The organism is Pseudomonas peli (genome assembly GCF_050563605.1).
Lineage (GTDB): Bacteria > Pseudomonadota > Gammaproteobacteria > Pseudomonadales > Pseudomonadaceae > Aquipseudomonas > Aquipseudomonas peli_A.
Genome location: NZ_JBNXUH010000003.1, coordinates 1 through 57,671 on the forward strand (window position 1 = coordinate 1; position 57,671 = coordinate 57,671).

The 57,671-nt window shown below is 61.6% G+C and carries 48 protein-coding genes, 1 tRNA gene and 1 pseudogene (1 of these 50 running past the window's edge); 17 read left to right on the forward strand and 33 right to left on the reverse strand.

The window, feature by feature from the left end; genetic code table 11:
- Positions 1–606: 606 nt before the first annotated feature.
- From ACQ4LH_RS04665 to ACQ4LH_RS04680, 4 genes are all read left to right on the forward strand, one after another.
- Positions 607–1,335 (forward strand): VC0807 family protein, encoded by a 729-nt coding sequence (locus tag ACQ4LH_RS04665; RefSeq protein WP_430696148.1) that lies wholly within the window; start codon positions 607–609, stop codon positions 1,333–1,335.
- A gap of 24 nt (positions 1,336–1,359) precedes the next feature.
- On the forward strand, positions 1,360–1,797 hold the full coding sequence (locus tag ACQ4LH_RS04670) for a YqaA family protein (protein ID WP_430696149.1): 438 nt from the start codon (positions 1,360–1,362) through the stop codon (positions 1,795–1,797).
- 144 nt (positions 1,798–1,941) lie between these two features.
- Positions 1,942–2,898 (forward strand): lysylphosphatidylglycerol synthase transmembrane domain-containing protein, encoded by a 957-nt coding sequence (locus ACQ4LH_RS04675; protein WP_430696150.1) that lies wholly within the window; start codon positions 1,942–1,944, stop codon positions 2,896–2,898.
- 160 nt (positions 2,899–3,058) lie between these two features.
- Positions 3,059–4,324 carry an Hsp70 family protein gene (locus ACQ4LH_RS04680; protein ID WP_430696151.1) on the forward strand — a complete coding sequence of 422 codons (1,266 nt, stop codon included), beginning with the start codon at positions 3,059–3,061 and terminating at the stop codon, positions 4,322–4,324.
- Between the two features lie 60 nt (positions 4,325–4,384).
- Here the strand turns inward: ACQ4LH_RS04680 and ACQ4LH_RS04685 are convergent, their stop codons facing one another.
- Complete coding sequence (locus tag ACQ4LH_RS04685; RefSeq protein ID WP_430696368.1) at positions 4,385–6,700, reverse strand: YgiQ family radical SAM protein; 2,316 nt, start codon at positions 6,698–6,700, stop codon at positions 4,385–4,387.
- A gap of 229 nt (positions 6,701–6,929) precedes the next feature.
- Between ACQ4LH_RS04685 and ACQ4LH_RS04690 the strand changes: the two genes are divergently transcribed.
- A complete protein-coding gene (locus tag ACQ4LH_RS04690) occupies positions 6,930–8,810 on the forward strand; it encodes a diguanylate cyclase domain-containing protein (protein WP_430696152.1) in 1,881 nt (626 codons plus the stop codon).
- A gap of 123 nt (positions 8,811–8,933) precedes the next feature.
- The gene (locus ACQ4LH_RS04695; protein ID WP_430696153.1) at positions 8,934–10,838 is read left to right on the forward strand and encodes a diguanylate cyclase domain-containing protein; all 1,905 of its coding nucleotides are present in this window, start codon (positions 8,934–8,936) and stop codon (positions 10,836–10,838) included.
- Position 10,839: 1 nt separating this feature from the next.
- Here ACQ4LH_RS04695 and alr read toward each other — a convergent pair whose 3' ends face one another.
- Entirely contained in the window at positions 10,840–11,919 is a 1,080-nt protein-coding gene (gene alr / locus ACQ4LH_RS04700) for an alanine racemase (RefSeq protein ID WP_430696154.1), read from the reverse strand.
- Between the two features lie 250 nt (positions 11,920–12,169).
- Here alr and ACQ4LH_RS04705 point away from each other — a divergent pair, with 250 nt between their 5' ends.
- Together ACQ4LH_RS04705 and ACQ4LH_RS04710 are read left to right on the forward strand one after the other, a co-directional pair.
- The gene (locus ACQ4LH_RS04705) at positions 12,170–12,535 is read left to right on the forward strand and encodes a VOC family protein (RefSeq protein WP_430696155.1); all 366 of its coding nucleotides are present in this window, start codon (positions 12,170–12,172) and stop codon (positions 12,533–12,535) included.
- A 63-nt stretch (positions 12,536–12,598) separates the two neighbouring features.
- Positions 12,599–13,300 (forward strand): helix-turn-helix transcriptional regulator, encoded by a 702-nt coding sequence (locus ACQ4LH_RS04710; protein ID WP_275960566.1) that lies wholly within the window; start codon positions 12,599–12,601, stop codon positions 13,298–13,300.
- Between the two features lie 33 nt (positions 13,301–13,333).
- On the opposite strand, the gene dnaB is transcribed toward ACQ4LH_RS04710, so the two are convergent.
- The 7 genes from dnaB to rnr all read right to left on the reverse strand — a co-directional run bounded on the left by dnaB (position 13,334) and on the right by rnr (position 20,484).
- Positions 13,334–14,728 (reverse strand): replicative DNA helicase, encoded by a 1,395-nt coding sequence (gene dnaB, locus ACQ4LH_RS04715; protein WP_090249643.1) that lies wholly within the window; start codon positions 14,726–14,728, stop codon positions 13,334–13,336.
- Between the two features lie 119 nt (positions 14,729–14,847).
- The gene (gene rplI, locus ACQ4LH_RS04720) at positions 14,848–15,294 is read right to left on the reverse strand and encodes a 50S ribosomal protein L9 (RefSeq protein WP_305590463.1); all 447 of its coding nucleotides are present in this window, start codon (positions 15,292–15,294) and stop codon (positions 14,848–14,850) included.
- Between the two features lie 21 nt (positions 15,295–15,315).
- Positions 15,316–16,209 carry a hypothetical protein gene (locus ACQ4LH_RS04725; protein WP_430696156.1) on the reverse strand — a complete coding sequence of 298 codons (894 nt, stop codon included), beginning with the start codon at positions 16,207–16,209 and terminating at the stop codon, positions 15,316–15,318.
- Positions 16,210–16,245: 36 nt separating this feature from the next.
- Complete coding sequence (gene rpsR, locus ACQ4LH_RS04730) at positions 16,246–16,476, reverse strand: 30S ribosomal protein S18 (RefSeq protein ID WP_069519637.1); 231 nt, start codon at positions 16,474–16,476, stop codon at positions 16,246–16,248.
- Positions 16,477–16,504: 28 nt separating this feature from the next.
- Positions 16,505–16,927, reverse strand: a complete 423-nt coding sequence (rpsF, locus tag ACQ4LH_RS04735) for a 30S ribosomal protein S6 (protein WP_090249650.1) — start codon at positions 16,925–16,927, stop codon at positions 16,505–16,507.
- 255 nt (positions 16,928–17,182) lie between these two features.
- A complete protein-coding gene (gene rlmB, locus ACQ4LH_RS04740) occupies positions 17,183–17,938 on the reverse strand; it encodes a 23S rRNA (guanosine(2251)-2'-O)-methyltransferase RlmB (protein WP_430696157.1) in 756 nt (251 codons plus the stop codon).
- Positions 17,935–20,484 carry a ribonuclease R gene (gene rnr / locus ACQ4LH_RS04745; protein ID WP_430696158.1) on the reverse strand — a complete coding sequence of 850 codons (2,550 nt, stop codon included), beginning with the start codon at positions 20,482–20,484 and terminating at the stop codon, positions 17,935–17,937. Before rnr ends, rlmB begins: the two co-directional genes overlap by 4 nt.
- 215 nt (positions 20,485–20,699) lie before the next feature.
- On the opposite strand from rnr, the gene ACQ4LH_RS04750 reads away from it, so the two are divergent.
- Positions 20,700–20,786 (forward strand) — tRNA-Leu (locus ACQ4LH_RS04750).
- A gap of 105 nt (positions 20,787–20,891) precedes the next feature.
- Here ACQ4LH_RS04750 and ACQ4LH_RS04755 read toward each other — a convergent pair.
- The 14 genes and pseudogenes from ACQ4LH_RS04755 to ACQ4LH_RS04820 all read right to left on the reverse strand — a co-directional run bounded on the left by ACQ4LH_RS04755 (position 20,892) and on the right by ACQ4LH_RS04820 (position 35,909).
- A complete protein-coding gene (locus tag ACQ4LH_RS04755) occupies positions 20,892–21,776 on the reverse strand; it encodes a methyl-accepting chemotaxis protein (protein ID WP_430696369.1) in 885 nt (294 codons plus the stop codon).
- Positions 21,750–22,679, reverse strand: a pseudogene (locus ACQ4LH_RS04760) (HAMP domain-containing protein); the annotation flags it as partial. The pseudogene ACQ4LH_RS04760 and the gene ACQ4LH_RS04755, both read right to left, overlap by 27 nt.
- Positions 22,680–22,963: 284 nt before the next feature.
- Entirely contained in the window at positions 22,964–24,259 is a 1,296-nt protein-coding gene (locus tag ACQ4LH_RS04765; RefSeq protein ID WP_090249662.1) for an adenylosuccinate synthase, read from the reverse strand.
- 64 nt (positions 24,260–24,323) lie between these two features.
- Complete coding sequence (locus tag ACQ4LH_RS04770) at positions 24,324–25,511, reverse strand: ATP phosphoribosyltransferase regulatory subunit (RefSeq protein ID WP_430696159.1); 1,188 nt, start codon at positions 25,509–25,511, stop codon at positions 24,324–24,326.
- Positions 25,512–25,548: 37 nt separating this feature from the next.
- Positions 25,549–25,734 (reverse strand): DUF2065 domain-containing protein, encoded by a 186-nt coding sequence (locus ACQ4LH_RS04775; protein WP_430696370.1) that lies wholly within the window; start codon positions 25,732–25,734, stop codon positions 25,549–25,551.
- A 100-nt stretch (positions 25,735–25,834) separates the two neighbouring features.
- The gene (gene hflC, locus ACQ4LH_RS04780) at positions 25,835–26,704 is read right to left on the reverse strand and encodes a protease modulator HflC (protein WP_430696160.1); all 870 of its coding nucleotides are present in this window, start codon (positions 26,702–26,704) and stop codon (positions 25,835–25,837) included.
- On the reverse strand, positions 26,704–27,861 hold the full coding sequence (gene hflK / locus ACQ4LH_RS04785) for an FtsH protease activity modulator HflK (RefSeq protein WP_289238851.1): 1,158 nt from the start codon (positions 27,859–27,861) through the stop codon (positions 26,704–26,706). Before hflK ends, hflC begins: the two co-directional genes overlap by 1 nt.
- A 96-nt stretch (positions 27,862–27,957) precedes the next feature.
- Positions 27,958–29,259: a ribosome rescue GTPase HflX gene (hflX, locus tag ACQ4LH_RS04790; RefSeq protein WP_430696161.1), complete on the reverse strand. Its 1,302-nt coding sequence runs from the start codon at positions 29,257–29,259 to the stop codon at positions 27,958–27,960.
- A gap of 14 nt (positions 29,260–29,273) precedes the next feature.
- Positions 29,274–29,534, reverse strand: a complete 261-nt coding sequence (gene hfq, locus ACQ4LH_RS04795; RefSeq protein WP_090249679.1) for an RNA chaperone Hfq — start codon at positions 29,532–29,534, stop codon at positions 29,274–29,276.
- Between the two features lie 101 nt (positions 29,535–29,635).
- Positions 29,636–30,613 carry a tRNA (adenosine(37)-N6)-dimethylallyltransferase MiaA gene (gene miaA, locus ACQ4LH_RS04800; RefSeq protein WP_430696162.1) on the reverse strand — a complete coding sequence of 326 codons (978 nt, stop codon included), beginning with the start codon at positions 30,611–30,613 and terminating at the stop codon, positions 29,636–29,638.
- Between the two features lie 29 nt (positions 30,614–30,642).
- Complete coding sequence (mutL, locus tag ACQ4LH_RS04805) at positions 30,643–32,520, reverse strand: DNA mismatch repair endonuclease MutL (protein ID WP_430696163.1); 1,878 nt, start codon at positions 32,518–32,520, stop codon at positions 30,643–30,645.
- The gene (locus ACQ4LH_RS04810; protein WP_430696164.1) at positions 32,517–33,935 is read right to left on the reverse strand and encodes an N-acetylmuramoyl-L-alanine amidase; all 1,419 of its coding nucleotides are present in this window, start codon (positions 33,933–33,935) and stop codon (positions 32,517–32,519) included. Before ACQ4LH_RS04810 ends, mutL begins: the two co-directional genes overlap by 4 nt.
- Positions 33,936–33,954: 19 nt before the next feature.
- A complete protein-coding gene (gene tsaE, locus ACQ4LH_RS04815) occupies positions 33,955–34,422 on the reverse strand; it encodes a tRNA (adenosine(37)-N6)-threonylcarbamoyltransferase complex ATPase subunit type 1 TsaE (RefSeq protein ID WP_430696165.1) in 468 nt (155 codons plus the stop codon).
- Positions 34,410–35,909, reverse strand: coding sequence for an NAD(P)H-hydrate dehydratase (locus ACQ4LH_RS04820; protein ID WP_430696166.1), 1,500 nt, complete (start codon positions 35,907–35,909; stop codon positions 34,410–34,412). The genes tsaE and ACQ4LH_RS04820 overlap by 13 nt, the downstream gene beginning before the upstream one ends.
- A 60-nt stretch (positions 35,910–35,969) precedes the next feature.
- Between ACQ4LH_RS04820 and queG the strand changes: the two genes are divergently transcribed.
- Positions 35,970–37,031 (forward strand): tRNA epoxyqueuosine(34) reductase QueG, encoded by a 1,062-nt coding sequence (queG, locus tag ACQ4LH_RS04825; protein WP_430696167.1) that lies wholly within the window; start codon positions 35,970–35,972, stop codon positions 37,029–37,031.
- Positions 37,032–37,074: 43 nt separating this feature from the next.
- On the opposite strand, the gene orn is transcribed toward queG, so the two are convergent.
- Both orn and ACQ4LH_RS04835 read right to left on the reverse strand, forming a co-directional pair.
- Positions 37,075–37,617 (reverse strand): oligoribonuclease, encoded by a 543-nt coding sequence (gene orn / locus ACQ4LH_RS04830; RefSeq protein ID WP_339413345.1) that lies wholly within the window; start codon positions 37,615–37,617, stop codon positions 37,075–37,077.
- Positions 37,618–37,657: 40 nt separating this feature from the next.
- Positions 37,658–38,431, reverse strand: a complete 774-nt coding sequence (locus ACQ4LH_RS04835) for a class I SAM-dependent methyltransferase (protein WP_430696168.1) — start codon at positions 38,429–38,431, stop codon at positions 37,658–37,660.
- Positions 38,432–38,550: 119 nt separating this feature from the next.
- On the opposite strand from ACQ4LH_RS04835, the gene rsgA reads away from it, so the two are divergent.
- Complete coding sequence (gene rsgA / locus ACQ4LH_RS04840; protein WP_305590497.1) at positions 38,551–39,582, forward strand: small ribosomal subunit biogenesis GTPase RsgA; 1,032 nt, start codon at positions 38,551–38,553, stop codon at positions 39,580–39,582.
- A 123-nt stretch (positions 39,583–39,705) separates the two neighbouring features.
- Here rsgA and motB read toward each other — a convergent pair whose 3' ends face one another.
- Both motB and motA read right to left on the reverse strand, forming a co-directional pair.
- Positions 39,706–40,728 (reverse strand): flagellar motor protein MotB, encoded by a 1,023-nt coding sequence (gene motB, locus ACQ4LH_RS04845; RefSeq protein ID WP_430696169.1) that lies wholly within the window; start codon positions 40,726–40,728, stop codon positions 39,706–39,708.
- 8 nt (positions 40,729–40,736) lie between these two features.
- Positions 40,737–41,588 carry a flagellar motor stator protein MotA gene (gene motA / locus ACQ4LH_RS04850; protein WP_430696170.1) on the reverse strand — a complete coding sequence of 284 codons (852 nt, stop codon included), beginning with the start codon at positions 41,586–41,588 and terminating at the stop codon, positions 40,737–40,739.
- A 119-nt stretch (positions 41,589–41,707) separates the two neighbouring features.
- Between motA and ACQ4LH_RS04855 the strand changes: the two genes are divergently transcribed.
- The 5 genes from ACQ4LH_RS04855 (at position 41,708) to ACQ4LH_RS04875 (ending at position 49,156) form a co-directional block, all read left to right on the forward strand.
- Positions 41,708–43,222: an HDOD domain-containing protein gene (locus ACQ4LH_RS04855; protein ID WP_430696171.1), complete on the forward strand. Its 1,515-nt coding sequence runs from the start codon at positions 41,708–41,710 to the stop codon at positions 43,220–43,222.
- Between the two features lie 45 nt (positions 43,223–43,267).
- On the forward strand, positions 43,268–44,083 hold the full coding sequence (locus ACQ4LH_RS04860) for a rhodanese-like domain-containing protein (RefSeq protein ID WP_430696172.1): 816 nt from the start codon (positions 43,268–43,270) through the stop codon (positions 44,081–44,083).
- 38 nt (positions 44,084–44,121) lie between these two features.
- Complete coding sequence (gene asd / locus ACQ4LH_RS04865; protein WP_430696173.1) at positions 44,122–44,982, forward strand: archaetidylserine decarboxylase; 861 nt, start codon at positions 44,122–44,124, stop codon at positions 44,980–44,982.
- A gap of 234 nt (positions 44,983–45,216) precedes the next feature.
- Positions 45,217–47,022, forward strand: a complete 1,806-nt coding sequence (locus ACQ4LH_RS04870) for a molecular chaperone (protein ID WP_430696174.1) — start codon at positions 45,217–45,219, stop codon at positions 47,020–47,022.
- 64 nt (positions 47,023–47,086) lie between these two features.
- Positions 47,087–49,156 carry an EAL domain-containing protein gene (locus ACQ4LH_RS04875; RefSeq protein ID WP_430696175.1) on the forward strand — a complete coding sequence of 690 codons (2,070 nt, stop codon included), beginning with the start codon at positions 47,087–47,089 and terminating at the stop codon, positions 49,154–49,156.
- Positions 49,157–49,208: 52 nt separating this feature from the next.
- Here ACQ4LH_RS04875 and serB read toward each other — a convergent pair whose 3' ends face one another.
- Positions 49,209–50,423: a phosphoserine phosphatase SerB gene (gene serB / locus ACQ4LH_RS04880; RefSeq protein WP_090249722.1), complete on the reverse strand. Its 1,215-nt coding sequence runs from the start codon at positions 50,421–50,423 to the stop codon at positions 49,209–49,211.
- Between the two features lie 174 nt (positions 50,424–50,597).
- On the opposite strand from serB, the gene ACQ4LH_RS04885 reads away from it, so the two are divergent.
- On the forward strand, positions 50,598–52,142 hold the full coding sequence (locus tag ACQ4LH_RS04885; protein ID WP_430696176.1) for an AhpA/YtjB family protein: 1,545 nt from the start codon (positions 50,598–50,600) through the stop codon (positions 52,140–52,142).
- A gap of 51 nt (positions 52,143–52,193) precedes the next feature.
- Here ACQ4LH_RS04885 and ACQ4LH_RS04890 read toward each other — a convergent pair whose 3' ends face one another.
- The 5 genes from ACQ4LH_RS04890 to parE all read right to left on the reverse strand — a co-directional run.
- Positions 52,194–52,898, reverse strand: a complete 705-nt coding sequence (locus ACQ4LH_RS04890) for a PqiC family protein (protein WP_430696177.1) — start codon at positions 52,896–52,898, stop codon at positions 52,194–52,196.
- Between the two features lie 159 nt (positions 52,899–53,057).
- Positions 53,058–55,316 (reverse strand): DNA topoisomerase IV subunit A, encoded by a 2,259-nt coding sequence (parC, locus tag ACQ4LH_RS04895; RefSeq protein WP_430696178.1) that lies wholly within the window; start codon positions 55,314–55,316, stop codon positions 53,058–53,060.
- A 7-nt stretch (positions 55,317–55,323) separates the two neighbouring features.
- On the reverse strand, positions 55,324–55,848 hold the full coding sequence (locus tag ACQ4LH_RS04900) for a retropepsin-like aspartic protease family protein (protein ID WP_430696179.1): 525 nt from the start codon (positions 55,846–55,848) through the stop codon (positions 55,324–55,326).
- Positions 55,845–56,828 carry an esterase-like activity of phytase family protein gene (locus ACQ4LH_RS04905; protein ID WP_430696180.1) on the reverse strand — a complete coding sequence of 328 codons (984 nt, stop codon included), beginning with the start codon at positions 56,826–56,828 and terminating at the stop codon, positions 55,845–55,847. Before ACQ4LH_RS04905 ends, ACQ4LH_RS04900 begins: the two co-directional genes overlap by 4 nt.
- A protein-coding gene (parE, locus tag ACQ4LH_RS04910) for a DNA topoisomerase IV subunit B (protein WP_275960531.1) crosses the window boundary here: on the reverse strand, positions 56,828–57,671 show its final stretch. 1,061 nt of this gene lie beyond the right edge of the window; 844 of the gene's 1,905 nt are visible here — the last part of the coding sequence; its start codon lies off the right edge, out of view — the gene reads right to left on this strand; its stop codon occupies positions 56,828–56,830. The genes ACQ4LH_RS04905 and parE overlap by 1 nt, the downstream gene beginning before the upstream one ends.

The following is a 57,671-nucleotide window of genomic DNA, read 5'->3' on the forward strand; positions in this document are numbered from 1 at the left end:
CGGCGCTTGGCACCCGCCCCCCCCCCCCAATTTRDYCYYYKSCGGKGGGTTTCCCCCCCCCCCCCCCCGGCCNCGGCCCCGNAAAAAANNCCCCCNCCAAAACAAGCCCCCCCCCCCSCCTGCCGCCCCCCCGCCTCCACCTGCACCCAGAAGGGCGTGGCTCCCGCCGCGACTACACCGATACAGTCCTTTGCCAACGCCTGAGTAGCCCAACTGGTCAACACAACTAATAGCAGTAGCAAAGAGCTCGATTGGCATCGGCTGTACATCAGCATCACTCCCAAAACGTGGCCGCATCATGCAACACATAGAACAGGACGCAGGCGTCACCGTAGAGTTTCAATATCACTTTAGCATCAGGCTATTAGCCTCGCCGGGCAGAGGATTAGCGGTCATCTGTCAGAAAACCGTGAGCCAAAATAGCAACACCTGCATCTGCTACAGCTTTTATGAACAACCTTGACTGAGCACCATCCGCCGAACTGTTGTGGCGCACCGTTAAAAATCGCTCCGGGTAATTATTTTTCACACTCCAAGCGACGGCTGGGCTGGCAGCCGCCGCTCAGGCAGGAGATGATCGCGTCTCTTTCCTGCACCTTGAATGACATGACCGATATCACGCAAAGCACTCAGGCCACGCACAAACCCCGCCCACTGATCGATTTACTGGTCAGCATCCTGATTCCCTCACTGATTCTGATGAAACTCAGCGGCGAAGCCAGGCTCGGCGCCGATGGTGCGCTGATGCTGGCGCTGGCCTTCCCGCTGGGCTGGGGCAGCTTCGAGCTGCTCAAGTACCGCAAATTCAACTTTATCGCCTTGCTCGGCCTGGTCAGCGTGCTGCTTACCGGCGGCATCGGCCTGCTCAAGCTGGACAACCAGTGGCTGGCGATCAAGGAAGCTGCCATTCCCGGGCTGATCGGCATCGCCGTGCTGGTATCGACCCGCACCCGCTACCCACTGATCCGCACCATGCTGTTCAACAAGACCGTGCTCAACGTCGACAAGATTCATGAGCGCCTGGAGCAGGCCGGCAATACCGAGCTGTTCGAGACGCGCCTGCTCCGCGCCACCTACTGGCTGAGCGGCACCTTCTTCTTCTCCTCAGCGATGAACTACGTGCTGGCCAAGTGGATCGTGATCAGCCCGGCCGGCAGCGAAGCCTTCAACGCCGAACTGGGGCGAATGAACCTGCTCAGCTACCCGATGATCGCGATCCCGTCGATGATCATGCTGATGGCCATCTTCTATTACCTCTGGCGCACCATTCACGGTCTCACCGGCCTCAAGCTGGAAGACGTGATGGCCAATGCCGAGCAGGAAAAGCAGCCCTAAGCGACGCTGACTGGCGCGCCACGGATGCTGACGCTCTCCGCCTACCTGGGCCTGTTCCTTTCGGCCCTCGGCGCCGCCACCCTGCTGCCGCTGCAATCGGAAAGCGTGCTGGTGGCGCTGCTGCTCAGCGGCGCCTATTCACCCTGGGCGCTGCTGGCGGTAGCCAGCGTCGGCAATATCCTCGGTTCGCTGCTCAACTGGCTGCTCGGCCGTTACCTCGAACACTTTCGCCATAAACCCTGGTTCCCGGTCAGCGATGCGCGCCTGCAGCAGGCGCAGCGCGGCTATGCGCGTTATGGCCGCTGGTCACTGCTGCTGAGCTGGATGCCGATCATCGGCGACCCGCTAACCCTGGTAGCCGGGGTGATGCGCGAACGCCTGTGGGTATTCCTGCTGATCGTCAGCCTGGCGAAAACCGCCCGCTATGCTGTATTGGCAGCCCTGACCCTTGGCTGGAGTTGAGTCGCACGCGACACACGCCGTAACGCCAACAGCAAGTCCGAGGTTGAGCATCGGCCATGCCTCCGCGATACTGCGCAGCCTTCGCAACGGCCGTGTGCGGGGCCAATCGCAGAGCGAAGGAGTGATCTCAGTGGAGCTGCATCCGTGATGAAAAGGAGCGATCTGATCTGGACCCTGGTGGGTCTTGGAGCTGTTCTGCTGTCGTGCTACTTGCTCTATCACCAAGTGCGCAATATCTCCCTGGATGAAATCGCTGACAGCCTGCGCGCCATTCCGCGCCTGGACTGGCTGCTGGCCGCAGTCGCTACCCTCGGCGCCTACAGCGCCCTGGCCTGGTACGACCGTATCGCCCTGGCGCATCTGGGCAAAAAAATCCCCTGGCGCTTTATCAGCCTGTGTTCTTTCACCACCTATGCACTGGCCCACAACATCGGCGCATCGGTGTTCTCCGGCGCCCTGGTGCGTTACCGCGCTTACCGCACCAAAGGCATGACGCCGCAGGAAATCGGCATCCTGATCGTCTTCTGCTCCTTCACCTTCGCCCTCGGCACCATCCTCGCCAGCGGCTGCGTACTGGTGCTGGAGCCGGACCTGATCCACCGCGTGGCCAAGGTCACGCCGCTGGTATCCGAAATCATCGGCGTGCTCCTGCTGCTGTTGGTCGCGCTCTATGTGCTCGGCTCCTGGCGCCACTTCAAGCCCTGGCACTGGGGCAAACTGCATCTCGAATACCCGCGCCTGGGGATTGTCGGCCGCCAGTTGCTGGCCGGCCCGCTGGAGCTGGCTTGCGCGGCGGCGATCATCTACTTCGCCCTGCCGGCAGAGCACAACCCTGGCTATCTGGTGGTGTTCGGGGTGTTCCTCGCCTCGTTCTCCCTGGCGCTGCTGTCTCACGCCCCTGGCGGTCTGGGCGTACTGGAAGTGACCTTCCTCGCGGCGATGCCCGAGCTGCCAGCGGCGGACGTTCTCGCCGCGCTGATCGTGTTCCGCTGCTTCTACCTGCTGTTGCCGTTTGCCCTGTCTCTGCTGGTGGTGCTGGGCTTCGAGTGGACGCAGTGGCAGAGCCGACGCACGACCTCAGACAACCCGCCACTACCCTGAGCCGAACAAACACCGGATAACCGGGGGCAGCATTGCGCCGCACACTCGCATAGAATGCGCGGCCGTTTTTGTGACCCTGCCCAGCATGGCGGTCACCCTCTGGGTCGTCGCGATGCGACGCCAAACAACCTCCGGTAATTGTTCAGGAACCGCGCGCCGCATGACTTTCTCCACTCCCGCCCGCGCCTGCGGCATCGACTTCGGCACCTCCAACTCCACCGTCGGCTGGCTGCGCCCCGACGCCGAAACCCTGATTCCACTGGAAGACGGCAAGATCACCCTGCCCTCGGTGGTGTTCTTCAACCTCGAAGAACGCCGCCCGGTCTACGGCCGCCTGGCCCTGCAGGAATACCTGGAAGGCTACGAAGGCCGCCTGATGCGCTCGCTGAAAAGCCTGCTGGGCAGCAAGCTACTGAAAAGCGAAACCACCGTGCTCGGCAGCGCCCTGCCATTCAAGGACCTGCTCGGCTTCTTTATCGGCGAGCTGAAAACCCGCGCGGAAAACACCGCAGGCCGACCATTCGAGGAAGTGGTGCTGGGCCGCCCGGTGTTCTTCGTCGACGATGATCCGGTGGCCGATCTGGAAGCGCAAAACACCCTGGTGGCCGTGGCGCACAAGCTCGGCTTCAAGGATGTGTCGTTCCAGTACGAACCGATTGCCGCGGCCTTCGACTACGAGTCCGGCATTGAGCGCGAAGAGTTGGTGCTGATCGTCGATATCGGCGGCGGTACTTCGGACTTCTCTCTGGTGCGCCTGGCCCCCGAGCGCCGCACAGTGGCCGACCGCCATGCCGACATCCTCGCCACCGGCGGCGTGCATATCGGCGGTACCGACTTCGACAAGCAGCTCTCCCTGGCCGGCGTGATGCCGTTGTTTGGCTACGGCAGCCGAATGAAGAGCGATGCGCCGATGCCCACCAGCACCCACCTGAACCTGGCCACCTGGCACACCATCAATGCGGTCTACTCGGCACAATCCCAGCGCCAGCTGCAGAGCATGCGCTACGACATCGTCGACCCCACGGGCATTGATCGTCTGTTCCAGCTGATCGAACGCCGCGACGGCCACTGGCTGGCCATGCAGGTGGAAGAAAGCAAGATCGCCCTGACCGAGCAGGATGCACGGCCCATCGACCTCAGCCGCCTGGAAGATGGCCTGGTCGCCGAGCTGACCCGCGAGCTGTTTGAAGGTGCCATCGAACCGCTGCTGGAGCGCGTGCGCGCAAGCGTCACCCAGCTGCTCAGCGATGCCGGCATCAGCGTTGCGCAGGTCGATACGGTGTTCTTTACCGGCGGTTCCAGCGGCATTCCCGCGTTGCGCCAGAGCGTCGCGGCCATGCTGCCCAATGCCCAGCACGTGGAAGGCAACACCTTCGGCAGCATCGGTAGCGGCCTGGCCATCGAAGCGAAAAAGCGCTACGGCTGAGCAGCGCCCGGCCACCATAAAAAACGCCAGCTCGAAGCTGGCGTTTTTATTGCTGCAAAATCAGCGCGGCACCGCCGGTTTCTTCACCGGCTTCTTGCCTTTGCCCTTGGCCGCGTCGGCACGCTCCTTGGCCGCCTGCTGGTTACGCACCTGCGCGGCCGCCTTGGCCTGCTCGCGCTTGTCCCAGGGGTTACCACCCGCAGCACCGGTGTCACGCGGCGGCAAGCCGGTGTGCTGGGTCAGCATCGGCTTGCTCTTGGTGGTGTCCTTGGCGACCTTGTGGCTACCGGCCGGCGTCGAGTTCTTGCGGCGTGCGCTCTGGTAGCTGTCTGTAGCCGGCTGGTGCAGCGGGATCAGCTGGTTCTTGCCTGGCCCGATCAGGTCGGCGCGGCCCATGCGGGTCAGCGCTTCGCGCAGCATCGGCCAGCCTTTCGGGTCGTGATAACGCAGGAAGGCCTTGTGCAGACGGCGCTGCTCTTCGCTCTTGACGATGGTCACGCCGTCGCTCTTGTAGCTGACCTTGCGCAGCGGGTTCTTGCCCGAGTGGTACATGGCCGTGGCGGTGGCCATCGGCGACGGGTAGAACGCCTGCACCTGGTCGGCACGGAAGCCGTTGCCCTTCAGCCACAGCGCCAGGTTCATCATGTCTTCGTCGGTGGTGCCCGGGTGCGCAGCGATAAAGTACGGGATCAGGTACTGCTCTTTGCCCGCTTCTTTCGAGTACTTCTCGAACATGCGCTTGAACTTGTCATAGCTGCCAATGCCCGGCTTCATCATTTGATTCAGCGGGCCTTCCTCGGTGTGCTCCGGGGCGATCTTCAGGTAGCCACCGACGTGGTGGGTGACCAACTCCTTCACATACTCCGGCGACTCCACAGCCAGGTCGTAACGCAGGCCCGAGGCAATCAGAATCTTCTTCACCCCCGGCAAGGCACGGGCGCTGCGATACAGCTGAATCAAGGCCGAGTGATCGGTATTCAGGTTCGGGCAGATGCCAGGGAACACGCAGGACGGCTTGCGGCACGCGGACTCGATTTCCGGGCTTTTGCAGGCGATGCGGTACATGTTGGCGGTCGGCCCGCCGAGGTCGGAAATCACCCCGGTAAAGCCTGGCACCTTGTCGCGGATCTCTTCGATCTCGCGAATGATCGACTCTTCCGAACGGTTCTGGATGATCCGTCCTTCGTGCTCAGTGATCGAGCAGAAGGTGCAGCCGCCGAAGCAGCCACGCATGATGTTTACCGAGAAACGAATCATGTCGTAGGCCGGGATTTTTTCCTTGCCGTACGCCGGGTGCGGGATACGCGCATAGGGCATGCCGAACACGTAATCCATCTCTTCGGTGGTCATGGGAATGGGTGGCGGGTTGAACCACACGTCCACTTCGCCATGCTTCTGCACCAACGCGCGGGCGTTGCCCGGGTTGGTTTCCAGGTGCAGCACGCGGTTGGCGTGGGCGTACAGAACCGGGTCGTTACGCACCTTTTCCATGGACGGCAGGCGAATCACCGTCTTGTCGCGAGTCATCCGTGGGCTGGCGAGAAGCTGCACCACCTTGGCTTCGTTCGGGTCTTCCTGCGGCCCCTTCTCCTGCTCGATGGCGCAGGCCTGGGTGTCCTGGGTGTTGACGTACGGGTTGATGATCTTGTCGACCTTACCCGGACGGTCGATGCGGGTGGAGTCCACCTCATACCAGCCCTGCGGCGTATCGCGGCGGATAAACGCGGTGCCGCGCACGTCGGTGATGTCTTCGATCTTGTGGCCGTAGGACAGACGCTGGGCCACTTCGACGATGGCGCGCTCGGCGTTGCCGTACAACAGGATGTCGGCGCTGGCGTCGATCAGGATCGAGTTGCGCACGCGGTCCTGCCAGTAGTCGTAGTGGGCGATGCGGCGCAGCGAGGCTTCGATACCGCCGAGGACGATCGGCACGTTTTTATAGGCTTCTTTACAGCGCTGACTGTACACCAGGCTGGCGCGGTCCGGGCGTTTGCCGGCCATGCCACCGGGGGTGTAGGCATCGTCGGAACGGATTTTTTTGTCAGCGGTGTAGCGGTTGATCATCGAGTCCATGTTGCCGGCCGCGACGCCGAAGAACAGGTTCGGCTCGCCGAGCTTCATAAAGTCGTCTTTCGACTGCCAGTTCGGCTGGGCGATGATGCCGACGCGAAAGCCTTGCGACTCCAGCAGTCGGCCGATGATCGCCATGCCGAAGGAGGGGTGATCCACATAGGCGTCACCGGTGACGATGATGATGTCGCAGCTATCCCAGCCAAGCTGATCCATCTCTTCCCGGCTCATCGGCAGGAAAGGCGCGGGCCCGAAACACTCGGCCCAGTACTTTGGATAATCGAATAACGGCTTGGCGGCTTGCATGGACATGGAAAGTGACCGGCGTAGGCGAACAGGATGGAAAATCGCGGGCGCGGAATATAGCACAAAATTTAACCAAACCCGACTTCGGCGCTAGGTTTAATGACTGAAATCCCCCTAGCGCTGTAGCAGCAGCGTAGTGGCTTACAGCTATACTCGGGCGCATAACATCGGTCGCCAATAGCCGGGACAAGGGGTGAACGTGGTGCAACGCTTAGCTTTTTCAATCCTAATGATGCTGAGCCTAGCCCTGCTGCCTGGCCTGGCGAGCGCAGCCATCACGCTAACGCCCGCCAGCAGTGGCACCTCCCTGAACACCGACATCGAGCTGCTGGAAGACAGCAGCGAACAACTGACCATTACCGATATGGCCGATCCGGCCATCCAGAGTCGCTTCAAGCCAGCCAATGGCCGCGCCAGCGTAGGTCAGAGTCTTAATCCCTGGTGGATCAAGGTTACCCTGCAGCGCACCAGCGATGCCCCCAGCCAGTGGTGGCTGGAAGTCAGCTCGGTCACCCAACTCGACCTGCGACTGTACTTGCCAGGCCAGAATGGCAGTTGGCAGGAGCGCCAATCAGGCGAGCTGGTCAGCCACAAGGAAGGCCGCGATCACGAATTTCGCCACATGCTGTTCAAGCTGCCGGAGCTGAATCCACAACCCTTGACCTTCTACCTGCGCAGCTATGATCCGGCCGGCAACTCCTTCCCGATGCGCGCCTGGCAGTTGGATCATCTGACCCAAGCGGCCGCAGAAGAAAACCTCGCCCTCGGCGTGGTCTACGGCATCATCGCCGCCCTGCTGCTGTACAACCTGTTTATCTTTTTCAGCCTGCGCGACTCGGCCTACTTCTGGTACGTGCTGACCACCGCCGGCGCTCTGCTGATGATCCTCAGCATGAGCGGTCATGGCTTCCAGTACCTGTGGCCAAACAATCCCGTGCCCTTCTGGCTGGACCGCATCACCCTGCCGTCGCTGTGGGGCTTCTGCGCTTGCCGTTTCACCCAAGTGTTGCTGCAAACCCGCAGTCACGTGCGCTGGGCCCACCACCTGCTGAGCCTGGCCTGCGTCTGCTATGTACTGGCGGTCGCCCTGGACGGTCTGGGCCAGCGGCCTACCGCTGCCTGGATCATCGCCCTGCTATCGCTGACCAGCATCCCGGCAGCGCTGGGCTCGGCCATGATCCGCTGGCGCCAGGGTTACTTCCCCGCCCTGCTGTATCTCTGCGGCTATGGCCTGATTCTCGGCAGCATCAGCCTGGCGCTGATGCGCGCCACCGGCCTGGTGCAACCGGCCACCTGGAATGCTTATGTGTTCCCGCTGTCGGTGGCGGCCGAGTCAATTCTGTTCTCCTTCGCACTGGCGTACCGCATCCAGACGCTCAAACAGGAAAAAGCCCAAGCCCTGCAACAGGCCGACCGCGAAAAAACCGCGCGCCTGGCTCAGGCGCAAGCCAATGCGGCGGAACTCAAGCACTCGGTCGAACAACGCACAGCCGAGCTCGCAGCCACCAATGAACGGTTGCTGCAGCGCGAAATCGAGCTACAGCACGCCGCCTTCCATGACCCACTAACCGAGCTGCCCAATCGTCGTTTTCTGGTCGAACGCTGCGAAGCGGCGCTGGCCAACGCTCGTCGGCACAGTGAAGCCACCGCCCTGCTGCTGATTGACCTCGACCATTTCAAACCGATCAACGACAAATACGGCCACGACGCTGGCGACCTGATGCTGCAAAGCATCGCCCAGCGTCTGCGCGAGCACGTACGCTCGGGTGACGCAGTGGCGCGCCTGGGCGGTGATGAGTTTGCCGTGCTGATCTGCGGAGAAGATGCCGAGCAGCATGCCCGCGACATCGCTCGCCGCCTGCTGGACGAGCTGGCCAAGCCGGTGGCCTACGGCGCTGACCGCCTCACCGTGACCATCAGCATCGGCGTGGCGCTGTACCCACGTCACGCCAGCAACTTCACCACGCTGTACAAGGCTGCCGATGAAATGCTCTACAAGGTCAAGAGCCGCGGCCGCTCTGGCTCGGCCGTTTGCGGGGAGGACGGCGAGCTGAGCAGCAGCGCCCGCCTGCAACTGGATGTGCTGAATGTACCCAGTGGCCTGAGCTGATTACTTAAAGGTAGCGGCGGCCCGGTTATCGCCAAACTAATGCCTGGCCGGCAACTTCTGTGAACGATCACACAGCTGCGCCTATACTCGCGAAAAACGCCACTCGACATCGGGAAGTCCGCAGTGCAGCGCCTAACCTTAGCCACCCTCCTATTGCTGAGCCTGTTTAGCGGCCTGAGCGTTGCCAGCCCGGTACTACTGAGCGCGCCAAGCAGCGGCAGCGTGCTCAATGGCCAGATCGAACTGCTGGAAGATGTGGGCGGCCAATTGAGCATCGCCGACATGGCCGACCCAGCCGTGCAAAGCCGTTTTCAGCCGGCCGCCGGGCGTACCAGCGTTGGCCAGAGCAGCAACCCCTGGTGGATCAAGCTCAGCCTGCAACGCGCAAGTGACGCCCCTACGCAGTGGTGGCTAGAAGTCGGCGCGGTCACCCTGCTCGACCTGCAGATCTTCCTGCCCAGCGCCCCGGGCCAATGGCAGCTGCGCCAGGCCGGTGAACGCGTCGGTTTTGCCGAAGGCCGCGACCACGATTACCGCCGCGCGGTATTCAGCCTGCCGCCGCTGAGCGAGCAGCCGCAAACCTTTTACCTGCGCACCTACGACCCAGCCGGCAACTCCTTCCCGCTGCGTATCTGGCAGCTGCACGACCTCGAACAATTGGCCAAGCGCGAGCACCTGGTGCTCGGCCTGATCTACGGGGTGATCCTCGCTCTGCTGCTGTACAACCTGTTTATTCTGCTGGCCCTGCGCGACCCGGCGTACCTCTGGTATGTGCTGACCATGGCGGCTTCGCTGGTGTTTATCGCCAGCATGAGCGGCCATGGCTTCCAGTACCTCTGGCCCGATGGCCCGGTGCCCACCTGGCTGGATCGCATCACCCTGCCCATTCTGGTCAGCCTGGGCATCCTGCGTTTTGCTCAGGAGCTGCTATCCACCCGCACCACGCTACGCATTGCTCACCACATCCTCAACGGCTGTATCGCGGTGTACCTGCTGGCTCTGGCGGTCAATCTGGCGGGTTATCGCAGCGAAACGGGCATGCTGATCGGGCTGATCCCGATTATTACCGTGCCCACCCTGCTGCTTAGCGCAGCCATCCGCTGGAAACAGGGCTTTACCCCGGCGCTGTTCTATCTGCTGGGCTACGGCAGCGTACTGCTGAGCTTTGTGATTCTGGTGCTGCGCGCCGCTGGCGTGGTGCAGCCGGGCGAGTCCACCGCCTACCTGTTCCCACTGGCCGTCGCGGCTGAAGCGATCCTGTTCTCCTTCGCCCTGGCCTACCGCATCCAGATTCTCAAGCAGGAGAAGGCCGATGCGATCCTCCAGGCCGACCGCGAAAAAACCGCGCGCCTGGCTCTGGCTCAAGCCAATGCCGCCGACCTGCAGCGCTCGGTTGATCTGCGCACGGCCGAACTGGCCGCCACCAATGAACGCCTGCGCCAACGTGAACAAGCGCTGCAACACGCGGCGTTTCACGACCCCCTGACCGAGTTGCCGAACCGCCGTTATCTGGTCGAGCGCTGCGAAACCGCACTGGCCAACGCCCGCCGGCACAGCGAAGCGATTGCCCTGCTGCTGATCGACCTCGATCACTTCAAGCCGATCAACGACAAACACGGCCACGATGCCGGTGACCTGATGCTGCAGCAGATAGCCCTGCGCCTGCGTGAGCATGTGCGCTCGGGCGACGCTGTGGCGCGCCTGGGCGGCGATGAGTTTGCCGTACTGGTGTGCGGTGCCGATGCCGAAGAACACGCCCGGGAAATCGCCAACCGCCTGCTCGCCGAGCTGGCCAAGCCGGTGATGTACGGCGCCGAACGGCTGACCGTGACCATCAGCATTGGTGTGGCGCTGTACCCGCAACACGCCGGCACCTTTACCGCGCTGTACAAGGCGGCAGACGAGATGCTCTACCGAGTCAAGACCCGCGGCCGCTCAGGCTCGGCCGTTTGCGGCGAAGACGGTGAACTGAGCAGCAGTGCACGCCTGCACCTGGATGTACTCAGCGTGCCCAGCGGCCTGCTCTGACTCAGCTGTTGCGGTAGCGCCGTGGCACCCGTGCAGTGACCTTGCTGAGCAGCTCGTAGCCAATGGTGCCAGCGGCCTGCGCCACTTCATCCACCGGCAACTGCGCGCCCCACAGCTCGACCGCATCACCCACAGCGGCAGCGGGCAGATCAGTCAGATCGACCGTCAGCATATCCATGGACACCCGTCCGACCAGTGCCACTCGCTGGCCACGGACGATAACCGGCGTGCCGGCCGGCGCATGCCGCGGGTAACCATCGGCATAACCACAACTCACCGTGCCGATGCGCGACGGCCGCTCAGCGCGCCAGGTGCCGCCATAGCCAACCGCGTCACCCACCGCCACATCGCGGCAGGCAATCAGCTGCGCGGTCAGGCTCATGGCCGGGCGCAGGCCCAGCCCAGCCACACCCAGGTCAGCAAAAGGCGTAGCACCGTAGAGCATGATGCCCGGACGCAGCCAATCCATATGAGCAGCCGGGATGGTCAGAATCGCCGCCGAGTTGGCCAGCGAGCGCTGGGCAAAGTCCAGATCCAGCAAATCGAGAAACTGCTCAAGCTGCAGCTCAGTGGTTTCACTGCCGCGCTCATCGGCGCAGGCAAAGTGGCTGAGCAGGTTGAGCTCGGCTACCTGCGCCGCTCCTTGCAGGCGGCCGTGCCACTCACGCACGGCGGCTGCGCTGAAGCCCAGGCGATGCATGCCGCTGTCCAGCTTCAGCCACAGATTCAGCGGCCGCGCCAGGCTGGCGGCGAGCAAATGCTGCGCTTGCTGCTCGCTGTGCAACACCACATCCAGCCCCAACTGCGCGGCGAACCGATACTCGTCCGCCTCGAAGCAGCCCTCGAGTAATAGAATCCGCGCCTCACCGTGCAGCGCACGCACCTCGGCAGCCTCCTCCAGGCTGGCCACGGCAAAGCCGTCGGCGACATCGTGCAGCGCCGTCACCACCTCACGCACGCCATGCCCGTAGGCATTCGCCTTGACCACCGCAAACGCCTGCCGCCCCGGCGCGCAACGCTTGGCCACCGCGTAGTTATGGGCGATGGCTGACAGATCGATGGTGGCAACAAGAGGACGCATGACAGGGCTCCACGGCAGGCTAAAGCCGAGCATCTTAACCCTCAGCTCCCGAGCTGCAAGCGCTAGGTAGCCCTGCACAAGCCATACACCTGCGATGCCGCTGCGCGCGACGCAAATTTAATCGCAACGAGGCAAAAGCTACTGACATTAAGCTGTCAGTAGCACTCCCCTAGAGTGGGTTCCACAGGCTAAAACGCGCCGTCAGATACTGCCGTTGCCTGTCGCACCCTAACCTTCAAGGAGAGAGAAAATGAATGCGATCAACTGGTTCGAACTATTTGTCAGCAACTTCGAGCGGGCCCGTGGCTTCTATGAACGCGCCCTGGCGACACCGCTGGAGGTAATGGAGGGCATTGGCGGGCGCATGGCACTGTTCCCCTATGCACAGGAAAGCGGTGTCGGTGGCTGCCTGAGCGAGTCTGCAGAGCAACAGAGCGGCATTGGCGGCACCCGCATCTACCTGAACGTCGAGGGACAACTGGATGCTGTGGTGAACCGGGTTCCCTCGGCAGGGGGCGTGATCATCCATAGCAAGATGTCCATCGCGCCGCATGGCTTTATCGCTGTGATAAAAGACAGCGAAGGTAATGAAGTGGGCCTGCACAGCATGTCCTAAACCCGGCATTCCGGGCGTGCGTCAGCGCGCCCGGTAATCCAGAGCGAGAACAGCTGAGACAACATGAGACGCGCCGACCGTCTATTTCAAATCGTGCAGTTCCTGCGCAGCCGTCGCCTGACCACAGCCCAGTGGCTGGCCGAACGCCTGCAAGTATCGGTGCGCACTATTTATCGCGACATCCAAGACCTCTCCCTTTCCGGAGTGCCCCTGGAAGGTGAAGCCGGCGTCGGCTACGTGCTGCGCCAACCGATGGATTTACCGCCCTTGATGTTCGAGCGCGAAGAAATTGAGGCACTGCTGGTGGGCGCGCGCATGGTCAAAGCCTGGGCGGACCCACAACTACAACGGGCCGCCGAATCGGCACTGGCGAAGATCCACAGCGTGCTGCCGAACGAGCTGCGTGATGAGCTCAATCGCAACCAGCTGTTTGCCCCCGAAACCAATCCGTATCCAGTGCACTGGCTCGGCCAGCTACGCCAGGCCATTCGCCAGCGCCACAAACTGCTGATCAGCTACCGCGATGAGCGCGGAGAGACCAGTCAACGCTGCGTCTGGCCGCTAGGGCTGTTCTTCTGGGGGCAAACCTGGACCCTGTGCAGCTGGTGTGAGCTGCGCAACGACTTTCGCAACTTCCGCATAGACCGCGTGGAACAGCTGCAGGACCGTGCGGAGACCTTTGCAGCGGTGGAGGGCCAACGCCTGGAGGACTACCTCAAACCCTATCTAGGTGAACACGCCACCGCGCCGTTGTACAAAAGCTAAACGCTTGAAGAGCGCGGCTTAGAGCACGCGGGATCACTCGTCGTCGAACTGATAGCTACCCGGTGCGAGGTTTTCGAAACGCGAGAACTTGCCGAGAAACGCCAGCCGCGCCGTACCCAGCGGGCCGTTACGCTGCTTGCCGATGATGATTTCGGCAACGCCCTTGTACTCGGTTTCAGGGTGATACACCTCGTCGCGGTAGACGAACATGATGATATCGGCGTCCTGCTCGATCGCACCCGATTCACGCAAGTCGGAGTTAATCGGGCGTTTGTTCGGGCGCTGCTCCAGGCCACGGTTAAGCTGCGACAGGGCGATCACCGGGCAGTTGAATTCCTTGGCCAGGGCTTTGAGCGAGCGGGAGATTTCGGAAATCTCGTTGACTCGGCTGTCGCCGCTGGAACCAGGAATCTGCATCAGCTGCAGGTAGTCGACCATGATCAGGCCGATCTCGCCGTGCTCACGGGCCAGGCGGCGAGTGCGTGCGCGCATCTCCGAGGGCGAGATACCGGCGGTGTCGTCGATAAACAGCTTGCGGTCATTCAGCAGATTGACCGCCGAGGTCAGACGCGGCCAATCGTCGTCGTCCAGGCGACCGGCACGCACCTTGGTCTGATCGATACGCCCGAGCGAGGCGAGCATACGCATGACGATGGAGTCGGAAGGCATCTCCAGCGAGTACACCATCACCACCTTGTCGCTGCGCATCAGCGCGTTTTCCACCAGGTTCATGGCGAAGGTGGTCTTACCCATCGACGGTCGGCCGGCGACGATGATCAGGTCGGCCGGCTGCAGGCCGCTGGTCAGGTTGTCCAGATCGGTAAAGCCGGTAGACAGGCCGGTGATCGCGTCGCCGGCATTGAACAGGGTGTCGATACGGTCGATGGCCTTGACCAGAATATCGTTGATCCCCACCGGCCCGCCGGTCTTCGGCCGCGCCTCGGCAATCTGGAAGATCAGGCGCTCGGCCTCGTCGAGAATCTCGGCGCCGGTACGGCCTTGCGGCATATAGGCGCTGTCGGCAATTTCGCCGCTGATGCCGATCAACTGGCGCAGCGTGGCGCGCTCACGAATGATCTGCGCATAGGCCTTGATGTTGGCCACCGAGGGCGTGTTCTTCGCCAGCTCGCCGAGGTAGGCCAGGCCGCCGACCTGCGACAGCTGCCCTTCCTGATCGAGTTGCTCGGATACGGTCACCACGTCGAAGGGGTGGTTGCGCTCGGCCAGCTTGAAAATCGCGCGGAAGATCAGGCGGTGATCGTGTCGATAGAAGTCGCCATCAGACACCGCATCGAGCACCCGCTCCCAGGCATTGTTGTCGAGCATCAGGCCGCCCAGTACGGCTTGCTCCGCCTCGATCGAGTGCGGCGGCACCTTCAGGGCGGAGGTTTGCAGGTCGTACTGTTCGGGCAGGCTGATGTCGTTCATAAGGCTCTGGGCAAAATTCTGTGTTCACAAAACAAAAGGCACGACATCGCTTGCGCAATGTCGTGCCTGATTGTTAGCGGCCAAGCACCTGAGTGCAAGTCCACTTAGTCGCGAGCTTATTAGGCTGCTACTACGACAACCTTAACGGTTGCTTCAACGTCGCTGTGCAGGTGCACGGCTACGTCGTATTCGCCGAGTTGGCGAATGGTGCCGTTCGGCAGACGCACTTCAGCTTTGGCCACTTCAACGCCGGAGGCGGTCAGGGCTTCAGCAATGTCGTGAGTACCGATCGAACCGAACAGTTTGCCTTCATCGCCCGCGGTAGCGGTGATGGTGACTTCCAGTTCAGCCAACTGAGCAGCGCGGGATTCAGCGTAAGCTTTCTTCTCGGCAGCCAGTTTTTCCAGCTCGGCGCGACGCGCTTCAAACGCAGCAACGTTTGCAGGAGTAGCGGCGGTGGCTTTGCCTTGCGGCAGCAGGAAGTTACGACCGTAACCGGACTTAACATTCACTTTATCGCCCAGGTTGCCCAGGTTGGCGATTTTTTCCAGCAGGATCAGTTCCATTTGGTAATAACCTCTTAACTTTTAACCTTCACCGTTCGCGGGGCCCGAGCCTTGTTTGCGCTCAAAGCGACCACGAAAATCAAGCAGACTGTCGACAATGGCCAAAACCACCAGTAACGGATAAGTCAGCTGCATAAACAGCAACAGCGTGATGTACAACCCGACCAGCCAGAACTTACCTAGCCGACCTTGCGCCACCATCCCATGCAACAGGGCGATCCCCGCAAACGCTAACGGCACACTGCACAACGGCGTCAACATGGCCATTTGCGGACCCAGATTGGGCCCCAACAGCATGCCAACCAGCAGCAACATCGCCAGCGGGGTCGGAAGGCGTAGCGCGCGAAACTCGCGGCCAAAACCACCCGGGTTATACAACTGCGCCTGCCAGAAGCGCCCAAGCATCAGGCTCAACAGGCTGACTATCTGCAACAACGCCGCGATCAATCCGATCAGTACCGGTGCAATCAGGCTATCCAGACGCGCTCGCTCATCCACCGACATCTGTTGGTGAACCCCATCGAGCATTTGCGGCATAAGCTTTTGCAGCTCAAGCGCCATTGCCTCGATGGGTTCGCGGAACACCGCGCCCAAAACCAGCCCATACACCAGGCCCAATGCCACGCTGCACAGCAGCACACGATTCCAGGACAGGTTGGCGCGTAACAACAACGCCAATCCCAGCGCACCGAGCAACACCAACAGGGTGCGCGGCTCACCGAAATACCACCAGCCAATGGCCGGTAGCAGGGCCCAGGCGAGGATGCCAATGGCATCACTCCAACCGCGCCGCAGAAGCACCAGGCTTCCAGCGGCAGCACTTAACCAGAACAACAGCGGCAATGCCGCAGAAACCACCACTACGAGAGTGGCCTGCATACGGCCGCGCATAATGAATTCAGCTATGGCGCGCATGCGATCTATCCCTTACTTCTTGTCGAACATCCGGTCTCAGCGGCCGTGGCTGTCGGTGTAAGGCAGCAGGGCCAGGAAGCGGGCGCGCTTGATAGCGGTAGCCAGCTGACGCTGATAACGAGCCTTAGTACCGGTGATACGGCTAGGAACGATCTTGCCGGTTTCCGAGATGTAAGCTTTCAGCGTGTTGAGATCTTTGAAATCGATCTCTTTCACTTCTTCTGCAGTAAAACGGCAGAATTTACGACGACGGAAGAAACGTGCCATGAGAGTGGCTCCTCAATAGATCCGTGGATTACTCGTCAGCGTTGTCGCTGTCGTTGTTGTCGCTGTCATCGCCATCAACAGAATCGGCGTTATCAGGACGGTCACGACGCTCACGGCGCTCACTGCGGTTTTCTTCGGCCTTGAGCATCTCGGACTGGTCAGTAACGGCCTCGTCGCGACGGATGACCAGGTTACGGATCACGGCATCGTTGTAACGGAAGTTGTCTTCCAGCTCAGCCAGGGCCTTACCGGTGCACTCAACGTTAAGCATCACGTAGTGAGCTTTGTGGACGTTGTTGATGGCGTAAGCCAGCTGACGACGGCCCCAATCTTCCAGGCGGTGAATCTTGCCGCCGTCTTCTTCGATCAGCTTGGTGTAACGCTCAACCATGCCGCCGACTTGCTCGCTCTGGTCCGGGTGAACCAGAAAGATGATTTCGTAATGACGCATAAATGCTCCTTACGGGTTGTAGCCTGCCGCCAAATGCGGTCAGGCAAGGAGTGAATTTCACTTGTTTGTCTTGCTGAAACAGAAAGGCGCAAAAGCGCCTGCCGTCGCGGCAAGGGGCGCCATTCTAGTGAAGCCCCCCGCCACACGCAAGGTGAACTGGTGATTATTTGAACAACCCGCAGCGAATGCGCGGAAAGAAAAGACGCTGCCGAAGGCTCAGCAGCAACGGGCACCGGCAAGGCGCCCGCCACACAGTTACTTCTTGCCGACAGCCTTGCGCTGGCGCAAGGCCTCAAACAGGCACACACCGGTAGCAACCGACACGTTGAGACTGCTGACGCTGCCTGCCATCGGTAGTTTGACCAGGTAATCACAGTGCTCACGGGTCAGGCGACGCATACCCTTGCCTTCAGCGCCCATGATCAGCACGGTCGGCCCGGTCAGATCATGCTCGTACAACTCCATCTCCGCTTCACCGGCCGTACCAACAACCCACAGGCCGCGCTGCTGGAGCTTCTCCAGGCTACGCGCCAGGTTGGTCACAGCCACCAGCGGAATTACTTCAGCCGCACCGCAGGCGACTTTGCGCACGGTAGCGTTGAGCGTGGCGGACTTATCCTTCGGCACAATCACCGCCAGCGCACCGGCCGCATCGGCGGTCCGCAGACAAGCACCGAGATTGTGCGGATCGGTCACGCCGTCGAGCACCAGCAACAAGGGCGCGCCCTCGGTACGATCAAGCAGCTCGTCGAGCATCGCCTCGCCCCAGACCTGGCTGGGGCTGACATCGGCGACGACGCCCTGATGCACACCACCCTCGACCCAGGCATCCATCTCGCGGCGCTCGCACTGACCGACAGCAACCCGCGCATCCGCAGCCAACGCCAGCAGCACCTGCACCCGCGGATCATTACGCCCTTCGGCCAGCCAGATCTGCTTGACCCGCTTCGGGTGATGACGCAGCAACGCCTCTACGGCATGCACGCCATAGATCTTTTCCAGCTGACTCATGACTTCGCCTTACGCTTGCGCGCACCACCAGAAGCCGGCGCACCACCTGCAGGCGCGCCCTTGCGATGCGCACCCGGCTTGCCAGCCTTGCTGGCCGGCTTGGCCGAGTCACCCTTGGCGGACGAGCTTTTACTGGTTTTGCCCTTCGAATCACTGAGCAGCGACTTTTTCAGCGCGCGACTCTTTTCTACGTCGGTATTGCCTGGCGCGGCACGCTCGCCGCGACGCCCGGTTTTACCCGCAGCCGATTCAAAACCACCACGGCGCTGACCGGCCGGCATAGCCGTTTTGCCTTCAGCCAACTCAAAGTCGATCTTGCGCTCGTCCAGATCGACGCGCATGACCTTGACCTCAACGCTATCGCCCAGGCGGAAACTGCGACCACTACGCTCGCCCGCCAGACGGTGATGCACGGGGTCGAAGTGGTAGTAATCGCCAGGCAAGGCGGTGACGTGCACCAGGCCTTCGACGTAGATGTCCTTCAGCTCGACGAACAAGCCAAAACCAGTCACAGCCGTAATCACACCCGGGAAGGTTTCGCCGACGCGATCCTTCATAAACTCGCACTTGAGCCAGTTCACTACATCGCGGGTCGCCTCATCGGCGCGGCGCTCGGACATCGAGCACTGCTCGCCGAGCTGCTCGAGAATCGCATCGTCGTATGGGTAGATCCGCGCACGCGGCATGATCGTCGCACCGGCACGCTTGACGTGCGGGGTATCGAGCTTGGAACGGACCACGCTGCGAATCGCCCGATGGATCAACAGATCCGGATAGCGACGAATCGGCGAAGTGAAGTGCGCGTACGCCTCGTAATTCAGACCGAAGTGGCCCTGATTGTCGGCACTGTAAACAGCCTGGCTAAGCGAGCGCAGCATCACTGTCTGGATCAGGTGGTAATCCGGACGCTCGCGGATGCTTTCCAGCAGCAGTTGGTAATCCTTAGGCGACGGACCATCCTTCGACTTACCACGGTGCAGCGACAGGCCCAGCTCGGTAAGGAATGCTTTGAGCTTTTCCACACGCTCCGGCGGCGGGCAGTCATGCACGCGATACAGCGCCGGGATTTCATGCTTCTGCATAAAGGCGGCGGTGGCCACGTTGGCGGCCAACATGCACTCTTCGATCAACTTGTGCGCATCGTTGCGCTGGGTTGGGCGAATCTCCGCAATCTTGCGACCGGCACCGAAGATGATCCGAGTTTCCTGGGTTTCAAAATCGATGGCGCCGCGCTCATGGCGCGCAGCCAACAGCACCTGATACAGCGAATACAGCTGCTTAAGGTGCGGCAGTACTTCTTTGTATTCGCCACGCAGGGCCTTGCCTTCGCTACCCTTGGGCTGCTCAAGCATGGCGCTGACCTTGTTGTAGGTCAGACGCGCGTGGGAATGGATCACCGCTTCGTAAAACTGGTAATCGGTCATCTTGCCGGTCTTCGAGATACTGATCTCGCAAACCATGGCCAGGCGATCGACATGCGGATTTAGCGAGCACAGGCCGTTGGACAGCTCTTCGGGCAGCATCGGGATAACCCGCTCCGGGAAGTACACCGAGTTGCCACGCACCTGGGCTTCAGCATCTAGCGCCGAATCGATTTTCACGTAATGGGAAACGTCGGCGATGGCGACATAGAGCTTCCAGCCGCCGGAAAACAGCCGCCAGTTGCTGCCGTTTTTCTCGCAATACACGGCGTCATCGAAGTCGCGGGCGTCTTCACCGTCGATGGTAACGAACGGCAGATGGCGCAGATCGATGCGCTTTTCTTTGTCCTTCTCTTCGACTTCCGGCTTGAGCTTGCGCGCCTCTTTCACTACAGCTTCGGGCCAGACGTGGGGGATATCGTAGCTACGCAGAGCAACGTCGATCTCCATGCCCGGCGCCATATAGTTGCCAACCACTTCAACCACATCGCCCTGGGGCTGGAAGCGCGTAGTCGGCCAGTGGGTGATTTTCACCTCAACGAACTGGCCCTGCTTGGCGCCGGCATTACGCCCTGGCGTTACCAGCACTTCCTGCTGAATCTTCGGGTTATCAGCGACGACAAAACCGACACCGCTTTCTTCGTAATAACGACCAACGATGCTTTCGTGGGCGCGGGAGATGACTTCAACCACGGCACCTTCACGACGACCACGACGATCGAGGCCGGAAACCCGCGCCAGCGCACGGTCGCCATCGAACACCAGGCGCATTTGCGCAGGACTCAGGAACAGGTCATCGCTGCCGTCATCCGGCACCAGAAAGCCAAAGCCATCGCGATGTCCGCTGACGCGGCCCAGGATCAGGTCGAGCTTGTCGACCGGGGCATAGGTGCCGCGACGGGTATAGATCAACTGACCATCGCGCTCCATGGCGCGCAGACGACGACGCAGCGCTTCGAGCTGCTCTTCAGTGGCCATGCCAAATTCATCGGCCAGTTCTTCACGGCTCGCCGGGGAGCCACGGTCAGACAAGTGCTGCAGGATCAGCTCGCGACTTGGAATGGGGTTTTCGTATTTTTCCGCTTCACGAGCGGCCTCGGGATCGAGGGATTGCCAATCGGCCATTAGAGGTAATTCACCTTATCTACACAAGTTCGGTTTGCCATGTGCCTATTGAAGCGCGAAACCACTGTCCAGGTCAGCCCGGCACACAGAATAAAATTTTTTAACAACAGGGGTTTACAAGTAAAAACTCGGTCCGTATTATGCGCGCCACAACAACGGGAAACGAAGTTAACCGAGTTGTAGTTGATAGCAAATAAGCAAGTTTTGCAATCAATGCCCAGGTGGTGAAATTGGTAGACACGCCAGCTTCAGGTGCTGGTGACCTTACGGTCGTGGAAGTTCGAGTCTTCTCCTGGGCACCAATTCAAGAAACCGAGCCACTGGCTCGGTTTTTTATTGCCCGCGATTTAACCCGTCGCAGCGCAACCAATCCGGCGGGCACTTACGCATGCCCGCCCTGAATCCGCTTAAACGCGAAACTGCCCCAGGCTGGCCTTGAGTTTCTTCGCCAAACCATCTAGCACCCGGCCGCTATTCGCCGTCGCCGCCACAGCCTCCGCCGCCCGCTGCGCCTCGCGATGAATCACCTCGACACGGCCACGCACAGCATCCGCCCCCTCAGCCTGGTGCGCAGCTGCTTCGGTCGCGGTATTGATTGCACCATGCACCTCCTCCACCGCCTCACGCACCGACTGCTGCACCCGCGCACTTTCGCGCAATGCCGCCAAGCCCTGATCCGCCTGCTTGCCCGCCTGACCAATCGCCTCAACCGCCTCGCGCGCGCCCTGCTGCAACGCCCCGATATGAGTCTGGATATCGCCGGTGGACTGCTGCGTCTTACTGGCCAGAGCACGCACCTCATCCGCGACCACAGCAAAACCACGACCGCTTTCACCCGCACGCGCCGCTTCAATTGCCGCATTCAGGGCGAGCAGGTTGGTCTGCTCGGCGATTGAGCGAATCACTGTCAGCACCACTTCAATCTGCTCACTCTGCTTGGCCAGCCGCTCGATTACCGCCGAGCCGGTCTCCACACGCCGTACCAATTCCTCAATCGAGCCACCCACGCGCAGCGCAATGGCGGCATTGTCATCCGCAGCCTGACGAATCGCACCGACGCGCTGCAACGCCTCGCGCATGGCGTGACTTTCCGCCTGCGCCTCACCGGCCATTTCCGCCAAAGCCTGCAGACTGCCCGCCACTTCATCGCGCTGACGCTCGGCAGCCGACTCGGCAGCCGCACTGCGCGAGGCCAGATTGCCGATTTCCTGCCCGGTGAGCGATGCCACCTCACCCGCCTCTCGCACAATCGGCTGCAGCTTGGCGACGAAGCGATTGACTGCCGCCGCCATATCGCCAATTTCATCGCGGCTATTGAGCTCTACTCGGCGAGTCAAATCACCCTCACCCGCCGCCCAGTCATTCAGTACCGCAATCAATGTATGCAGCTTGCTGACCACTCGCTGCCCCAGCACCAGCGCCAACACCAGCAGAATCACCACCGCGACCACCACCAGACCCATGCTGATGTTCCAGCGCAAACCGGCTGCAGCTTGCTGCACCACCTCGCGACTGCTCTGCTCCATGCCGCCGGCCGCCTCACGCGCCACGCTCAACCGCGCCGCCAGAGCGTCCGCACTGCTGGTGGCGGCACCACTCAAACTGTCGGAAACCAACTGCCCACTGCTGTCGATCAGGCTGACGAAACGCTGATCCAGCTTCGCCAGCTCCTCATCCACCGACGCCGTGGAAACCCCCAGCAGGACCTTGCCGATATCAGAACCCATCGGACTGATCGTCGCCTCGGCGATATACACACCCGGATCATTGGCAGCAGCCTGCAACACCTTATCCAGCGCGCCATCGCCCTCGCCCTTGGCCATCAGCGCCCGCACGCGGGAGTCCTGCCGATTGAGGTGCCGCGTCAGCCGCGCGCCTTGTGCATCGAGGTACACCGCAAACAACACGGCAGGATTGCGATGCGCGCCACGCGCCAATTCAGTCAGCGCAGGCACATCGGCATCCCAGATTGCCTTGGGCGCAACAGCCGATAGCAGCTGCGCCAACTCATCAGCGGAACGCTTGAGGTTGCTATCCAGCACACCGCGAATCTGCGCCTGCTCCTCAGCCAGCCGGGCGGAAAGGCCTTTGGCCAACTGCGCCTGGGTGCTGGCGGAAAGACTGTCCAGCCCGCCGCGCACTTCATCGCCGGCCTTGGCCAGCTCATCCACCAGACGCGCCGTATCGGCTTGCATGCCTCTGGCCAGATCGGCCTCAAGCGTTGCCACCGTGGTACGGGTCAACGCCACCGCCACGACAACCTGCACCAGCAAGGCCACGCCCAGCGCCAGAAACACCGGCAACAGCAGGCGACTGCGCAACACAGAAATAATGGCAAACACGGCAGACACTCCTGACAACGGTAATGCCTATAGCGGCGGGAAAGCTGATTTATAAAGGCTAGCTCGGATATTTTTACATGGACCAGAAACGACAAAGGGCCGCCAATTGGCGACCCTCTGTGCACTGCCTGTGACTATCAGGCAAACGGATGGCGCAACACAATAGTCTCGTTGCGGTCCGGGCCGGTGGAAACGATATCAATCGGCGCACCGACCAACTCTTCCACACGCTTGATGTAAGTACGCGCAGCCGCTGGCAGCTCTTCCAGGGTTTTCGCACCCAGGGTCGACTCGCTCCAGCCTGGCAGCTCCTCGTAAACCGGCTGCAGACCCAGATAGCTGTCAGCATCCGTCGGCGCATCAACCAGCACGTCGCCGTTCTGATCTTTGTAGCCAACACAGATACGGATGGTTTCCAGACCGTCGAGCACGTCCAGTTTGGTCAGGCACAGACCGGAGATGCTGTTGATCTCGATGGCGCGACGCAGGATCACGGCATCAAACCAACCGCAACGACGCGCGCGACCAGTGGTGGAGCCGAATTCGTGGCCACGCTTGGCGAGGAACGCGCCGGTTTCATCGAACAGCTCAGTCGGGAACGGACCCGAGCCCACGCGAGTGGTGTAGGCCTTGGTGATACCGAGGATGTAATCCAGGTACATCGGACCAAAACCGGAACCCGTAGCGATACCGCCCGCTGTGGTGTTGGAGCTGGTGACGTAGGGGTAGGTGCCGTGGTCGATATCCAGCAGCGAACCCTGGGCGCCTTCGAACATGATGTCCTTGCCCTCACGACGCATGTCGTGCAGCACAGCGGTCACGTCGGTCATCATCGGTTTGAGCAGCTCGGCGTATTCCATGCACTCGTCGAGCGTCTTCTGGAAGTCGATGGCCGGCTCTTTGTAGTAATTGACCAGTACGAAGTTGTGGTAATCCAACAGCTCACCGAGCTTGGCGGCGAAACGCTCACGATGGAACAGATCACCAATGCGCAGACCGCGGCGCGCCACCTTGTCCTCGTAAGCCGGGCCAATACCACGGCCGGTGGTGCCGATCTTGGCATCGCCACGGGCTTTCTCACGGGCCTGATCCAGAGCCACGTGGTACGGCAGGATCAGCGGACAGGACGGGCTGATACGCAGACGCTCGCGCACCGGCACACCCTTCTCTTCCAGCTTGATGATTTCACGCATCAGCGCATCGGGCGCGACCACCACGCCGTTGCCGATCAGGCACTGCACGTTTTCACGCAGGATGCCGGAGGGGATCAGGTGCAGAACGGTTTTTTCGCCGTCGATCACCAGGGTGTGGCCAGCATTGTGACCACCCTGGTAACGCACAACAGCTGCAGCCTGTTCGGTCAGCAGGTCGACGATCTTGCCCTTGCCTTCATCGCCCCACTGGGTGCCCAGGACTACGACATTCTTACCCATAACACTAACCCTCTTCGCAAACTTGATGCCGGCCATAGCCGACGGAAACTTTTCGCACGACCGCTCAGGCTGTCAACGCAGCCAACTGCCAGCGGCCATCACGCAACAGCAACTGACGATCACAGCCTGCAGCCTCGGCGTCAGCCGCGACCTGCCCAGGCAGAGCCTGAACTACGCGCTGACCGTCCTGGCGCAAGCGCACAATCGCCTGCCACAAAAACACATCATGATTATCCGGAGCCCAGATACCGGCAGGCTCTTCACCCAACTGCATCTGCCCAAGGCTTACCAGGGTTTTCAGGTCGGTGGAGAAGCCTGTCGCCGGACGCGCCCGGCCAAAATCGGCGCCAATGTCGTCATAACGGCCGCCCTGGGCGATGGCATAACCCACACCCGGAACATACGCCGCAAACACCACACCAGTGTGGTAGTGATAGCCGCGCAGCTCGCCCAGATCGAAGTACAGCGGTAATTCCGGGTAGCGCAAGCTCAGCGCATCGGCAATCGCCATCAAGTCATCCAGCGCCGCATGCACATCGTCCGGCGCATCGACCAAACAAGCCTGGGCCAGATCCAATACCTCACGACCGCCGCACAGCTCGCTGAGTGCGCGCAGCATCTTGCGCAGGTCATCCGGCAGGGTTTCGGTCAGCTCAACGACCTCATCCATCGCCTTGCGCTGCAGCGCATCGAACAACTGCTGCTCGACCTCGCCAGACAGCTCGGCAGCACGTGCGAGACCGCGATAGATGCCGACATGGCCAAGATCCATGTGCACATCCGGCACCGCAGCCAGCTCAAGGGTGTTGACCAGCAGGCTGATCACTTCCACATCGCTGGCCGGGCTGGCGTCGCCATACAACTCGGCACCCAGCTGGATCGGGCTGCGCGAGGTTGTCAGCGCACGCGGTTGGGCATGCACCACGCTACCGGCGTAGCACAGACGGCTTGGCCCCTCGCGGCGCAGGGTATGCGCATCAATGCGCGCCACCTGCGGCGTGATGTCGGCACGAAAGCCCATCTGCCGGCCAGACAACGGATCGGTCACCTTGAAGGTGCGCAGATCCAAGTCCTGGCCTGCGCCAGTCAGCAGCGACTCCAGGTACTCGATATGCGGGGTGACCACAAATTCATAGCCCCAGCGCTGGAACAGATCCAGCACCTGGCGGCGCGCCACTTCAATACGCCCTGCGTACGGTGGCAGTACTTCTTCGATGCCATCTGGCAGCAGCCAGCGGTCTACCGTTGCCATTTCGCCATTCCCCTCTTGAACCGGGCGGCACAAGCCTTCAGTGAAGCCAATAAAGGACGGTTGTTCCCAGCAACATGCTGGCCAACCCCAGCAGACGCAGCTGCCTGTCAGACAACTGCGCCAGTTGTAAAAGCGTGTCACGCCAATGGCGCAGACATAGGAAGGGCAGGATGCCTTCCAGCACCAGCACGAGACACAACGCGATGCCTAATTCCTGCCACATGCTTCCCACAGACGCAAAAAAGCCGGGATTTTCCCGGCTGCCGCATGATACCACGTTTTCCACAAGGATCACCCCGACGGCTGCCCGCCGGGGTGATGACTTAAGGCTTGGACTTCTCCAGATAGCGGAAGAAGTCGCTGCTCGGATCCAGCACCAACACATCACGCTTATCAGCGAAGCTCTCGCGATAAGCCCTCAGGCTGCGATAGAACGAATAGAACTCCTGGTCCATGCCATACGCCTTGGAATAGATCGCGGCAGCCTGGGCATCACCCGCACCACGCAGCTCTTCAGCCTGACGGTAGGCATCTGCGAGCAACACGCGACGCTGACGGTCGGCGTCGGCGCGAATACCTTCGGCCAGTTCCTTACCCTTGGCGCGGTGCTCACGAGCCTCACGCTCACGCTCGGAGCTCATGCGATCAAACACACTGCGATTGACTTCTTTCGGCAGGTCGATGGCCTTGACGCGCACATCCACCACCTCGATACCCAGCTCTTTCTGCGCAGCACGATTCAAAGAGGCGGTTACATCCGCCATCAGCGCATCACGCTCACCGGACACCGACTCATGCAGGGTGCGCTTACCGAACTGGTCACGCAGCGACGCCTCAAGACGACGCGCCAGACGCTCGTCGGCAATCTGCTTCATACCGGACGTCGCGGTGTAGAAACGCTCGGCGTCCAGCACTCGCCATTTGGCGAAGGCATCAACCATCAGCGCTTTCTTTTCCAGCGTGAGGAAACGCGAGCTGGTGGAGTCCAGGGTCAGCAGACGCGCATCAAACTTACGCACCTGGTTGACGTACGGAATCTTCACATGCAGACCCGGCTGCACGTCCGGCTGGACGATACGACCAAACTGCAACAGCACCGCACGCTCAGTTTGCGACACGATATAGAAGCTGTTCCAGGCGACCAGCGCCAGCACCACGCCAACAATAAGGGCGATCAGCGATTTATTGCTCATCAACGGCTCTCCCTTGTACGCAGTTCAACCTGACGCGGATCGATGGTTACCCGCGAGCCGGCGTCTGCAGTACCCGCAGCGCCAGATATCGAGCTAGGCGCAGATGTGCTGCGGCCATCGATCATCTTGTCCAGCGGCAGATAAAGCAGGTTGTTCTGCCCCTTGTCGCCAGTCACCAGCACTTTGCTGGTATTGCTCATCAGCTCTTGCATAGTGTCCAAATACAGACGCTCGCGAGTGACCTCAGGCGCCTTGCGGTACTCGGTCACCAATGCCGTGAAGCGATCCGCCTCACCCTGTGCGCGAGAAACCACTTCGTCACGGTAACCGCTGGCATCCTCAATCAGACGCTGCGCCTGACCACGGGCTTCCGGCACCACACCATTGGCGTAGGTTTCCGCCTGATTCTTCTCACGCTGCTCGTCTTCACGGGCGCGGATCACGTCATCGAAGGCTTCCTGTACTTCGCGCGGCGCGGCCGCACTCTGCAGGTTGACCTGGGTGACGGTGATACCGGTGCGGTAGTTGTCGAGGAAGCGCTGCAAGCGATCCTTGACCTCACTGGCCATCAGCTCACGGCCTTCGGTCAGCACCTGGTCCATCTCAGTGGAACCCACCACGTGGCGCACGGCACTGTCGGTCGCATGCTGCAGACTGACTTCCGGCTGATCGACGTTGAGGACGAAATCCTGCAAGTTGCTGACCCGGTACTGCACGGTCAACGGCACTTCGATGATGTTTTCGTCTTCGGTCAACATCTGCCCCTGCTTGCTGTAAGCACGCTCGCGGGTGACGTTTTCCTGAAACTTGCGATCAATCGGCGGGAAATAGATATTCAGGCCCGGGCCGACTGTTTCGTAATACTTGCCGAAGCGCAGCACCACGGCCTGCTCCTGCTCATCAACGACATAGATCGCGCTGTACAGCCAGACTGCAGCCAGCAGCCCCAGGCCCACGAACAGCAAGCCGAAGCCGCCGCCATTGCCCGAGCCAGTCTCACTGCCTCGTTTCTTGCCGCCACCGAACAGCCCATTAAGGCTCTCCTGCAGCTTGCGGAAGGCCTCATCGATATCCGGCGGCCCCTTGCGATCACCGTTCTTACGGCCACCCCATGGGTCCTGATTATTCGAGTTGCCACCCGGCTCATTCCAAGCCATAGCGCTCTCCATCTGATAAAGCAAAGACGCGCCCACGGCGCGCCCGCCAATGCTACAGAATGCATGCAACCAGCGGCAAAGCCGCTGATGCAGGCTTTATTGCAAAGTGTGTTGCTCAATAAATTCCTGCGGCTTCAAGCCTTCACGGCTGACCAGCCGATTCAGCTCGATGCGCGGCAAACGCACCGCCAACAGACTGCTGCCGTCCTCGGTGTGGGACTCGCTTTGCACCGCACCCAAGGCGAAAAATTGTGCGCGCAAGCGCGCAAGACGCTGCGGCAGCTGCAATGTACCGACAAACAGGTCATCGCCCAACAGCTCGGCTATCGCCTGACGCAGTAACGGTAAACCACGCCCGTCACGCGCCGACAGCCAGACCCGCTGCGGTTTGCCGTCGGCATCGCGCTGAATCTGCGGCTCCACGCCCTCAAGCAGGTCGAGCTTGTTATACACCTCAAGCATCGGCAGCTCATGAGCACCGATCTCGCCCAGCACTGCCAACACCTGCTCGATCTGCTGATCACGCTCAGGCTCGTGAGAGTCGATCACGTGCAACAACAGGTCGGAGTTGCTTGATTCCTCAAGCGTGGCGCGGAACGCCTCAACCAATTTGTGCGGCAAATGCCGGATAAAACCCACAGTATCGGCCAGCACGATCGGCCCCAGATCATCCAATTCAAGACGACGCAGAGTGGGATCGAGGGTGGCGAACAGTTGATCGGCCGCGTAAACGTCCGAAGTAGTGAGGGTATTGAACAGGGTCGACTTGCCGGCGTTGGTGTAACCCACCAGCGACACCGAAGGGATATCCGCACGCTGACGGCCACGCCGCGCCTGCTCACGCTGGCTGCGCACCTTCTCGAGCTTCTGTTTGATCTGACGAATCCGCACGCGCAACAGGCGGCGGTCGGTTTCCAGCTGGGTTTCACCCGGGCCGCGCAGACCGATACCACCCTTCTGCCGCTCAAGGTGGGTCCAGCCGCGCACCAGCCGCGTACTCATGTGGTCGAGCTGGGCCAGCTCGACCTGCAACTTGCCTTCATGGGTACGCGCGCGCTGAGCAAAAATGTCGAGGATCAGACCGGTACGGTCCAATACTCGACACTCGAAAGCACGCTCAAGGTTACGTTCCTGACTAGGTGTGAGAACGTGATTGAAGATAACCAGATCAGCCTCGGCGGCCTTGACCTGATCACGCAGCTCTTCAACTTTGCCACTGCCGATCAGGTACTTGGCCGTCAGCCGATTGCTCGGAACACTGAGGAACGCGATGGTTTCAGCACCGGCCGAGATGGCCAGCTCCTGAAACTCCTGCGGATCCTCGCGCGCCTCGGAATTTTGGCCGTCCAGATGTACCAGAATGGCCCGCTCTCCACCTTCATGGCGCTCGAAGAACAATGCAGCCTCCTAAATCAGGCGTTACCAGGCTCAGCTTCAGCTTGCTCGGTTTCGCTGGCGCTCGGCAGACGCACCGGACGGCTAGGCACTACAGTGGAAATGGCGTGTTTATAGACCATCTGGCTGACAGTGTTTTTCAGCAAAATCACGAACTGGTCGAAAGATTCGATCTGGCCTTGCAGCTTGATGCCGTTAACCAAATAAATAGAAACCGGGACGCGTTCCTTACGCAAGGTATTCAGGTAAGGGTCTTGTAGCGAATGCCCTTTTGACATGTGCCGCACTCCTTTAAGGATCAATTTTCAATAATTTTAGTAAACCAACGAACGGCTTAAAGCCGTCATACCCCCAAGGATAGACGGCCAACGGCAAGGTCTCAGGTCAATATGGAGACCGCTGCCAGGTATTTCAAGGCACGCGGCAGATTGTCGCAGTCGGCGCTATCGAGCCAGTGCACATCCTGCTGCCAACCACGTAACCAGGTGAACTGTCGCTTGGCCAGCTGGCGCGTGGCGATAATGCCGCGCTCCTGCATCTGCTCGGCGTCGAGGTTGCCATCCAGATAATCCCAGACTTGGCGATAACCCACCGCTCGTATAGACGGTAGACCAACGTGCAAGTCACTTCGCTGGCGCAGACGTTCGACCTCGGCAACCAGCCCCTGTTCCAACATCAGGCGAAATCGCAGGGCAATTCGCTCGTGCAACAGCTGCCTTTGCGCCGGGGCAATGGCCAATTGCGCCACAGTATAGGGGAATTGGCGCGCCGCCGATGCGCCACCGGCAGTATTTTCTGCCGCCTGCCGCTGGCGATGAACGGTCATGCTGGCACCACTCAGGTGATAGACCTCAAGGGCGCGAATCAAGCGCTGCGGGTCATTGGGGTGAATACGCACAGCAGACTCAGGGTCGACCGCACGCAGCTCGGCGTGCAACACCTCCCAACCTTCGGCCTGGGCGCGCGCCTCTAGCTCGGCGCGCAACGCCGCATCGGCGCTGGGCATTTCAGCCAGGCCTTCAAGCAACGCTTTGAAATACAACATGGTGCCGCCCACCAACAGCGGAATACGTCCGCGCGCGGTGATCTCGGCCATGGCGGCCAGGGCATCATGGCGGAATTCGGCCGCCGAATAGCTCTCGGCCGGGTCACGAATATCGATCAAGCGGTGAGGAAACTCGGCCAACGTGGCTTTATCCGGCTTGGCCGTGCCGATGTCCATACCACGGTAAATCAGCGCGGAGTCGACGCTGATCAGCTCGCACGACAGCACCCGCGCCAGCTCGATGGCCAGATCGGTCTTGCCGGCCGCAGTTGGCCCCATGAGGAAAATCGCCGGAGGCAGGCGCTCGGACATGCTTAAAAATTCTCTAAATGGCGCGGCGCTTAACGGCCGCGCAGAAACAGCTTGTCCAGGTCATCCATGCCCATCTGCGTCCAGGTCGGCCGCCCATGGTTGCACTGGCCGCTGCGCTCGGTGTGTTCCATATCGCGCAGTAAGGCATTCATCTCCGGCAGGGTCAGGCGCCGGTTGGCGCGCACGGCACCGTGGCAAGCCATGGTGCCGAGCAACTCATTGAGGTGCGCCTGAATGCGGTCGGTGGTGCCATATTCGAGCAGATCACCGAGCACATCTTGCACCAGGCGAGTGGCCTCGGCCTGCTTGAGCAATGCGGGAATCTGCCGGATAGCCAGGGTTTCCGGGCCCAAGCGCTGTAATTCAAAGCCAAGCCTCTGGAACCACTCGGCATGCTCTTCGGCGCAGTCCGCTTCACGCTGACTGACGGCAATCGACTCCGGCACCAGCAGCGGCTGGCCGCGCAGGCCTTCACTGGCCATGGCAACTTTAAGCCGCTCGTAGGTGATGCGCTCATGGGCTGCATGCATGTCCACAACCACCAGGCCCTGGACGTTTTCGGCGAGGATGTAGATGCCCTTAAGCTGGGCGATCGCATAGCCCAGGGGTGGAATATCACCTTGCGCATCCGGCAGGCCAGCGGGAGCCGGCGCAGTGGCCATCGGCGAGAAGAATTCACGATAGGCACCCTGGGCTTCGGCCGCAGGCAAGGCCGCTTCCGGACGAGCGCCCTGATAGCCTGCACCTGGCGAACGCCACACCGAGGCGTTGGGCGCAGGCTGCAGCAGGCTGGCGGCCAAACCAATTTCACCCTGCGGGCCGAACTCGCCCGCCACCTGGCCGGTGGGGCGCAGCATCTGGTTAACCGTCGCCGGGGCAGCCAGCTGATCCTCGGGACGCACCTCGCCTAATGCGCGATGCAGGGTGCCGTAGAGGAAGTCATGAACCATGCGCCCATCACGGAAGCGCACTTCATGCTTGGTCGGGTGCACGTTGACATCGACCACCGAGGGATCGATTTCCAGAAACAGTACAAAGGTCGGATGACGACCATTGAACAGCACGTCACGATAAGCTTGGCGCACCGCGTGGGCGACCAGCTTGTCGCGCACCATACGACCATTCACATAGAAATATTGCAGGTCAGCCTGGCTACGGGAAAAAGTCGGCAAGCCAACCCAGCCCCACAGGTGCAGACCGTTGCGTTCGATATCGATCGGCAGCGCCTGCTCTAGGAAGGCTGGGCCACAAACCGAGGCCACCCGGCGCGCGCGGCTCTGTTCATCTGGAGCCTCATGCAGGCCGAGCACGGTCTTGCCGTTGTGGCGCAGATGGAAGGCCACATCGAAGCGCGCCAGGGCCAGGCGCTTGATCACTTCCTGCAGGTGATCGAATTCGGTTTTTTCGGTCTTGAGAAACTTGCGCCGTGCCGGGGTATTGAAGAACAGATCGCGCACTTCTACCGAGGTACCGACAGGGTGCGCCGCGGGCTGTACCCGCGGCTGCATATCGCGACCTTCGGTTTCCACCTGCCAGGCCTGCTCGGCATCAGCGGTGCGTGAGGTCAGGGTCAGACGTGCGACGGAGCTGATCGACGCCAGCGCCTCACCGCGAAAGCCCAGACTCATCACCTGCTCCAGGTCTTCCAGCTCGCGTATCTTGCTGGTGGCGTGGCGCGCCAAAGCCAGGGGCAGATCGTCCGGAGAGATGCCGCTACCGTTATCACGCACTTTGAGCAGCTTGACGCCGCCCTGCTCGACATCCACTTCGATGCGTTTGGCACCGGAGTCCAGGCTGTTTTCCAACAGTTCCTTGATCACCGAGGCCGGGCGTTCAACCACCTCACCGGCAGCAATCTGGTTCGCCAGCCGCGGGCTGAGCAGCTGGATACGCGCCGCTTCACTCATGGCTGCCCAGCCAGAGCAGTCGCTGGGACCTGCAAACGCTGACCGACCTTGATCACATCACTTTTCAGAGAGTTGGCACTGCGCAGTACGGCCAGGCTGACCTGATAACGCTGAGCAATCAGCGCCAGGCTTTCGCCGGAGCTGACCACATGCTCGCGCGGGCCGAGGGCAATCTTGCCGTTGTCGCGCAACCACGCCACGTGAGTGCCAGGCGGCGGGTTTTCATGGAAGAACTGCCGCACGCCCGTGACGATCGAGCGCGCCAGCGCCTGCTGGTGGCTGGAACTGGACAGCTTGCGGGCTTCATTGGGGTTGGAGATAAACCCGGTTTCCACCAGGATCGACGGGATATCCGGCGACTTCAACACCATAAAGCCGGCCTGCTCCACCCGCCGTTTATGCAGCGGAGTCACCCGGCCCATATTGCCCAGCACCTTGTTGCCGACGTTCAGGCTGGATGACAGCGAGGCGGTCATCGACAGGTCGAGCAACACGCCGGCCAGCATGCGGTCCTTGTCGTCCAGGCTGACATTACCGGCACCGCCGATCAGGTCCGACTGGTTTTCCGCATCCGCTAACCAGCGCGCGGTTTCAGAGGTGGCGCCGCGATCCGACAGCGCATACACCGAGGCACCGAATGCCGCCGCCCGTGGCGCCGCATCGGCGTGGATGGAGACAAACAGGTCGGCGCCCTTCTTGCGGGCGATCTCGGTGCGCTTGCGCAGCGGAATAAAGTAGTCGCCGGTACGCACCAGCTCGGCGCGGAAGCCCTTCTCGGCATTGATCTGCCGCTGCAGCTCCTTGGAAATCGCCAGGGTCACGTGCTTTTCATACTGGCCTTTAACCGGCGACAGCGCGCCGGGGTCTTCGCCGCCATGGCCCGCATCAATGGCAATCACGATATCGCGCTTGCCGTTGGGGATAGGCGTCAGCTTCGGCGGGGCCTGGGTTGGCGTCACCGGCACCTGCGGCGCAGTAGCCACGGTAGTGGTTGGCAGGCTGGGTGCGGCACCGCTTTCCTGGTCAAACAGATCGACCACCAGGCGATGGCCGTACTGCTGATTGGGGGCGAGGGTAAAGCTTTTCGGCGTCACCGCTGCCGACAGGTCAATCACCACGCGCAGGTCTTCGGGGGTGCGCTGCGCCGAGCGTACGCCGGTGATCGGAGTGTTACTCAGGGTCAGTTGATTAAAGCTGGTGGCTAGCTTGGCACCGCTGACATCAATGACGATGCGATTGGGCGAGGACAGCAGAAAAACGCTGTGCTGCACCGGGCCGGACAGGTCAAACACCAGACGGGTGTTATCCGGCGCACGCCACAGCCGCACACTGCGCACATCCGAAGCGGCCATTACATCGGCGGCCAAGCCCACCAATGCCACTCCAATTGCGATGAAACGCGCGCCTATGCGCATAGCCAACCCCATAATTGATTCATGCCCCGACGGCCAAAGCGGCGCACCAGGTGGTGCCGCGTTCGCCTTGCGCGTGCAAACGCAGCGCACGGCCAGCCCCATGCGGGCTAATGGTAATGTCCAGGTCAGCCTTTGGCAAAACGCCTGCACCGCGCTGCGGCCACTCGACCAGGCACAGCGCATCGCCTTCGAAGTAATCACGAATCCCCAGGTACTCCAGTTCCTCAGCATCTACCAGACGGTAGAGGTCGAAGTGAAAGGCACGCAACGCGCCAATCTCGTAGGGTTCCACCAGGGTAAAGGTCGGGCTTTTCACCGCGCCGACATGCCCCAGGCCGCGAATAATGCCTCGAGACAGGGTGGTTTTGCCGGCGCCGAGGTCGCCATGCAGATAGATCACGCCAACGCCGCCGGTCGCCTCGGCGATGCGTGCGCCCAGCGCCAGCATCGCCTCTTCATCGGCGGCAAACAGTTCTAATTCAGACACGCAGACTGCTCCTGCAACAATTCACGAATAACCGCACACAAATCACTGGCCGCCAGGCCACGGCCCTGCAGCGCCAGCCGCTCGCCGGCGCAGGCATGCAGATAGACCGCTAGTTGAGCTGCCTCCAGCGCAGACAGCCCCTGAGCCAACAATGCGCCGATAAGCCCGGCCAGCACATCGCCCAGCCCAGCGCCTGCCATGACCGGATGGCCCCGATCACATAGCCACAAACCGCCATCCGGCGCGGCAATCAAGGTACCCGCACCTTTCAACACGCACACCGCCTGATAGCGCTGGGCCAAGGCACGTGCCGCCGCTGGGCGATCGGCCTGCACCTCTGCAGTGCTGATGCCCAGCAAGCGCGCCGCCTCACCAGGGTGCGGAGTGAGCACCGCCGCAGCAGGCAACTGGACTACAGCTTGCGCCAACAGGTTCAGCGCATCGGCATCCCAGACTTGCACAGCGCGGCTGACCGCAACCGCCGATAACAGACTGCGACCCCATGCACCCTGCCCCAGACCTGGGCCAACCACCCAGACGCTGGCATTAGCGCCCAAAGCCAGCAGCTGATTGGCCGACGCCACGCCGACGGCCATTACCTCGGGCAGGCGCGCCTGCGCTGCCTGTAAATGCTCGCCACGGGTTGCCAGGCTGACTAACCCGGCACCGGAACGCAGCGCGCTTTGCGCCGCCAGCAGGCCAGCCCCGGCAAAACCACGATCGCCGCCCACCACCAGCACATGACCCAACTGGCCCTTGTGCACACTTCGCGAACGCGCCGGCAACTGCGGCAAACTGGCAGGTGCGAGGCGCTGCGCGGTAAAGGCTTGAGCAGCGACCAGGGCCGCATCGGCCTGCAGATCATCAAACTGCAATTCACCCAGATAATCCGCCGACTGCCCGGTAAACAGCCCCAACTTCAGACCGATCAAGGTCACCGTCAGCTCTGCACGCACGGCAACACCCAGCACCTGGCCGGTATCAGCGCAGAGCCCGGACGGAATATCCACCGCCAGCACCGGCAGATCACTGGCATTCAACAGCCGGATGGCCTGGGCGTAAGGCTCGCGCACCGCGCCCTGCAAGCCCGTGCCGAGCAGAGCATCGAGCACCACGCCCTGCAGCTCGGCGCATTCGCTCCAGGGCTGCATCGACATACCAGCAGCAATCGCATGGTCACGGGCCAACGCGGCATCGCCCTGCAACTGCGCCGCATCGCCGACCGCCAGCACCTGCACCCGCCAACCCGCACGCAGCGCAAGGGCCGCCACCAGATAGCCATCACCCGCATTGTTGCCGCGCCCGGCCAGCACCGTCAGCACGCCTGCATCCGGCCAACGACGGCGCAGGGCACGCCAGATAGCATGCGCGGCGCGACTCATCAGCTCGAAACCCGGCGCGCCGGCTGCGATCAATCGCGCATCCAGCTCACGCACCTGGGCGGCGCTGTACAGCGGCAGAGGAAGATTGTCAGGCGAATGCAGCATGCGTCGGCTCCGATGTCTGGCAGAATTATACCCACCTGTGCCCTGGTTACCCGCCCTCATATGAACACTGACACCCTCGACCTTATCGCCCTCTCCCAGTCGATCAAAGACTGGGGCCGCGAGCTGGGCTTTCAGCAGGTCGGGATTGCCGATGTGCAACTGGGCGAACACGAGGCGCACCTGCAGCGCTGGCTGGACGCTGGTTACCAGGGCGAGATGGACTATATGGCCGCCCACGGCAGCAAACGTTCCCATCCGGATGAATTGGTGCCCGGAACCCTGCGTGTGGTGTCGCTGCGGATGGACTACCTGCCCGGCGACACACAGATGGCCCAGCGCCTCGCCCAGCCGGAGAAGGCCTACGTATCGCGCTACGCCTTGGGCCGCGATTATCACAAGCTGATCCGCAAACGCCTGCAACAACTGGCCGAACGCATCCAGCAGCAGATCGGTCAGTTCGGCTACCGCGCCTTTGTCGACAGTGCCCCCGTGCTGGAGAAGGCCATCGCCGAACAGGCTGGCCTCGGCTGGATCGGCAAGAACACCCTGGTACTCAACCGCAAGGCCGGCAGCTACTTCTTCCTCGGCGAGCTGTTTGTCGACCTGCCGCTGCCGGTGGACCCGCCTCACGCCAGCGAACATTGCGGCCGTTGCACGGCCTGCATGGATATTTGCCCGACCGCAGCCTTTGTCGACCCCTATGTGCTGGACGCGCGGCGCTGCATTTCCTACCTGACCATCGAACTCAAGGGCTCTATCCCTGAGGAGCTACGCGCGCCCATCGGCAACCGAGTGTTCGGCTGCGACGACTGCCAGATGGTTTGCCCCTGGAACCGCTTTGCCAAACCCACGGAGCAGAACGACTTCCAACCGCGCCACAGCCTGGACAACGCCGAGCTGGCCGAGCTGTTCTGTTGGAGCGAAGAAGAATTTCTTAACCGCACCGAGGGCTCACCGCTGCGCCGCGCCGGTTACGAGCGCTGGCTGCGCAACCTAGCCGTCGGCCTGGGCAACGCGCCTTCAAGCATCCCGGTACTGGAAGCACTCAAAGCGCGCCGCGAGCACCCCTCGGAGCTGGTACGCGAGCATGTCGAGTGGGCACTGGCGCGCCACGGTCTCTAACCGAACACAGAAAAAAGCCCGCAGTAGCGGGCTTTTTTATACGTCAGACCTTGAGGAAGTGCTGACGGTAGTGCTTCAGCTCAGCGATGGATTCACGGATATCATCCAGCGCCTGGTGCGTGCCCTGCTTCTGGAACGACTCCTTGACCTGCGGCGCCCACAGGCCGGCGAGAATTTTCAGGGTCGAGACATCCAGATAGCGGTAGTGGAAGTAGGCTTCCAGGTTCTGCATGTACTTATAGAGGAAGCGCCGGTCCTGGCCGATGCTGTTACCGCAGATCGGCGATTTGCCCTTCGGCACCCACTGCTCAAGGAAGGCAATGGTCATGGCTTCCGCTTCGGCCGGACCAATCTTGCTTTCCCGTACGCGCTGGGTCAGGCCGCTCTGGCCATGGGTGCGGGTGTTCCACTCATCCATGCCGGCGAGCAGCTCATCACTCTGGTGCACGGCAATCACCGGGCCTTCGGCGAGGATATTCAGATCGCTGTCGGTGACGATGGTAGCCATCTCGATGATGACATCCGTTTCGGGCTCCAGACCGGTCATTTCCAGGTCGATCCAGATCAGGTTCTGCGGGTTCTGCATGCGGGGCTCCTCGGCTAAGGCCGACAGTTTAACGAATAAATCAGCCGCGCATGCGCCACACGAACAGGCGTGACTTACGCCAATCGTGCAACTCGATCTGCTGATCCGCCGGCTGCCCCGGCACCTCAAAGGTATTACTGATAAACAGGCTACCGGCGGGCATTTGCGCACAGGCTTTGGCCCACAGTTCAGGCATCGGCGCTGGAGACAGAAAGCAATACACCACATCAAAGTGCGTCAGGTCGGTGCGCCAGAGGTTTTCATAGCGAATCTGACAGTTGCGCTGAGGCAAGGCACGCAACCAGGCGATAGCAAATGACAACGGCGCGGTTTCCACCCCAACAAACTGCGCCTGCGGGTAGTGGCGGGCCAAACTCAGCAACGTGCCGGCCGGGCCGCAACCCAGGTCGATAAAGCGAAACTCCGCGGGCTGCTGGTCAAGCACCGCACGCAGATGCTGACGCGTACCGGCAGCAGTCAGGTACAGAGGCACCCGCTCGCCAAAGCTGTTCCAGTTGAGCAGCAACAGCAGGACAAACCCACCGAGAAACACCCAGGACGGCAGTGGCGCGCCACCGGCCAACAGCAAGGCCGGGACGAACAGCAGGTTCAATCCGCACCACCAGCGTGACAACCCCAGGTAGCGCGCCAGAGTGGCAGCCAGCAAACCTTGCAGCAAGCCGGCGGCCAATAAGGTCGGTCGCCAGGGTGACAGCTGAGCCGTCAGATACAGCGCCAGGCCGACCAGCAAAGTCGCGCCTACCTGGGCAGACAAGGCCCGCAACGCCGGGTATTGCCGGACAACGCGCAGCATGCAGACTCCTGAACCGTCCGACCAATGATGCGCCGCAGTTTAGCCGTGCCAGCAGCTCAATAGGCAGCCCGTGCTAGACTCGCGACCGTTTATTGCGCAATTCAACTCTCGGAAGACCCATGGCCAAACGCCAACTCAACCGCCGGCAAAACTGGCGTATCGAAAAAATCCAGGGCGAGCGTGCCGCCCGCGCCGCCAAACGCGAGTCGCAGGCTGTACAGATTCTTGAAGGCGGTGACCTCGGCCCGGAACAGACCGGCCTGGTCATTGCTCACTTCGGCGTGCAGATCGAAGTTGAAGCACTGGATGGCGAATTGGCCGGCCAGGTATTCCGTTGCCACCTGCGCGCCAACCTGCCGACCATGGTCACCGGTGACCAGGTGGTGTGGCGCGCTGGCAACCAGGGCATTGGCGTAATCGTCGCGCAACTGCCACGCAGCACCGAACTCTGCCGCCCGGACACCCGTGGCCAGCTCAAGCCGGTAGCAGCCAACGTCGACCTGATCGTGATCGTCTTCGCGCCGCTGCCCGAGCCCCACGCCAACCTGATCGACCGTTACCTGGTGGCGGCTGAGCATGCGGGTATCCGCCCGCTGTTGCTGTTGAACAAAGCCGACCTGATTGATGAGCAAAATGGCGTGGCACTCAACGCCATGCTCAGCGTTTACCGCCAGCTGGGTTATCAGCTGCTCGAGGTATCTGCGCATCAGGGTGATGGCATGGAGCAGCTCAAGCAGCAGCTTGACGGGCATATCAGTGTGTTTGTAGGGCAATCCGGCGTGGGTAAATCCTCGCTGGTGAACAGCCTGCTACCCGATGTCGACACCCGCGTTGGGCCGCTTTCGGAGCAGTCCGGCCTAGGCACTCACACCACGACGACCGCACGGCTGTTTCACTTTCCAGGCGGCGGCGAGCTGATTGACTCACCCGGCATTCGCGAATTCGGCTTGGTACATGTCAGCCGTGATGACGTCGAAGCTGGCTTCATCGAGTTTAGCGAGCTGATCGGACAATGCCGCTTTCGCGACTGCAAACACGATCGTGAGCCGGGCTGCGCTCTCCTTAAGGCCCTGGAAGACGGTCGCCTGCACCCACAGCGCATGGCCAGTTACCGGCAAATCCTGGCGAGCCTGCCAGAAGCCGAGTACTGAAAAAATCGTCGGGAGCGATTTTTAACGTCGCGCTGCGACGGCCCGCAGGGTGGCCGCCAGGGATGGCAGGCCATCAACAAAAAAGGCCGCGACAAGTCGCGGCCTTTGGCTGGCGATTGCCGCTTACTCAGCGGGCTGATCGAACTCCAGCACGCCTTCCTCGAAGATATTCAAGCGCTCGCGTAACTGCCCATCGGGCAGCGGCTCACCGGGGGCGACGGGCACTGCCGCATCCGGTGCAATAGGCGCCGCAGCAGGGTCAGCAGGCGCATCGCCTGCGGCCCCATCACTCTGCTCACCCTCGATGGCGCGCTGGGCTTTCTTCGTCAGCACCACGATATCGATGCGCCGGTTGACCGGATTGAGCGGATTCTCCCGGTCAAACAACGCCGAGGACGCGTAGCCCACCACCCGAGCGACCTGCTCATCGTCATAGCCACCAGCAATCAATACACGCCGCGCCGCATTAGCGCGATCGGCGGACAGCTCCCAGTTGCCATAGCCACCACGGCCGACAAAGGGCTGAGCGTCGGTATGGCCGCTGACGCTGATCTTGTTCGGCACTGCGGCGATGGTATCGGTCATGGCCAGCAGGATGTCTTCAAAATACGGTTGCAGACGCGCACTGCCCGAAGCAAACATCGGCCGGTTCTCGGCATCCATGATCTGGATACGCAGACCGTCCTGGGTGATTTCGAAGAGGATCTGATCCTTGAAGTTCTGCAGCTGAGGATTTTCCTCGACCTTGTTCTGCAACTCCTGCAGCAACAACTCCAGCCGCTCGCGCTCGACTTCTTCGGCTATCGACTCGGCCTGCAACTTATCCACGTCCGCCTGCGCATCTTCGGCCGGGGACTGCTCTTCCTGCGGCTCATCGTTGAGGGTGCGATCAGGCGATGGTGTCGGCGTACCACCCAAGTCAATCACATGAGGACTGGCACTTTCCGAGAAGCCCACGGGGTCCTGGAAATAACCGGAAATCAACTTCTTCTGCTCTGGCGTGGCCGACGACATCAGCCACATCACCAGAAAGAACGCCATCATCGCCGTGGCAAAGTCAGCAAAGGCGATTTTCCAGGCACCACCGTGATGGCCGCCAGCAACCTTTTTGACCCGCTTAACGATAATCGGCTGGTTGTTTTCCATGCTATGCCTTAGCCCCCACGCATGGCCTGTTCAAGCTCGGTAAAGCTCGGACGGTGCGCAGGGAACAGCACCTTGCGGGAAAATTCCACAGCCAGCGATGGCGGCATGCCCGAGGCCGAAGCCACCAGACCGGCCTTGATCGCCTCATAGACGTTCAACTCTTCCTTGGCGTCGTGCTCCAGCGCACCGGACAACGGGCCGAAGAAGCCGTAGGAAGCCAGAATCCCGAGGAAGGTACCCACCAGCGCGGTACCAACCTTCTGGCCGATCTCCGCGTTGTCTGCCTCGGCGAGAATCGACATGGTGATCACGATGCCCAGTACCGCCGCCACAATACCCATGGCCGGCATACCGTCGGCCACCTTGGCCACGGCATGCGCTGGGTGATCGAGTTCTTCCTTAAGGCTGGCGATTTCCATGTCGAACAGGCCTTCGAGCTCATGCGGAGCCATGTTGCCGGAGGACATGATGCGCAGGTAATCGCAGATGAAAGAGGTCATCTGCTGATCTTTGAGGATGCCGGGGTACTTGCTGAAAATCGGGCTGGCGGCAGGGTCTTCGACGTCGGCTTCGATGGCCATCATGCCTTCGCGGCGGCTCTTGTTGAGAATCTCGTAAAGCAGCTTGAGCACATCGAGGTAGTAAGCATGGGTGAAGCGCGAGCTGAACATGCTCAGCGACTTCTTGAACACGTGCATGAAAGCGCTACCCGGGTTGGCCTGGAGGAAAGCCCCCAGCGCCGCACCACCGATGATCATCACCTCGAAGGGATGCACCAACGCCATAAACTGGCCACCGGAAAGGATAAAACCGCCCAATACGCTGGCGAATACAACAATGATGCCGATGATTTTTGCCATAGAAAGAGACTTGCCAGAGAGGGTAGAAAGGGGCTTTGCAAAACAACCCTTCTATTTATCGGAAGTTTTGCGCGAGACTATAGCCAGTTAAGGTCAAAAGCCAGCTTGTCTCAACCCGCATGCCAAAGCCCGTCCACTATCCGCGCACCCTGACCGACTGGCTCAAGCAGCTGGACAGCCAGCTATTGCCCGCTTCCATCGACAGTCAGCAAAAGCTGCGGCGCGCCCTGGCGGACAGCAATCGCTCGATGCGCGAGCTGGCGGACTTGATGCAGGGCTGCCCAGCGCTGGCGCTCAGCGTCTTGCGCGAAGCAAACCGCAAGAGCAGTGGGCTCAGCGAGCAAACCGAAAGCCTCGAAGCCGCCATCAGCCGCCTAGGCATCAAACGCACCGAAGACCTGCTTAATGCCCTGCCCGCCCTGCCTGAGCAGGAACTGCCCAAAGCCCTGCGGCAAATTCAACTGATCAGCCAGCATGCCAGCCACCAGGCCAACGGGCTGTTTGCCGGCCGTCTGGCGCGACTGTGGCAGGAAGTGCACTGGGGCAGCCTGTTGTTTCTCGCGCCGATCTGGACCCTGCTTGCAGCCCATCCCGAGCTATTCGAGGTGTGGGAGCAGCGGGTGCTGGTCAAGGGTGAGGCGGCAGCCAAGGTCGAAAAGGAGCTGCTGGGCGTACCGTTACTCAAACTGTGCCTGGCCCTGAGCGAGCAGTGGCACTTGCCGGAATGGGTCACCCAGGGCTATCGCCTGCTGGTCAGCGACCGCCGCCTGCTGGTCAAGGCGCTGCATATCGCCCGCGACAATGAACATCCCCTGCATCAGCAACAAGTTCTCGACGCCGACAGTAATCTGCGCCGCTGGCTGACCCAGCCGGCCAATAGCATTCTGCTGGCCAACGGCCTGGCGCTTTCCGCGCACTATGCCTGGAACAGTCCGCACAGCCTGCGCTGGCAGCGTCTGACCGGTTTATTCCTGCAACTGCCGCTCGATAACCTGCAGCAGTTGCTGCACCAGAACGCTGTGAGCAGCGCCCGCCAACTGCCTGGCACCGACCTCTGGCACCCGGCCGAAGCCTTGCTCTGGCCGTGGCAGGCGCGGCACCTGCAAATCACAGTCGAACAGCCCAAACCCGCCGTCGTCAGCGAATGGCGCCAGCAATGCGCGCAACTGCTCGCCCAACCCAGCGCGTTCACCAACGTGCTGCAGCTCACCGCCTGCGCCAATCAGGCGCTCCAGGCCTGCGGCATGCAGCGTGTACTGATCCTGCTGGCCGACCGCAACCACACACGCCTGATCGCCCAGCAACAGAGCGGCCTGGACAAAGCCGCCGCCAGCCTCAGCCTTGACCCACAGCAAAGCCAAGTGCTGCGCCGCCTACTCAGCGCACCGGCGCAGCTAAAACTGAGCCCGGCCAATATCGCGCAGTTTTCCGCCATGCTGCCCGGCGCACTGAAAAGCCTGTTCCCCAGCGAGCACCTGCTGATTCGCTCGATCGCCAGCAATAATCGCGTAGTCATGCTGATCTTCGCCGACCAGAACGGTCGAGCGCTGAGCGATGCCAGCGTGCAGGGCTTCGGCAAAACCGTGCAATGCATTGAGCGCGCCCTGGCCAGCTTTGCCAACCGCGGGCGCTAGGCTTTCCGCTACAATCCGTCCCTTTCCCGTCAAAAGAGGCCCGGCATGACCGCCTTCGCTGAGTTGCCCTTGCTGATCGAACCGGCCCAACTGGCCAGCCGCCTGGATGCGCCCGAGCTGATCCTGGTTGACCTGACCAGCAGCGCCCGCTACGCCGCCGGACATATCCCTGGCGCCCGTTTTGTCGACCCCAAGCGCACCCAACTTGGCCAGCCACCAGCCCCAGGCTTGCTGCCAGAGCAGGCTCAGCTTGAACAGCTGTTCGGCGAACTCGGGCATAACCCCAACGCCGTGTATGTGGTGTATGACGATGAAGGCGGCGGCTGGGCCGGACGCTTTATCTGGCTGCTGGATGTGATCGGCCACCAACGCTATCACTACCTGGACGGCGGCCTGCCAGCCTGGCTAGCGGAGGAGCGCGAGCTCAGCACCGCAGTGCCGAATGCTGGCACGCATGCTGTAGAGCTGCACCTGCAGGCCGCGCCGACCGCGACTCGCGAATACCTGCAAAGCCGCTTGGGCGCCGCCGATCTGGCGATCTGGGATGCCCGCGCACCAGGCGAATACAGCGGTGAAAAAGCCCTCGCGCAAAAAGCCGGGCACATCCCCGGCGCCATCAACTTCGAATGGACTGCGGGCATGGACCCAGCGCGGGCTCTGCGCATTCGTCAGGACATCCAGGCACAGCTCAACAGCATCGGCATCACGGCCGACAAAGAAATCATCACCCACTGCCAGACCCACCACCGTTCCGGCTTTACCTACCTGGTCGCCAAGCTGCTCGGCTATCCACGGGTAAAAGCCTACGCCGGCTCCTGGGGCGAGTGGGGCAACCACCCGGATACCCCGGTCGAGCGTTAAGCACGCGCCAAACCGCCAGTCACTTTTAAGGAACGCCAATGAAAGATCGCCTGTTCATCCTCATCCAGTACCTGCTGCCGCATCACCTGCTCTCGCGCCTGATCGGCTGCGCCGCGGAATGCCGCGCCGGCTGGTTCAAGAATCGCCTGATCGACTGGTTCGCCAAGCAGTACCAGGTCAACATGAGCGAAGCCCAGGTCGAAGACCTGACGGCCTTTGCCCACTTCAATGACTTTTTTACCCGCGCCCTGAAAGACGGCGCGCGCCCGCTCGACAGCACGCCTGGCGCAGTGCTCAGCCCCGCCGATGGCGCAGTCAGCCAGCTCGGCAAGATCGAACAAGGCCGAGTATTTCAAGCCAAGGGCCACAGCTTTAGCGTGATCGAACTGCTGGGCGGCGACAGCCAGCGCGCTGCGGCCTTTATGGGCGGTGACTTCGCCACCATTTACCTCTCGCCCAAGGACTACCACCGCGTGCACATGCCGCTGGCCGGCACCCTGAAAGAGATGGTTTATGTGCCGGGCCGGCTGTTCTCGGTCAACCAGACCACCGCGGAGAATGTGCCCGAGCTGTTTGCCCGCAACGAGCGCGTGGCCTGCCTGTTTGAAACCGAGCGCGGCCCAATGGCCGTGGTACTGGTCGGCGCGATGATCGTGGCTTCGATCGAAACCGTATGGGCGGGTCTGATCACGCCACCCAAACGCACACTGAAAACATTCAGTTACGATGAGGCTGCGCGTGCGCCAATCGTACTGGAGAAAGGCGCAGAGCTCGGGCGCTTCAAGCTGGGCTCCACGGCCATCGTGCTGTTTGGCCCGGAACAAGTGCAGTGGGCCGAAGAATTGGCCGCCAACAGCCCGGTGCAGATGGGTCAGCGCCTCGGCGCCCCACGCAGCTAACCCCGCCAAGCCAGCACTGTCAGCGCCCGCTAACAGTGCTGGGACGCCTACCCAGAGTGAACCTCTGGGCATGAAAACCTGTCACAACAATGACTTCCAGATGATTAGTGTGCCGCGCCAGCTTGGCAATCCAGCCAAGGACATGGCTGCGGGGGGCGCGAGATGCTGCTAGAGTCGAAACATAATTCCTAGACTCACCTGCCTTGCCCGTGTGCTGTGGAGTATCCGATTTAGATGGATAAACAGAATTCTCACTTGCTACTGCGCGTCACCACGCCGGATAAGCAAAGCCTGTCATTCTGCGAAGCCAGTCCTCGTGATCTGAAAAAATGGGTCGATGGCCTGCCCAAAGCCAATATCGGTGAAACCGCCCGCCAGCTTTACCAGGCGCTGGTCGAACTCAATCAACTGCTGACACCCTCGGAAAATCGCCTGCAACTGCTGGAAATCCTTCGCCCTGAAATCTATTTCGTCTGCAAGCAGCTGGAAAAACACTTCCTTAACCAGGCCATCGTTCTCGATGAGCGGCCGCGCAAGGTCGCCAACCTCTGCCAGGCCCTGCAGAACCACTTGGCCGTCGGTTACAAGCTGATCGTTGCACGCCTGGCGGCGCAACCGGGCCGGGAACGCCATCAACTGCTTGCCGTCGCCCTACAGCGCGCCACCCACAGCCTGTGCGGTCCATTGATTCGCGCTAGCCAGCTGTACTGCCCCGTTCCCGAAGGGCTCTGGCTTGAGTTGCATCAGCTGTACCAGATCGCCCTGGCGCGCGGCCTGCACAAGACCCTGATTCGTGATAGTCAGGCCCTGCGCACCCAAGGCCTGAGCACCGAACAGAGCTATCTGGTTGCTCTGCTGCTCGGCTGCGCGCGCTGCAACCAGATGCGTCAGAGCGCTATTGCCCGCCTGGCCGAAGTGCTCGAACCCTGGAGCGCACTAGCAACACTGCAGGCCGGCGATGCGCCCTCCAGCCTGTTCGCCATGGCCCCGCAACTGGATGGCCCGCCCCGCTATATCTCGCTGTTCCAGCAGAACCAGCTGCACAACGCCGTAGGCATCGACCCAAGCCAGTTGGTGGACGCCATCAAGGAACATCTGCTGCTGCCGGCCGAGAGCATTGCTCAGTCGCGCCTGACCGTCCCCGAAGGCTTCAGCCACGACATGCTGCAGCACCTGGCCGCCGCCTGGGGCGATATCGCTGAGCGCACCTTTCAGCGCAGCCAGGGCCAGGGCGCATTGACCCTGTGCATTGGTATGAGCGCACTGCATTTTTACCTGGCCGGCAAACGTCCATTCAACGACGTACTGCAACTGCCCGTGACGACCAATGCAGCTGTATTTAAGGCCAACACAGGGGCACCGGATGTCTGGTCGAACGCCTTCGATGCGCAGAAGAGCAACCAGTGGGAAAACGGCCTACCCTTCGAAGAAATTCAGTACAACAAGCCGAACCAGCCCAATGAACCTAACGTGCCCAGCGGCCAAGAAAGCTATCCGACTTACGAAGTGGCCATCGTCAATATCAGCCCCGGCGGCTACTGCCTGTCGTGGCCGAAGGACGTACCCAGCCAGCTGCAGGCCGGCGAACTGCTCGGCGTACAGGGCCTGCCGCAACAAGGCTGGAGCATTGCCGTAGTGCGCTGGATTCGCCAGGTCCGTGGCGGCGGCACCCAGATGGGCATTGAGTTGATCGCACCGCATGCGCAAGCCTGCGGCCTGCAGCTGGTGCGCAAAGCCGAACAGAACAGCCAATACCTGCGCGCCCTGCTGCTGCCGGAAATCAGCGCCATTTCGCGCCCGGCCAGCGTGATCACTGCGCGCCTACCGTTCCAGGAAGGCAACAAGGTCAGCATCAACCTGAACGGCAACGAGCATCGTGCGGTGCTCAGCCGGCGGCAAACCAGCACTGGCAGCTTCAACCAGTTCGAGTACCGCGGCGTCGAGCAGATCAGCAGTGAGCACGGGAAGCCTGTCACAGCGCCGAAAAGCCGCACGCCAGGCGGGGAGGAAGACTTTGACTCACTTTGGAAGTCGCTGTAGATTGCCGACGCACTCCCTTTTGTCGCCTTTTCGCGCCCGTTCGGCGCAGATTTGATACCACACCATGGCCATTGAAAAAAAAACCATACGGCTACTGATACTCGAAGACTCGCAGAATGAGGCCGAGCGCCTGGTCAGCCTGTTCCGCAACGCCGGGCGGGCAACCCGTGTGCATCGTCTGAGCTCCAGCGATGACCTCAACGAGGCCCTGCAGCAAAGCTGGGATCTGCTGATCTGCGCGCCGAGCAGCGAACAACTGGCTCCGAGTGAGGCGATTGGCGCGATTCGCCGCCAGGCCAAGGACATTCCGGTTATTCAACTGCTCGCTGACAACGACTCCGACAGCGTCACCGAAGCGCTGATGCTCGGCGCTCAGGACGCGTTGCCGCAAGGTGAAGACGAACGCCTGGTACTAGTCGCCAAGCGTGAGCTGGCCAATCTGGAAGAGCGCCGCGCACGCCGCGCCTCCGAAGTGGCCCTGCGCGAAGCGGAAAAACGCTGCCAGCTGCTGCTCGACAGCTCCGTCGATGCCATCACCTACGTGCACGACGGCATGCATATCTACGCCAACCGCGCCTATCTGGAGCTGTTTGCCTACGAAGATGCCGACGAACTGGAAGGCATGCCGATGATCGACCTGATCGGCAGCAGCGACCAGTCCAGCTTCAAGGACTTCCTGAAGAATTATCAAAGTGCCGAAGGCAGCGCCGAGCTCAACTGTGCCGGCATCAAGGCCAACGGCCAGAGTTTCCCGGCGCAGATGAGCTTCTCCCCCGCCACCTACGATGGAGAGCCGTGCATCCAGGTGGTGATTCGCGCCGAAACTGGTAATGCCGAACTGGAAGAAAAGCTGCGCGAGATCAGCAGCCAGGATCTGGTCACCGGTCTGTTCAACCGCACGCACTTCCTCGAACTGATGGACAGCGCCGCCGAGCGCGCGGTAAATGCCGGCCAGCCCTCAAGCCTCGCCTACATCCGCGTCGACCGCTACGCCAGCCTACTCGCCGATATCGGCCTGGCAGGCATCGACATCCTTCTCACCGATCTGGCCAATTTGCTGCGCGCGCACTTCAGTGCCGACGCACAACTGGCGCGCTTTGGTGATGACGTGTTTGCCGTACTGCAACCCGGCGTCAACCCGGAGAGCACCCTCGAGCAGCTGAACAGCCTGCTGAAAAAAGTCGAAAGCCACCTGTTCGACGTCAGCGGCCGCACCGTGCAAAGCACCCTGTCGATTGGGGTTGCCGGGCTTAACGAAAAAACCGCCAAAGCCCAGGAAGTGGTCGATCGCGCCCATCGCTGTGCTGACGAGCTGAGAGACGGCAACGCCATCAAGGTATTCAACCCGGCTGATGAGTTGGCCGCTGCCGCGAGCCGCGGCAACATAGTCGCCATGATTCAACAGGCACTGGAAAAGAACAGCTTCCGCCTGCTGTTCCAGCCGATCATCAGCCTGCGCGGCGACAGCTTTGAACACTATGAAGCGCTGCTACGCCTGATCGGCCCGCAGGGCGAGGAAATCCCGCCGGCGGAACTGTTCAGCGCGGCGAAAGATGCCGGGCTTGCCGAGAAGATCGATCGCTGGGTCATCCTCAACTCGATCAAACTGCTCGCCGACCACCGCAGCAAGGGCCACAACACCCGCCTGTTCGTGCACCTGTCGACTGCCAGCGTGCAAGATCCGACCCTGCTGCCGTGGCTTAGCGTGGCCCTGAAAGCCGCACGCCTGCCGTCTGACTCGCTGGTGTTCCAGTTCAGCGAACCGGATGCGATTGCCTACCTGAAGCAGGCCAAGGCCATCACCCAGGGCCTCAACGAACTGCACTGCAAAACCGCACTGACCCAGTTCGGCTGCTCGCTGAACCCGTTCAACACGCTGAAGCACTTGCATATCGACTTCGTCAAAGTCGACAGCTCCTTCTCCCAGGACCTGAGCAAGGCGGAAAACCAGGAAGCGCTGAAAACCCTGCTGGCCAGCCTGCACTCCCAGGCCAAGCTGACCATCGTGCCCTTTGTCGAGAGCGCCAGCGTGCTGGCCACCCTCTGGCAGGCCGGGGTCAACTATATCCAGGGGCATTACCTGCAGGGCCCGAGCCAGTCAATGGACTACGACTTCTCGGCCGGCGACGAGTAAGCAGTACCGGTACAAGAAAGCCGCCCGAGGGCGGCTTTTGTTTGCCTGCTATTTACTCCAAACCGTCGCGATCGCGAAAGCCGAGCAGATAGAGGATGCCGTCCAGCCCCAGGGTCGAGATCGCCTGCTTGGCCGACTGCTTGACCAGCGGCTTGGCACGGAACGCCACACCCAGCCCCGCGATGGCCAGCATGGGCAGATCATTGGCGCCGTCACCCACGGCGATGGTCTGCTCCAGGCGCAAGCCTTCCTTGGCCGCCAGTTCGCGCAGCAGATCAGCTTTGCGCTGGGCATCGACAATCGGCTCGACCGCCACACCGGTGACCAGGCCATCGACGATCTGCAGTTCGTTGGCAAACACATAGTCGATACCCAGCTTGGCCTGCAGCTGCTTGGCAAAGTAAGTAAAACCACCAGAGAGGATCGCGGTCTTGTAACCCAGGCGGCGCAGCTCGCTGAACAGTGTCTCGGCGCCTTCGGTCAGGCGCAGCGAGGCGCCGATATCGGCCAGTACGGTTTCCGGCAGCCCCTTGAGCAGCGCCAGGCGCTCGCGAAAGCTGGCAGCAAAATCCAGCTCGCCGCGCATCGCGCGCTCGGTAATTTCCGACACTTGCTCACCGACGCCAGCAGCCTTGGCCAGCTCGTCGATCACCTCAGCCTCGATCAGTGTCGAATCCATGTCGAACACCGCCAGGCGGCGATTACGGCGGAACAGCGAATCGCGCTGGAAGGCGATATCAACGTTCAATTCCTGCGCCACGCTAAGGAACTCGGCACGTAAGGCGGCTGGGTCGGCCGGCTCGCCCCGCACCGAGAACTCAATGCAGCCCTTGCCCTGCTCGGCCGGCATATCCAGCGGCATGCGCCCGGAAAGACGGTCGATATGGTCAATATTCAGGTCATAACGCGCGGTAATTGCACTGACGCGCTGCAGTTGCTCGGCCGTGACCTTGCGCGTCAGCAGGGTGACGATATGCCGAGCCTTACCCTGACCACTGACCCACTGCTGGTAATCCGCCTCAGAGACAGGAGTGAAGCGCACCTGCTGATCAAGCTTGTAGGCGGTGAAGAGAATGTCCTTGAGCACCGAGGAGGCGCGCTCGGTATCCGGGATTTCCACCAGGATGCCGAACGACAGGGTGTCATGGATCACCGCCTGGCCAATATCGAGGATATTCACCCCGCCCTGGGCCAGCACACCAGTGATGGCGGCAGTCAAACCGGGGCGATCTTCGCCGGTGATATTGATCAGGACGATTTCGCGCAAGGCTCGGTCTCCAGTACAGCGTCAGGGGCAGCGGCTTGCTGAACGGGTCACAAGCCGTGGAAAAGGCGCACATTCTACCCATTTTCACGGGTAAACAGCCACGCACGGCGCTTTGCCCACCGCGGGGGCACCGCTATACTGCGCGCCAACTACAGTCGACATGAGCCGAGCTCTGTGAACCGGCCCGCCCCCGTAAAGCCCGATAATTTCTTCCTGCTGCTGTTCCAGGCCCTGCGCCAACGGCGCATACCCCTGGCGCTGCGCATTGTCAGCCATAGCCTGTTGCTGGTGGCCCTGGCCCTGGTGATCTATGGCTGGGTGATTGGCATGCAGTTCAAGCACGCTATGCAGCAACAGGCCGAAGCCCTGGGCACCAGCCTGATTACCCAGACGGCCGCCTCGGCGACCGAGCTGCTGGTGTCCAACGACATCCTCAGCCTCAACGTGCTGCTCAATAATCTGGTAAAGAACCCGCTGGTGGCCCACGCAGCCATCTACAGCGTGGACAACCGCATCCTCGCCGAGGCCGGCTCACGCCCCAGCCAGAGCATGCTCGGGGAAACCGAGGGGCTGTATTCGACGCCCATCACCTTCCAGGAGGTGATCGCCGGGCAGCTGCGCATCAGCCTGGATATGCAGCAGTTTCAGCAACCAATGACCATCAGCCTGCAGAGCATGGGCATTCTCAGCCTGATTCTGCTGGCCCTGACCCTATCCTTGAGCATGCGCCTGGGCCGGCATATCTCCACCCCGCTGCTGCAGCTGCGGGTATGGCTGCGCGACCCGGATGACCCGGCCCCTGGCGCTGGTCGTCAGGATGAGATCGGCGATCTGGCGCGCCAGCTGCAAGCGCGCCTGGTGCCCGAGAAGCCTGCACTGCCAGAAGAAGAGGGAGAACCGTTCTACGACGACGAGCCAGTCGCCCAGGACGATGACGACTATCTACCGGAGTCGTTCGAGGATGAGCCGGACTTCGAAGTCCGCGACCTGCATGACGAACGCTTCGATGAGCAGGACGAACCAGTAGACCCCCTGCATACCACCGACGCCGAGCATTACGCGGGCAGTGCAGTGGATGACCCCTTCTCCGAGCTGCGCGATCAGCCCGAAAACGAGCCCGTAGCAGCACCTGCACCAGCGATACAGCAGCCGCAGCCCAGTGCCGTGCTGGCTATCCAGCTGGGTGCCCAGGAGCAACTGCGCCGCCTGCCGCGCGCGCGCCTGATGGAATTGCTGCAGCGTTACCGCGACTGTCTGGACCGCGCGGCCAGCCTGTATCAGGGCGAGCTGCACACCCTCAGCGACGGCAGCAGCCTGATGCTGTTCCACCAGCTGGATATTGGTGAGGACTATCTGACCCACGCAATCTGCTGTGGCGAGCTGATGCGCGCCCTCGGCCATGCCCTGCAGATTGAAGTGGCGGACAGCGGCATCACCCTGCAATTGCAGCTTGGCCTGACTCTGGGTGAAAACCTTAGCGAGCTCAGCCAGGGAGACCTGCTGCTCAGCGAAACGGCGCAGAATGCCCTGGCGCTGTCACAACACAGCCGCAACCTGCTGCTGGTCGAGCGCAGCATTGCCGACGATCCACTGGTAAGCCAGCGCGCGCGCATTCGCGCCATCGCCAGCCCGCAAGGCGCTTGCTGTGTGGAACGTCTGCTGGAACCCTACCCATCGCTGCTGGAGCACCAGCTGGCGCGCATGCACGAAAACCATTAATCCGACCCAACAAAAAGCCCGCCTGATTGGCGGGCTTTTTGTTGGCGGCGCTTAGAAGCGGAACACTTCGCCTTCATCACGCATCGGCTCAACTACCGGGATACGTGGCGGCGTGGGCGGTGCGGGCTTTACCTGCGCGGGTTTGCGCGGCGGCTCTGGCACTACCGGCGCAGGCGCGCCGTGCGTTTCGATGGCTACGGCCAATTGCTCGACCAACTGCTGCACCGCCAGACTCTGCGCACGCACCTGATCGACGATGGTGCCGCTGTGGGCTTCTTCAAGTCGCACCAGGCGCCCGTCGAGCAGCTTGCCGTCGACACCAGTCAGCCGCCACTGCGCTTCCAACACAGCTGGGCGTTGCGGGCCGGAATCCAGACGGGTAATCGACAGCCCCAGACGCACCTGCGGCACAAAACCGGCGGCGGCTGGTGCCAGCACCAGGCGCTGACTGTCCAGACGCGAGGCCAGTTGGCGCAACAGCTGCTGATCGATATCGGCGGCCAGGCTACCAGCCCAACGCGCATCCTCGGCGGCGGTCAGGCTACCGTCGGTCTGGCGCTGTAATAGCGCCTCGCGCTGCAGGTAATCAGCAATCGCCACCGGCCCAAGCAGCACGGCAATGCCCTGCTCGGCTGCGGGTACGCGAACATCGCCGCTATCAAGCTGGTACAGCGGCGCTTGCTGATAGCGCGTACAACCCGCCAGGCCAAGCACGCCGGCCAGCAGCAGAATTCCGGGAAAACGCAGAACAGTCATCTCACTCATCCAGCCGGCCAGGTTGCCGGCGTGCATACCAAATTAGGTGCCAGTGGGCCGCTTGCGCGCCCCACCCTGCGGCTGCGTATCATCCTTGAAAGCCACCCGCGACTCCAGCGCGGCACTCTAGCGGCATGTATCCGAGCCCAGCTCTGAAGCTTAACCCTGGATTTCAACCAACAGACTGTCGACTCGCTGGAAGCCGCGCGGCAGCTTGTTACCGCGCCGACCGCGCTCGCCTTTGTAGTGTTCCAGGTCATCGGCCTTGAGCGACAGCGTGCGCTTACCAGCCTGCAAGACCAGGGTGCTGCCGACCGGCAGTACGGCCAGGTCAGTGAGGTATTCCTCGCGCGAAGCAACCCGCTCACCGGGAATACCAATGATCTTGTTGCCCTTGCCTTTGCCCAGTTGCGGCAGATCGCGCACCGGGAACAGCAACAGTCGACCTTCGGTGGTCACTGCGGCCAGCCAGTCCTCTTCGCGATTGGCCAACGGCTTCGGCGGCACCACCAGCGCGCCAGTTGGCAGGCTGAGTAATGCCTTGCCGGCCTTGTTCTTCGCTTGCAGATCTTCGCCCTTGACCACAAAGCCGTAGCCGGCGTCGGAGGCGATCACATACAGCGCATTGTCATCGGGCAGCAGCACGCATTCGAAGGTCGCCCCCGGTGGCGGCGTCAGGCGTCCGGTCAGCGGCTCGCCCTGACCACGGGCGGATGGCAGCGAATGCGCAGCCAGCGAGTAGCTGCGCCCGGTGGAGTCGATAAATACCGCGTACTGGTTGGAGCGGCCTGGCGCAGACGTCTTGAAGCCATCGCCAGCCTTGTACGAGAGGCCCGTGGCGTCGATATCGTGGCCCTTGGCGCAGCGCACCCAGCCTTTTTCCGAGATCACCACGGTGACCGGCTCGGTCGGCATCAGCTCGGTTTCGCTCAGCGCCTTGGCTTCGGCGCGGGCAACGATCGGCGAACGACGGTCATCGCCGTATTTTTCGGCGTCGGCCAAAATTTCCTGGCGCACCAGCTTCTTCAGCTTGCTTTCGCTGCCGAGCAGGGCCAGCAACTTGTCGCGCTCCTTGGCCAGCTCTTCCTGCTCGCCACGGATCTGCATTTCCTCAAGCCGCGCGAGCTGGCGCAGGCGGGTCTCAAGTATGTACTCGGCCTGAATCTCGGTAAGGCCGAAGCGTTCCATCAACACCGGTTTGGGTGAATCCTCGGTGCGGATGATGCGGATCACTTCGTCGAGGTTGAGGAAGGCAATCAAGCGGCCCTCCAACAGGTGCAGACGATGCTCAACCTTGTCCAGACGGAACTGCAGACGACGGCGTACGGTACCGACGCGGTACTGCAACCACTCGGTGAGCAGGGTACGCAGGTCTTTCACCGACGGTTTGCCGTCCAGGCCAATCACGTTGGTGTTGACCCGGTAGCTGGACTCCAGCTCAGTGGTGGCGAACAGGTGCTGCATCAGCTCATCGGCATCCACGCGGTTGGAGCGCGGGATAATCACAATGCGGCACGGGTGCTCGTGGTCCGACTCGTCGCGCAGGTCGGCGACCATCGGCAGCTTCTTCGCCTGCATCTGCGCAGCAATCTGCTCCAGCACCTTGGCCCCGGAAACCTGATGCGGCAGCGCGGTGACGACAACATCGCCGTCCTCAACGCGGTACACGGCGCGCATACGCACCGAGCCTTTGCCGGTTTCGTAGATCTTCAGCAGATCGCTACGCGGGGTGATGATTTCCGCTTCGGTCGGATAATCCGGGCCGAGAATATGCTCACAGAGCTGCTCGACCGTGGCATTCGGCTCGTCTAGCAAACGAATACAGGCCGTCGCGACCTCACGCAGGTTATGCGGCGGCACGTCGGTGGCCATGCCCACGGCGATACCGGTGGTGCCGTTGAGCAGAATATTCGGCAGGCGCGCCGGCAGGGTCGCTGGCTCATTCATGGTGCCGTCGAAGTTCGGCACCCAGTCCACGGTGCCCTGGCCCAGCTCGGTCAGCAGGACTTCCGAGTAACGCGACAGGCGCGCCTCGGTGTAACGCATGGCGGCGAAGGACTTCGGATCATCCGGCGCACCCCAGTTGCCCTGGCCGTCGACCAGGGTGTAGCGGTAGCTGAACGGCTGCGCCATCAGCACCATGGCTTCGTAGCAGGCGCTGTCACCGTGCGGGTGGAACTTGCCGAGCACGTCACCGACGGTACGCGCCGACTTCTTGTGCTTGGAGTCGGCGTCCAGGCCCAGTTCGCTCATGGCGTAGACAATGCGCCGCTGCACGGGCTTGAGGCCGTCACCGATATGCGGCAGCGCGCGGTCCATGATCACGTACATGGAGTAATTGAGGTAAGCCTGCTCGGTAAAATCGGCAAGGGAACGGCGTTCAACACCGTCCAGGCTCAAATCGAGGGATTCGCTCATGCGTGCCTCATTGCAAGGTGGATTGGCGCAGCATCAACGTGCCGCCGCGCTGGGTAAATTCGAGTTGTTTCAGGGCACTCATGCCCAGTAATACGTCATCGCCGCCCATGCCGGGGGCAATCAAAGCGTCTACATCGGTCAATACGATATCGCCCAGCTGCAAGCGTTCCAGCCGCGTGCGATGGGCTGTGGCGCGACCATTGGCGGTGCTGATGGTGATTGCCGCGCCGGCTTGCAAACCCAGGCGCTGCGCCACCTCGGTCGGCACCGCGACCTGCGTCGCACCAGTATCGAGAAGGAAGGTCACCTCCTCGCCATTGATCTTGCCGCCGGCCATATAGTGGCCCTGACGGCTGCTGGCCAGGTGCACTTCGACATAGCCGCTGCCATGCAGCGACTCAGGCGCGCGATTGGGATTGCGCTGGGCATCTTCCCAGTCACCGAAGAACTTGGTCGCCAGCAACAGCGCTGCACCCCAGGCCAGCACCAGCATCATCCGACCAGCACGTTTACCCGCTGGCTGCTCGCTCACGGCTTGCTGCCCCAGCCGCCTTGGGGTGCGGCAAAGCGCCAGATAATCGGCCGCGACTCACCGTCGGCACGGCTGAAGCTGCCGTTATCGACACCGATCCAAGCACCATCCTGATCCACCCACAGCGCTTCCGCCAGGCCATAGGACGGTGCATAGAGCCGCTCTGGGGTCAGTGCCTCGGCGGCAAACGACCAACACTTCTCGACCTGACCATTGTTCAGGTCGCGCCGACAGATACGGTGCGCCTGACGCTCAAGGGTGAAGAGCTTTTCGTTATGGAAGGCCAGACCCGAGAAATCCCGAGGCTGCGGCTTGCCGCCCAGCTGCTCGGGGCCCGTTTCCGTGCCCGCCTCGCTGAATAACACGCAGCCACCAGTGCAACGCCAGATCGCGCGCTGTTTGTGCGCCACCAACAAGCCGCGACGCATACGCTCAGCCGCCAGGTACAGGCGCTCACCGGCAGGATCGACGGCAATACCTTCAAACAGCGAGTTGTAATGCAGCGCCATGCCACTGGCGCGCGCCTGGCGCAGCAGGCCCTGAGGCAATTTCAGCCAGTTAGGCTCGCCGACCACCGGTAACTGCAGCACGGCCGCCTTGGCTTCGCTGACCAGGTAGCGGTTGCCAGCGTCGTCACAACTGATGCCCTCGAAATCCAGCTCACCACCGCGTACCAGGCCGGCGACCCAGCTGCGCATGCGCAGCCCCCAGGGCAAGCGCACATCCGGCGCAGGCGGCGCGACAAAGCTCTCGGCCGTGGCCTGCCACTGCGACTCATCCGACTCCAGGCGATAAAGCTGCTGATCATCCCGATCGGAAACCACCCACAGCGCGTTATCGCACCAGGCCAGTCCAGATAGATTGCCGCCACTGACGCCACTGACCGCTTGCTCGTTGAGCAGTTTCAGCTCCTCCAATGCCGCCGCACTCGCCAGCAAGGGTGAGCAGAGCAGCAGGCAGACAGCCAACAGCCGCTGCATCAGAGCAGCACCTCGGCCAGGTTGCCCTTGGACTCCAGCCAGGATTTACGGTCGCCGGCGCGCTTCTTCGCCAGCAGCATGTCCATCATTTCCTGGGTACCGGGGTAATCGTCCAGGGTCAGCTGCACCAGACGCCGGGTGTTGGGGTCCATGGTGGTCTCGCGCAACTGCGGCGGGTTCATCTCACCCAGGCCTTTAAAGCGCGTGACCTGCGGCTTGCCACGACGCTTCTCGGCCACCAGACGGTCGAGAATGCCGTCGCGCTCGGCTTCATCCAGGGCGTAGAAAATCTCCTTGCCCAGGTCGATGCGGTACAGCGGCGGCATGGCGACATAGACGTGCCCCGCATCCACCAGCGGGCGGAAATGCTGGACGAACAACGCGCAGAGCAAGGTGGCGATGTGCAGACCGTCGGAGTCGGCGTCGGCGAGGATGCAGATCTTGCCGTAGCGCAGCTGGCTGAGGTCGCTGGAACCCGGATCGAGGCCAACCGCCACGGCGATGTTGTGTACTTCCTGACTGGCCAGCACTTCGCTGCCATCGACTTCCCAGGTGTTGAGGATCTTCCCGCGCAACGGCAGGATCGCCTGAAACTCTTTATCCCGCGCCTGCTTGGCCGAACCACCGGCGGAATCACCCTCCACCAGAAACAGCTCGGAGCGCATCGGGTCTTGGCCCGCGCAGTCAGCCAGCTTGCCAGGCAGCGCCGGGCCCTGAGTGATGCGTTTGCGCTCGACCTTCTTGCCGGCCTTGAGGCGGCGGTTGGCGTTGCTGATCGCCAGTTCGGCGAGCTGCTGACCGAGTTCCGGGTGACCGTTAAGCCACAGACTAAAGGCGTCCTTG

Bases quoted from the DNA above. Each gene is read 5' to 3' on its own strand.
- ACQ4LH_RS04685 (WP_430696368.1), bottom strand. From the start codon at position 6,700: ATGCAAGCCGCCAAGCCGTTATTCGATTATCCAAAGTACTGGGCCGAG.
- motB (WP_430696169.1), bottom strand. From the start codon at position 40,728: ATGGAAAACAACCAGCCGATTATCGTTAAGCGGGTCAAAAAGGTTGCT.
- hflC (WP_430696160.1), bottom strand. From the start codon at position 26,704: ATGAGCAATAAATCGCTGATCGCCCTTATTGTTGGCGTGGTGCTGGCG.
- hflK (WP_289238851.1), bottom strand. From the start codon at position 27,861: ATGGCTTGGAATGAGCCGGGTGGCAACTCGAATAATCAGGACCCATGG.
- ACQ4LH_RS04870 (WP_430696174.1), top strand. From the start codon at position 45,217: ATGGATAAACAGAATTCTCACTTGCTACTGCGCGTCACCACGCCGGAT.
- ACQ4LH_RS04725 (WP_430696156.1), bottom strand. From the start codon at position 16,209: ATGCGCGCCATAGCTGAATTCATTATGCGCGGCCGTATGCAGGCCACT.
- hfq (WP_090249679.1), bottom strand. From the start codon at position 29,534: ATGTCAAAAGGGCATTCGCTACAAGACCCTTACCTGAATACCTTGCGT.
- ACQ4LH_RS04890 (WP_430696177.1), bottom strand. From the start codon at position 52,898: ATGACTGTTCTGCGTTTTCCCGGAATTCTGCTGCTGGCCGGCGTGCTT.
- asd (WP_430696173.1), top strand. From the start codon at position 44,122: ATGAAAGATCGCCTGTTCATCCTCATCCAGTACCTGCTGCCGCATCAC.
- ACQ4LH_RS04875 (WP_430696175.1), top strand. From the start codon at position 47,087: ATGGCCATTGAAAAAAAAACCATACGGCTACTGATACTCGAAGACTCG.
- ACQ4LH_RS04860 (WP_430696172.1), top strand. From the start codon at position 43,268: ATGACCGCCTTCGCTGAGTTGCCCTTGCTGATCGAACCGGCCCAACTG.
- ACQ4LH_RS04905 (WP_430696180.1), bottom strand. From the start codon at position 56,828: ATGCAGCGGCTGTTGGCTGTCTGCCTGCTGCTCTGCTCACCCTTGCTG.
- rpsR (WP_069519637.1), bottom strand. From the start codon at position 16,476: ATGGCACGTTTCTTCCGTCGTCGTAAATTCTGCCGTTTTACTGCAGAA.
- ACQ4LH_RS04770 (WP_430696159.1), bottom strand. From the start codon at position 25,511: ATGGCAACGGTAGACCGCTGGCTGCTGCCAGATGGCATCGAAGAAGTA.
- ACQ4LH_RS04690 (WP_430696152.1), top strand. From the start codon at position 6,930: ATGATGCTGAGCCTAGCCCTGCTGCCTGGCCTGGCGAGCGCAGCCATC.
- orn (WP_339413345.1), bottom strand. From the start codon at position 37,617: ATGCAGAACCCGCAGAACCTGATCTGGATCGACCTGGAAATGACCGGT.
- alr (WP_430696154.1), bottom strand. From the start codon at position 11,919: ATGCGTCCTCTTGTTGCCACCATCGATCTGTCAGCCATCGCCCATAAC.
- rlmB (WP_430696157.1), bottom strand. From the start codon at position 17,938: ATGAGTCAGCTGGAAAAGATCTATGGCGTGCATGCCGTAGAGGCGTTG.
- motA (WP_430696170.1), bottom strand. From the start codon at position 41,588: ATGGCAAAAATCATCGGCATCATTGTTGTATTCGCCAGCGTATTGGGC.
- parC (WP_430696178.1), bottom strand. From the start codon at position 55,316: ATGAGCGAATCCCTCGATTTGAGCCTGGACGGTGTTGAACGCCGTTCC.
- rplI (WP_305590463.1), bottom strand. From the start codon at position 15,294: ATGGAACTGATCCTGCTGGAAAAAATCGCCAACCTGGGCAACCTGGGC.
- mutL (WP_430696163.1), bottom strand. From the start codon at position 32,520: ATGAGTGAAGCGGCGCGTATCCAGCTGCTCAGCCCGCGGCTGGCGAAC.
- ACQ4LH_RS04710 (WP_275960566.1), top strand. From the start codon at position 12,599: ATGAGACGCGCCGACCGTCTATTTCAAATCGTGCAGTTCCTGCGCAGC.
- ACQ4LH_RS04765 (WP_090249662.1), bottom strand. From the start codon at position 24,259: ATGGGTAAGAATGTCGTAGTCCTGGGCACCCAGTGGGGCGATGAAGGC.
- ACQ4LH_RS04705 (WP_430696155.1), top strand. From the start codon at position 12,170: ATGAATGCGATCAACTGGTTCGAACTATTTGTCAGCAACTTCGAGCGG.
- ACQ4LH_RS04775 (WP_430696370.1), bottom strand. From the start codon at position 25,734: ATGTGGCAGGAATTAGGCATCGCGTTGTGTCTCGTGCTGGTGCTGGAA.
- ACQ4LH_RS04835 (WP_430696168.1), bottom strand. From the start codon at position 38,431: ATGCTGCGCGTTGTCCGGCAATACCCGGCGTTGCGGGCCTTGTCTGCC.
- ACQ4LH_RS04855 (WP_430696171.1), top strand. From the start codon at position 41,708: ATGCCAAAGCCCGTCCACTATCCGCGCACCCTGACCGACTGGCTCAAG.
- rnr (WP_430696158.1), bottom strand. From the start codon at position 20,484: ATGGCCGATTGGCAATCCCTCGATCCCGAGGCCGCTCGTGAAGCGGAA.
- ACQ4LH_RS04670 (WP_430696149.1), top strand. From the start codon at position 1,360: ATGCTGACGCTCTCCGCCTACCTGGGCCTGTTCCTTTCGGCCCTCGGC.
- ACQ4LH_RS04755 (WP_430696369.1), bottom strand. From the start codon at position 21,776: ATGGCGGCGGCAGTCAATCGCTTCGTCGCCAAGCTGCAGCCGATTGTG.
- ACQ4LH_RS04820 (WP_430696166.1), bottom strand. From the start codon at position 35,909: ATGCTGCATTCGCCTGACAATCTTCCTCTGCCGCTGTACAGCGCCGCC.
- rsgA (WP_305590497.1), top strand. From the start codon at position 38,551: ATGGCCAAACGCCAACTCAACCGCCGGCAAAACTGGCGTATCGAAAAA.
- ACQ4LH_RS04665 (WP_430696148.1), top strand. From the start codon at position 607: ATGACCGATATCACGCAAAGCACTCAGGCCACGCACAAACCCCGCCCA.
- dnaB (WP_090249643.1), bottom strand. From the start codon at position 14,728: ATGAACGACATCAGCCTGCCCGAACAGTACGACCTGCAAACCTCCGCC.
- miaA (WP_430696162.1), bottom strand. From the start codon at position 30,613: ATGTCCGAGCGCCTGCCTCCGGCGATTTTCCTCATGGGGCCAACTGCG.
- ACQ4LH_RS04810 (WP_430696164.1), bottom strand. From the start codon at position 33,935: ATGCGCATAGGCGCGCGTTTCATCGCAATTGGAGTGGCATTGGTGGGC.
- rpsF (WP_090249650.1), bottom strand. From the start codon at position 16,927: ATGCGTCATTACGAAATCATCTTTCTGGTTCACCCGGACCAGAGCGAG.
- queG (WP_430696167.1), top strand. From the start codon at position 35,970: ATGAACACTGACACCCTCGACCTTATCGCCCTCTCCCAGTCGATCAAA.
- ACQ4LH_RS04680 (WP_430696151.1), top strand. From the start codon at position 3,059: ATGACTTTCTCCACTCCCGCCCGCGCCTGCGGCATCGACTTCGGCACC.